We start from the raw sequence: 57671 nt of genomic DNA on the forward strand, positions 1-57671 counted from the left end.
TCGCTCGATGTCGGCCAGCGGCGCAAGGTCGAGGCGGCCATGTCGGAAAACCGGCTGCGCGCCGTCGTCGCCACCTCGACGCTCGATCTTGGTATCGACTGGGGCGATGTGGATATGGTCATCCATGTCGGCGCGCCGAAGGGCGCATCGCGCCTTGCCCAGCGCATCGGCCGCGCCAATCACCGCATGGACGAGCCGAGCCGCGCCATCCTGGTTCCCGCCAACCGTTTCGAGGTGATGGAATGCCAGGCAGCGCTCGATGCCAACTATATCGGCGCGCAGGACACGCCGGCCGTCGGCAAGGGGGCGCTGGATGTGCTCGCCCAGCATGTGCTCGGCATGGCCTGTGCCGCATCCTTCGATCCCTTGGCGCTCTATGCTGAAATCACCAGTGCCGCACCCTATTCGACCCTTTCCTGGGAGACCTTCGAACGCATCGTCGATTTTGTTGCCACGGGCGGGTATGCGCTGCGCGCCTATGAGCGCTATGCCAAGATCCGCAAGACGCCGGAAGGGCTTTGGCGCGTCTCCAATCCGATGGTTGCGCAGCAATACCGCCTCAATGTCGGCACCATCATCGAATCGCCGATGCTCAACGTGCGCATGGTCAAGCACAATGCCCGGGGCGGCATCGGCCGGGGTGGAATGGCGCTCGGCAAGGTCGAGGAATATTTCATCGAAATGCTGTCTCCGGGCGATACGTTTCTCTTTTCCGGCAAGGTGCTGCGATTTGAAGGCATCCGCGAAAACGAATGCCTGGTCAGCCAGGGCTTCAAGCTCGATCCGAAGGTCCCCTCCTATAATGGCGGTAAGTTTCCGCTCTCCACTTATCTCGCCCAGCAGGTCCGCAAGATGCTCGCCGATCCCAGCCGGCATGCGACCCTGCCGGATCAGGTGCGCGACTGGCTGTCGCTGCAGAAAGATCTTTCGATGCTGCCGAAGGAGGACGAGCTTCTGATCGAAACCTTTCCGCGCGGTGCGCGCCATTACATGGTGATCTACGCGTTCGAGGGCAGGCTTGCCCACCAGACGCTTGGCATGCTCTTGACCCGGCGGCTCGACCGCGCCGGACTGAAACCGCTCGGCTTCGTCGCCACGGATTATTCGCTCGCCATCTGGGGACTGGAGGATCTAAGCGACGCCTTCACCTCCGGAAGGCCGCGGCTTGCCGACCTGTTCGACGAGGATATGCTGGGTGACGATCTGGAGGCCTGGCTGAACGAGAGCTTCCTGTTGAAACGCACGTTCCGCAACTGTGCCGTCATCGCCGGGCTGATCGACCAGCGCCATCCCGGCAAGGAAAAGAGCGGACGGCAGGTGACGGTTTCAGCCGATCTCATCTATGACGTCCTGCGCAGTCACGAGCCCGATCACATCCTTTTGGAAGCCACGCGCAACGATGCATCGACCGGGCTTTTGGAGATCGAGCGGCTTGGCGATATGCTGTCGCGAATCAAGGGCCATATCACCCACCGCCCGCTGGAGCGGATTTCGCCGCTGGCCGTTCCGGTCATGCTCGAAATCGGCAGGGAATCGGTCAATGGCGACGCGCAGGACTTTCTGCTTGCCGAAGCCGCCGACGAACTGTTTGCGGATGTGGTGGCCACGGCATCGCCATAAAGCTTGATCAAAGACTTGAAAAACAACGCCGCCGGAAACTTCATGTACCGTATCGCCCACGCCATCTCTGCCCTTCCGGACAATCCGGCGCTGTCGTCCCGCATCGTCGTTAACGGCGTGATCGGCATCTGCGATCCGCTCGGCGGGCTGTATCTGCCCGACCTTGATATTCTCGTCGTTTCCGATCTGCATCTGGAAAAGGGCTCGGCCTTTGCGCGGCGCGGCATGATGTTGCCGCCCTACGATACGCTGGCGACGCTGCGCATCCTCGATGCGGTCATTGCCCGGCACAATCCGAAAACCGTCATCAGCCTCGGCGACAATTTTCACGACCGCAACGGCTCCGCCCTGATGCCGGAGCTGTTTCGCACCATGATCGAAACCATGGCGCGCGGGCGCGAATGGATCTGGATCAACGGCAACCACGATCCCGACGGCACCACCGCCCTGCCCGGCGCATCCATGGACGAGCTCATCCATTCCGGCCTGATCTTCCGCCATGAACCGGCTTTGAGCGCAAAGCCCGGCGAAATCGCCGGCCATCTCCACCCGTCAGCCACGGTACGGCGGCGCGAAAAATATATGCGCCGCGCCTGCTTTGCCACCGACGGCCGCCGCCTGATCATGCCCGCTTTCGGCGTCACCACCGGCGGCCTTGATCTGCGCCACCAGGCCATGCGCGGCCTGTTCGACCACCAGAGCCTTGTCGCCCATATGCTGGGACGGGATCGGATCTATTCGGTGCGGTTTGCGAATTTGCTGGGGTGATAGAGGACGCAGATAACTGAAGCTATAAATAAGAAAATCCGACCCTGACCTTTAATTTACCACTCTCTATATTTTCTATTCTCAACGAAGATGCATACCCCAAACCTATTAAATTATTCGCAAAAAGCCCATATCCAAATATCAATGGTGAACCAATATTTATTGTCGTCGTAGATTTATTAATTGCGAACCCTTGACAGGCCATCCATTCTACAAATTTCGGAAAATCTTGACCGAGTGCCTGAAATTTTTCGTTTAATTTCTGAGAAAGGCGTCGCTCACCCTTATTCAACCACCACCAATAAAATGGGTTTCCTGCGGAACGGTTTTCACAAGCGACATTTTGCTTGGCGCGCTCTGCACAGAAAAGCTCGCCTCTCTTGTAATCTGTTGGTTGACACCCGTTGAGCCTTACGATTTTAAAATGCTCAAAAATCATTGATCGAGCATAAGGCTCAAAAAAGAGCGAACAGAATAAAAAATATACAGCCAGTGCCGTGAATGTAACTTTTTTAATTGTTGTCAGACCGCAATAATATTCTGTAAATTTGCCGAGTGCTTTATCCAGTTCTGGCACTCCCATTTTTGAAAACCTGCATAAATTCGAAACCACAGTGCCCTTTTGCTCAACTGGGTCAGTTGCAATGATGATGGATTTATTGACGATAAAACAATCTAAAGTTTAGTTTCCTATTAAAATCAGCCGGAAATCGACGCCCATGGGAAAGGGGATCCCAGAAAGTGGCATTACCCATTTTCTTCAGTCGAGACGGCTTGCCGCCCATCGGCAGCATTGAAATACAACCGGCACAAAAGCCCCAGCCGCTAGAACAGTGCGCGGCGCTTTAAAACGCGTTGAACGTCAGCGTCGTCAGCGAGCGGTTGATGCCGGGCACGGTGGCGATGTTGTCGTTGATAAATTTGCCGATGTCCTGCGCTTCATCGACATAGACCTTGATCAGAAGATCGTAATCGCCGCTGGTCGAATACATCTCCGAGACGATCTCCTTCTTGTAGATCACGTCGGCAACTTCGTAGGTCTTGCCGGGGGCGCATTGCAGCTGGACGAAAATCGGCTTCATGGCTCAGTCTCCTGATGTTTCGATCGCAAATAGCCTGTTTTTGCCAGGAGGCAAAGCCGGATCGATCAATCCCTGCGGAAGACGATACTGGCGAGCCAGCCGGTGACGACGGCCAGAAGCACGGCGACGAGGCCGTAGAGGAAGGGCTGCTGATGTGCTGCCGTGGTGATGGCCTGTTCGAGGCCGGTCTTGACGACGCGCAGTTCCAGCGCCTTGGCGGCGACGAAAAGGCCATCGCGGAACAGATAGGCGCGCACGATATGCGATCCGTTCGGCACGTCGGCCGGCAGGCGCAACGAGGCCTTGAACAGGCTGGAACTGATGAACTGCACACCGCCGGGATCGCGCTGGTAGATCCCTGTGGTTTCCCGCAGCCGCCGGAAGGCGTCGCGGAATTCGGTGAGGTTGCTGCCATCGCCGATAAAGCCGATCGGCGTCAGTGGCATATGATCGACGCCGATGCCCATATTGTTCATGTCGCCTGGCGGTGCGATCGTGTCGATATCGCGCGTGCTCGACAGGGAATAGGATTCCGGCACCTTTTCGAAGGTCATCGAATTGGTGTTGATCCAGATGCCGAAGACGCGCTCCTTCTTGCGCACCGTGGTGTTTTCCTTCGGGCCCTCCAGCGCCACGACAATATTGTATTTTCCCTGCGCCAGCAGTCCGGGATCGGCACCGTCAATGGCGCCGAAAATGGTGAGATCCGCACCGCGGAAATCCGAGGTGATGGCGATCTCGTCAGTGGAAATGCCGATATCGAGCTTTTCGGTGAAATCGACCGGTTCTGCCTTTGCCGCAAGCGGGGCGGCAAACAGGAGAGCGGCAAGGAGGAAACGTGAGAATATCCGCATCAGAAGCCGAGCCCCGCGGAAACGATCGAATAGACTTCCTTGGGTGGGATCACCAGCTCGATGGCAAGGCGGATGCCGACGGCCAGGACCAAAAGCGCCAGAAGTGCCCGCAGCTGCTCGCCGCGCAGCCTCTGCCCTACCCGCACGCCATATTGCGCGCCGATGACGCCGGCGATCATCAGCACGAAGGCCAGAACGATATCGACGGTATAGTTGGCCGAGGCCTGGACGATGACGGTGTAGGCCGACACGAAGATGATCTGGAACAGCGAGGTACCGACGACGACATTGGTCGGGATGCGCAGGAGATAGATCATCGCCGGCACCATGATGAAGCCGCCGCCGACACCCATTACCGATGTCAGGATGCCGATGCAGAAGCCGAGTGCTGCGATCGGGATGACGCTCAAATAAATCTTGGATTTCTTGAACCGCATCTTCAGAGGCAGGCGATGGACCCAATTGTGATGGCCCGGCCGCTTCAGCGTCACGGTTTCGTTCTTGGCCGCACGCCGCAGCGCATTGATGCTTTCCCACAGCATCAGCGAGCCGACGGTGCCGAGCAGCAGCACATAGGCAAGCGAAATCACCAGATCGAGCTGGCCGATGCGCCGCAGCAGCGAAAAGATCCAGATGCCGACTGTCGCCCCGGCCAGACCGCCGCAGAGCAGCACGGTCCCGAGCTTGATATCGATCGTACCGCGCCGGAAATGGGTGATGGCGCCGGAGATCGAGGAGGCGACGACCTGGTTTGCGCCGGTGGCGACGGCAACGACAGGCGGGATATTGTAGAAGATCAGAAGCGGCGTGATCAGGAAGCCGCCGCCGACACCGAACATGCCGGACAGGAAGCCGACGGCCGCGCCCATTCCCAGAATGATGAAAATGTTCACCGACAACTCTGCAATTGGCAGATACACCGTCACGGCCAGACCTCAAAATATGCCAATAGCCCGCAAGGCGGGCGGAAAACATCAAAGTGGCAAGTGATTCACCACGGGAGATAAGGAATGAAACAGTCTTGAAAACCAATTGTGAAAATTGCGAATTCAACGTCGTTTCGTCATGCGCCCCGGGGTCCGGCCTGTCAACCTTTTGCAGGCTTTAACCCTTTAGCGCCTCTGTGTCCGGCCGGTCTGCGGCATTATTGCGGCCGCGCACGCCGTTCCCCTGCATGAGCCGCCAAATCCTGTGCCCGGATGGACACAGGCGGCCTTAGCCGTTCCGCTTCAGAAGTTCCTTGACCAGCGCGTCGGTGATCTGGCCCGTCGGTTCCTGGTTGATCGATTTCTGGAAGGCCTTGATGGCGGCGACGGTCTTCTGGCCCATCTCGCCATCCGGCTTGCCGGCGTCGAAGCCGTTATTGTTGAGGATCGCCTGAATGTTGCGCAGCGCCTTCTTCATATCCACCGATGCGGTCTTGGTGCCCTTGCCAACCCAGGTATCCGGCACATCGACCGAATTGGCCTTGGGGTCGAGCGGCGTCAGCTTCCAGGCATCGAATTTCGCCTTGGCGCTTTTCAGCTGTTCGGGGCTCAGGGCCTTGCCGACTTCATCGCGCTTCTGGCCGGCATCGGTATCGCCGTCGCGGGCAGCCACAGAAAACCACTTGTAGGATTCTTCGAGATCCTGGTTCACCCCGTTGCCGCGGGCATAGAGGATGGCGAGATTGAACTGGCTGTCGCGGATGCCGCGATCGGCAGCCATGGCGAACCACTTGCCGGCGCCGGCAAAATCGGGTGCAGCGCCGCCGCCGCTTGCCAGCATGACGGCAAGGTTATGCATGGCGCTGGCATTGCCCTTGTCGGCCGCCTGCTGATAGAGCGCGCGCGCCTTCGCCAGGTCGCGGCCAACACCGGTGCCCTTTTCATACAGGCTTGCCAGCCGGTATTCGGCAGGCGTGACGCCGGCATCGGCTGCGCGCTGATACCATTTTGCCGCCTGGGCGAGATCAGCCTTGATGCCGCGGCCTTCCGTATAGACAGCACCGATTTCAAACATGGCGAGCGGATCGCCCTTGCGGGCAGCCTCGGCCAGCGCCTCCGGCTTGATGTCGGCGGGAACGGTGAGTGCCGCTTCGGCTGCAGCAGGCGCAGTTGCTGCCGCACCGGTGGCGCCATTTGCCGTTTCTGGTGCTGATCCTTCAATGACCGGCGAGAGCATGCGGGCGTTGACCGCGCCGGTTGACGGCTGCACTGCGTCCGGCAACTTGGCCTCCGGCTGCGTGGCTTCGGAAACCGGCGTTTCAGGCGGCATCACTTGCGTATCAACACCATCCGCCGGGACGGAGGTCTCGTTCTCAGGCTGTGGCTGCAACGAGGTGAGCGGCTCGATATCGTTGTCGGCGGCCTGCATGGCGGGCGCCGCATTGGCCGTAACCGGTGTTTCGCCGGAAGCCGGCATTTCATTCATCGCTTCATTGCCCGGCTCGCTGGTGACCGGCTGTTCGATCGCAGCCACCGGCGCCACGGCGGGCGCCTGATCACCACGGATCAGCGTGTTGACCAGCGGATAGGACATGATCGCCAAAAGCACGGCACCAACAGCCATCAGGATCGGACGGCGATTGCGGGAAAAGACACCCATCGGCGAGGCGCTGGCGCCGCCCTTGCCACGGTTCATCGAATCGACTTCTTCGGCCGCCTGCTGGGCGGCACGGCGGGCAGCGGCGATGAAATCCGCCTTGTCCGCTTCGCTCGGCGGCGCGTTGCGGCCGGTCTGGCCGGCGCGCACCCGCTCCAGGATCTTCTTCACGTCGGGAACGCCGGAGCCGGGCTCCAGCAGCTGATTGGCCACATCCGGCTCGATGGCATCGGCCGCATCGATCGACGGCGAGGGATCGATAACCTGGCGTTCGACGGCGCGCACGGGCTCTGCCCGCTTGCCGGTGAACCGCTTGGCGATCCCGGCCAGGAGGCTGGGCTTGCCGGCAGCAGCCGGCGCGCTCTTGATATCGCTCTGGTGCACGGCCGCCTGTTCGGCAACGGCTTCCGCGACCTCTTCACGCGAGGGGTTTGCGGGCTCGGCCTCGTCGGCGATCCCATGCATGTCACGCTTCAGATCTTCGTAGCGGCGCCCAAAGTCAGCTTCGGCGAAGGGATCGTCCTGCGTCTCGAAAACCGGCTGCGTGGCGCGCGGCATGGGTGTCTGGCTGTCAAGGCCGCGCGAACCGAAGGCGCGCGGCGCATCCTGTTCCTGGCCACGCTCTTCCAGCCGCTCCAGCTTTTCAGCGATATGAACCAGCGTTTCGTGCAGCGCTTCGAACGTGCGCGCCGTGCGCTCCTCGCTCGAGCGGCTCATGTCTTCCAGGACCTTCAGATCGTCGGCAAGCGCCGAGATCGCCGCCATGTCCGAACCGCCGGACGCCGACTGGCCGATGCCGTTCTTCGAATAGGCTTCCATCACCGCCTCGGCCGCCTGGCGGGCTGCCTCGATGATATATTCGTCGCTGGTCGCCAGATAATCTTCAAGCGCGCTCATCCGGCCTTCGAATTCGGCAGGCACTGGCGCCGCCTCGCGCGGCTGGCTGACAAGGCTCGAAAGATTTGCGATCTGGTCCTGCAGGCTGCGCAGGATCTCGCTGTCGTCAAAGGGCGCGGCATGTGTTTCTTCGAGACGAATGGCGATATCCGACAGCTGGCCTTCCAGCCGGTCGAAACGGGCATCGCCGACATAGGATGTCTGTGGCGCATCGAGCTGGTCGATGCGGCGGGCGAGATCGTCCAGACGCCCGGCAAGCGCATCGTTGAGCGAGCCCTGGTCGATGGCATCGATCTTGCGGGAAATGTCGGACAGATATCCGGTAAGGTCCGGCTGCGCGGATGCCTTCTGCGAGCGCTCCAGCATCTGCGACAGCTGTTCCAGGCGCTCCTCGAGGCGAACCGCCGCTTCCTCGTTGGCCAGTTCCTCGACCCGTGCAGCCAAAGCTTCGATGCGCGAACCGACGCCATTGTCGGCCGGCCGTTGCAGGCCGTCGATCTGGCGGGAGAGGTCGGCAAGGCGGCCTTCGACGCGGGTGACACCGGCGCTGTCTGGAACGGCAGCACGGCCGCTTGCCACGATGGCGCGGCTGATCTCGTCGAGGCGTGCGTCCAGATCGGCAAATTGCGATACCATCTGGCGATCGTCGGGCTGCATGTGGCGGCCGATCATCTCGATCGCCTGCGCCACCGAAACCAGCTTGTCTTCCAAAGCATGAATGGCCGGGCCGCTGTTCATCGAGCCGATCTGCGACTTGATTTCGTCAAGCCGGTAAGCCAGCGCCACCAGTTCGTCGTCGCGGTTGGAATCAAACGCATTCATCCGGTCTTCGACACCGGTCCAGCGCGCTTCCATGCGATGCACGCTGTCTTCGCGGGCAAGGCCGTCGATCATGACGCGCAATTCGTCGAACTCAACCTTCAACGCATCGGCCTGCGACGGCGATGCCTGGCGGCCGAGCTGGTTGATGCTGTCGGACAGGCGCTGCAGATCGCCGCGAATGTCCTCAGCCATCGTCTGGTCCTGGGATGCATCCACGGTAATGCCCCGGATTTCGGTCCGCAATGCCGTCATTTCGCGCGACAGGCCGTCGGCGATATCCTTTTTCAATTCTTGTCGCAGGCCAACCAGCGCCTGGGCAATCTCGGCCATGGCCGGATCGGGACGCTGCGGTTCGCTGCGGTACTGTTGCGAACGCAACGGCTCGCTGCGGACGGGTTCTGGACGCTGGGCCGCCTGCTGACGGATGGTCTCCGTGCGCAAGGCATCGGCGCGCAGGCTGTCTGGGCGCGGATTTTCCTGGCGGACGGGCTCACGGCGATAGACCTCGCTGCGCAGCTGCTCGCTGAGCGGCGGGGCAACCGGCAGCTCGCGGCGGGGCTGTACCGGGTTCTGGAATGTGGGGCTCTGAAATGCTGGGGGCTGAAATGGGGGAACGCCGCGCTCGTCATAGGCACGCGGCTCCGCACGGGAGGAGGTGCGTTCCCGGACGGCATCGCGGTCCCGCGTTGCCGATAATGTGCGCTGGCGCTGCATGATTTCCGTGACCGGATCGGCAACGGTGAGAGGACCATCCGCCGGGATCCGTCCCCGCTGATCGCGTCCAGCCGTTCCCATCAATCCTTCGATGCGCGCTTCCAGGCCCTCGATCGTGCGGTTCAGCGCGTCGAGAGACGACCTGTCGCCATAGGACTGGGCGCCAGGACGTGGAGTGTTTGATCGCGATCCGTTCATCGTTCTTCGCCTCTTTCATCGGCCTTGATCGGAATCCGGGCTTCTGAAAGGCAAATCCCCGCCTTCCGGGAGTTCCGGTACCGATCCGGACAGAGCTGCAACGACGCGAAGACAAAACTATTGCAACTGTGACCATCTCAACACGCACTTTCACGAAACGTGGTAAATAACCCGTTAACCTGACTGAAAATTTTTTAACGATTTGCGTGCATGCTGACGTCGAGAGGCGTCCAAGAGACAGTTTCGGCACACCCGGTCCGATAGGGCCAGTCGCCGATCAAATTTTGCCGTTCCGCAAACTTTGACGTTTACGCGCACGTCAAAGTTTTGTAGCATGCCGGAAATCACATGGAGCGCTCCTGGAGAAGCGCTGCATGACACGGTTACAGGTGAGGAACACTAGACATGCCCAGCTACAAGGCCCCGGTCGAAGACACGCTTTTCATTCTCAACGACGTTCTCGGCATCGAGCGCTTCAACAATCTGCCCGGTTTTGCCGATGCGACACCCGACATGATCGAGGCGATCGTCGGTGAAGCCGCCAAGCTTGCCGAGGAAGTGCTGTTCCCGGTCAATCTTTCCGGCGACCAGGAAGGCTGCAAGCGCAACGACGATGCGACGGTCGCGACGCCGAAGGGCTTCAAGCAGGCTTTCGACCAGTACCGCGAGGGCGGCTGGCTGGGCTTGTCCGTACCGGAAGAATTCGGCGGCCAGGGCCTGCCCTATACGCTCCACACGGCCATCGGTGAATATATGTCATCCGCCAATATGGCGCTGACCATGTATCCCGGCCTCACCCAGGGTGCCATCGCCGCCATCCTCGTGCACGGCACCGACGCGCAGAAGGCAACCTATCTGCCGAAAATGGTCGCCGGCGACTGGACCGGCACGATGAACCTGACGGAGCCCCATTGCGGTACCGATCTCGGCCTGCTCCGCTCCAAGGCCGTGCCGCAGGGCGACGGCTCCTACAGGATTTCCGGACAGAAAATCTTCATCTCCGCTGGCGAACACGACATGGCCGGCAATATCATTCACCTGGTTCTCGCCCGTATCGAGGGTGCGCCGGAAGGTGTGAAGGGCATTTCGCTGTTCATCGTGCCGAAATTCCATGTGGAGGCCGATGGTGCGCTTGGCGCGCGCAACACCGTTTCCTGCGGTGCGATCGAGCACAAGATGGGCATTCACGGCAACTCGACCTGCGTCATGAATTATGACGACGCCGTTGGCTATCTCATCGGCGCGGAGAACAGGGGCCTCAACGCCATGTTCGTGATGATGAACGAGGCGCGCCTGGGCGTCGGCCTGCAGGGTCTTTCCGTTTCGGAAATCGCCTATCAGAACGCTGCCAACTACGCCCGCGACCGTCTGCAGGGCCGCTCGATTTCAGGCGTCAAGGCTTCGGACAAAAAAGCCGACCCGATCATCGTCCATCCCGACGTGCGCCGCACCCTGATGACCATCAAGGCCTTCAACGAGGCCGGCCGCGCCTTCACGCTCTGGACCGCGCTGAAATCCGATATCGCGCATCGCGGCGACAATGATGCCGACCGCCAGACCGCCGACGATATTCTCGGCCTGATGACCCCGATCCTGAAAGGTGTGCTCACCGACAAGGGCTTCGACCACGCCGTCATGGCGCAGCAGGTCTTCGGCGGCCATGGCTATATCGAAGAACACGGCATGAGCCAGTATGTCCGCGATGCCCGCATCGCGATGATCTACGAAGGCGCGAACGGCATCCAGGCGCTCGACCTCGTCGGCCGCAAGCTGGCGCTGAACGGCGGCCGCGCCATCACCGCTTTGTTCAAGGAGATCGGCGATTTCTGCGAGGAAAACCGCTCCGACGAAAAGCTCACCGCTTATACCAAGGGCTTGAAGAAGGGCTTGAACGACCTGCAGGCGGCCACCATGTGGTTCATGGGCAACGCCATGGCCAAGCCCGACAATGCCGGCGCCGGCTCCACCGACTACATGCACCTCTTCGGCCTCGTCGTGCTCGGCTATATGTGGGCCAAGATCGCCAAGACGGCCGAGGAGAAACTGGCCGAAGGTGCCGGCGAGCGCGAAACCTACCTGAAGAACAAGCTCATCACCGCCACATTTTTCATGGAGCGCATCATGCCGGAAACGGCGCTGCGCAAAGCCCGCATCGAAACCGGCGCCGACACGATGATGGCACTGGACGCGGCGGCGTTTTGAGTAAAAATCTCTTCTCCCCAGCGGGGAGAAGTGCCGAGCATAGCGAGGCGATGAAGGGGGTCTTACGGCAACATGCCGCGGTCTTGGCTCCCCCTCATCCGGCCCTGCGGGCCACCTTCTCCCCGCTGGGGAGAAGAGGAAGCCCGACCGATTTGACACAGACGACGCGCGGTCTGATGATCGCTGCATAGGGAGAAAAAATCATGACCGACGTCTTCATTTACGACCACGTGCGCACGCCGCGCGGCCGGGGCAAGAAGGATGGGGCGCTGCACGAAGTGCCGACGCCGCGTCTGGCCGCCAAGGTGCTGCAGGCGCTGCGCGACCGCAATGGGCTGGATACATCCACCGTCGATGACATCATCATGGGCTGCGTCGATCCGGTGTTCGAGGCCGGCGCCGTGATCCCGAAGGCGGCCGCCTTTGAGGCCGGCTATTCCAACAGGGCGCCCGGCATGCAGATCTCGCGCTTTTGCGCCTCTGGCCTCGATGCCGTGAATTTCGCCGCCGGCAAGATTGCGGCCGGTGCCGATGACATCGTTATTGCCGGTGGCGTGGAATCGATGTCGCGAGTCGGCATGGGCATGTCCGGTGGTGCCTGGTACATGGACCCGTCGGTCAACTTCCCCGGCTATTTCATGCCGCAGGGCGTCTCCGCCGATCTCATCGCCACCAAATATGGCTTTTCCCGCGACGATGTTGATGCCTATGCGGTCGAGAGCCAGAAGCGCGCCGGCCATTCCTGGGACAGCGGTTATTTCGACAAGTCGGTGATCCCGGTGAAGGACCAGAACGGCATCACCATCCTTGCCAAGGACGAGCATATGCGTCCGACAACGACGATGCAGAATCTCGCTTCCCTCAACCCCTCCTTCCAGATGCCCGGCGAGATGGGCGGCTTTGATGCCGTCGGCATCCAGGCGCATCCGGAAATCGAGCGCATCAACTACGTGCACCATGCCGGCAATTCCTCTGGTATCGTCGATGGCTCGGCCGCAATTCTGGTCGGCTCCAAGGCCGGCGGTGACTCCATGGGTCTCAAGCCGCGCGCCCGCATCAAGCATTTTGCCAATATCGGTTCCGATCCGGCGCTGATGCTGACCGGCCCGGTCGATGTCACCGAAAAGCTCTTGAAGCGCGCCGGCATGACCATTGCCGATATCGACCTGTTCGAACTCAACGAGGCCTTTGCCGCCGTCGTGCTCCGCTACATGCAGGCCTTCGACATCAGCCATGACAAGATCAACGTCAATGGCGGCGCGATTGCCATGGGCCATCCGCTCGGCGCCACCGGCGCGATGATCCTCGGCACCGTGCTCGACGAACTGGAACGCCGTGGCCTGCAGACCGCGCTGGTGACGCTGTGCATCGGCGCTGGCATGGGCACGGCGACGATTATCGAGCGGGTGTGAGGTGTTTCCCTCCCCCTTGTGGGGAGGGTGGCCCGAAGGGCCGGGAGGAGTTTTCGCCGCACGGCAGGACGCCCCTCCCCAACCCCTCCCCACAAGGGGGAGGGGCTTAACCCGGCCGGATCGCCCTTAATTTCAGGCGGCGGCATGGAGCGAAGCCAAGATTTCAAGGGAGAGGAATTCCCATATGACAACCTACACCAATTTCACTATCGAAACCGACGCCGACGGCATTGCGCTGGTGACCTGGAACATGCCGGACAAGTCGATGAACGTCTTCACCGTCGAGGTGATGAAGGAACTCGACGCCATCGTCGATCAGACCGTGGCCGACGAAGCCGTCAAGGGCGTCGTCTTCACCTCCGGCAAATCGACCTTTTCCGGCGGCGCCGATCTGTCGATGATCAAAGGCATGTTCACCTTCCAGGCCGAACAGAAGAAGATCGACCCGGACAATGCGGCGCAAAAACTGTTCGAGCTGACCGGCCAGATGACCGGCCTGTTCCGCAAGCTCGAAACCTCCGGCAAACCCTGGGTCTCGGCCATCAACGGCACCTGCATGGGCGGCGCTTTCGAATTGTCGCTCGCCTGCCACGGCCGCGTCGCTGCCAATTCGAAATCGGTGAAGCTCGCGCTTCCCGAGGTCAAGGTCGGCATCTTCCCAGGTGCGGGCGGTACGCAGCGTGTGCCGCGGCTGACCAACGCGCAGGACGCCCTGCAGATGATGACCACCGGCTCTTCGCTAACACCACAGCGCGCCAAGGCCATGGGCCTGATCCACGAGATTGCCGAGCCGGCCGAATTGATCAATGCCGCAAAAGCCATGATCAAGAACGGGCTGAAGCCCGTCCAGCCTTGGGACGAAAAGGGCTACAAGGTTCCCGGCGGCGGCATCTGGACGCCGGCTGCAGCCCAGCTCTGGCCGGCCGCATCCGCGATCCTGCGCCGCGAAACCTCCGGCAATTATCCGGGCGGCCTTGCCATTCTCAAATGCGTTTATGAGGGCCTGCAGGTTCCCTTCGATACCGGCTTGAAGATCGAGCAGCGTTATTTCACCGAAATCCTGCAGACCACCGAGGCGTTCTCGATGATCCGCTCTCTGTTCGTCTCGATGCAGGAACTCGGCAAAGGCGCCCGCCGCCCGGCCGGTATTGCGAAGTCCGACCTGAAGCAGATCGGCGTCGTCGGCGCGGGCTTCATGGGTGCCTCGATCGCCTATGTCGCTGCAGCTGCCGGCATCGAGGTCACCCTGATCGACCGCGACATCGAAGCCGCGACCAAGGGCAAGGCTCATTCGGAAGGCCTGGTGAAGGATTCCATCGGTAAGGGACGGCTGACGCAGGACGAGGCGGCCGCGCTGCTGGCCCGCATCACGCCCTCGGCGGATTACACCGACCTCAGACATGTCAAGCTCGTTGTCGAAGCCGTGTTCGAAGACCGCCAGGTGAAGAAGGACGTCATCGAAAAGGTCGAGGCCGTGTTGTCCGAGGACGCGATCTTCGCGTCCAACACCTCGACCCTGCCCATTACCGGCCTTGCTGAGAATTCCAGGCGCCCTGCCCAGTTCATCGGCATCCACTTCTTCTCGCCGGTTGAAAAGATGATGCTGACGGAAGTCATCCTCGGCAAGGAAACCGGCGACAAGGCGCTGGCCATTGCGCTCGATTTCGTCGCCGCGATCAAGAAGACGCCGATCGTCGTCAACGACACGCGCGGCTTCTATGTCAACCGCTGCGTCTTCCGCTATATCCACGAGGCCTATGACATGCTGATCGAAGGCGTGCCGGCGGCGATGATCGAAAATGCCGCCAAGATGGCCGGCATGCCGGTCGGTCCGCTGTCGCTCAACGACGAAGTGGCGATCGACCTCTCCCAGAAGATCCTCAAAGCCTCGATCGCCGATCTCGGCGAAGGCTCCGTCGATCCGCGCCACATGACGCTGATCAACAAGCTCGTCGATGATCTCGACCGCCGCGGCCGCAAGAACGGCAAGGGATTTTACGACTACCCTGCAAAACCCGCCAAGAAGTCGCTCTGGCCGGGCCTCAAGGACCTGTTCGAGCAGAAGCCGGCCGAAAACTTTGATGTCGAGACCCTCAAGCAGCGCTTCCTCGTCACCATCGCGCTGGAAGCCGCCCGCACCATCGAGGAAGGCATCGTCACCGATCCACGCGAAGCCGATGTCGGCTCCATCCTCGGCTTCGGCTTCGCCCCCTATACCGGCGGCACGCTGAGCTATATCGACGGAATGGGGGTGAAGACCTTCGTAACGCTGTGCGAAAAGCTGGCCGCTCGTTACGGCGAACATTTCCAGCCGACGCCGCTGTTGAAGGACATGGCGGCGAAAGGCGAGACGTTTTATGGGCGGTTTGATCCGTATGGGGCGGCTGATAAGGCTGCGTGACGCATTGCAACGGTATGAGCGATCAAACAGGCCTTCGGGCCTGTTTTTGTTTCGGGACGTTTCTTGTCGAAAAAGTGCGGTTTGTGTGGACAGCCAAATCATCTGGTTTGTCGGCTGAACACTACACTCGGTGCCTTCGGCACACGGTATACGCACCCACTCTCCTCCGTCATTCCTGTGCTTGTCACAGGAATCCAGCAGCGCCGCGTCTGCGGCGCGCAAGGCTCTCTTGGTCCGCACGATATAGGTCCCTAACCGCGCAGACGCGCGGTGGATGGATCCCTGTGACAAGCACAGGGATGAAGGAATTCCGGAAACGCGCCACGCCAGACGGCAAACTTCAGAGAGAAGAAAACGGCAAGACGGACCCTTGCCAGCCCGCCGCCCATGCCGCACTTTTCCAGTTATGAAAGGCTATGTTTACATCCTCGCCTCGAAACGTAACGGCACGCTCTATACCGGGGTGACGAGCGATCTGCCGGGCCGGTTGTTCGAACATCAGAACGAACTCACCAAGGGCTTTACCAGCCGCTACGGCGTCAAGACGCTGGTATGGTTCGAGGAGTATGACCTCGTGACGACGGCCATCACCCGCGAAAAGACCATCAAGAAATGGCCACGCCAATGGAAACTCAACCTGATTGAGGCGATGAACCCGGACTGGGAGGATATCGCGCATTATTTGCATGGCTTGTGAGAGGACGGTAGCGCCTTCTTGAATGCGGCTCTCTCCATTGCGTCTTGCGTTCTACGCGGTTCTCACGCTCGGCTTTTCCGGTGGGGACACGTCCCCCTCCGTCATTCCTGTGCTTGTCACAGGAATCCAGTGCGCCGCGTCTGCGGCGCGCAAGGCTCTCTTCTCTTGCGGCGTTCTTTCGCCGCGCAGACGCGCGGCGGCTGGATCCCTGTGACAGGCACAGGGATGACGGAGTTTGGAGTGCCGTGCATGCGAAACAATTGGCTGCGGAGCAGCGGTCTGCAGCCGTCCCATACCGTAGCGGTCCCCCGGCATCTGTCTGCTAATGGCTGAGCAAAACGCCACCTGGGGCGAATTCCACCGGTTGACGCAGCGCCAGCAGGAGCAGGCGTGCCAGAAAATACCACAGGTCAGCGCCAGTTCACTTGGCTACATTGAGACCTGCAACCTCTCTCCCTGCCGCAGCGCTTAGGCCTGCCTCACGCTTTTTCTCTGAGGCGCAGTCAACGTCGGGGTGCATCAGTGTTTCCCGCCCTGCATCCGCAAAGGACCGCGCCGTCGGGCGACCACCATGATGGCAGGTCAGCCTAGAAGGCATACCGGATAAGACTGAGAACCTATGCAAACCGCCGGCAAAGCCGGCGGTCGAGGGGCGCAGTTTTGGTGCGGCGTTTAGGCCGCCATGCCCTGGATGGCCGAGACCTGCCAGTCGCCGCCGCGCTTGCGCAGGAACGTCCAGAGCTCGACGGTCTCCGTCAGATTGTCCGGGTCGCCCTCAACGACGCGGCCGGTGGCGCGGTCGCGGGTGACGTCGATGCTTTCGTAGCGCATGGCCACGGTCGCATAGTCGTCGCCTGCCTCGTTCCAGGCTTCGGCGACGTCGCCCTGCACCAGATGCACATCGCGGACCTCGTTCTTCAGGCCCTTGGTGGCATTGTCGCTCAGCTCTTCGGCCAGCCACGACATGGCTTCCGGCGTCGTCAGCTTGCGCAGCGTGCCGTAATCTTCTGCGGCATAGGCGGACTGAACCTGTTTCAGCATGGTTTCGAACTGGCCGAGATCCTCTTCGCCGACACCGATCTCGTCGGTCGTGTCATCGGCCATGCGGGGCTGCTCCGGCCGGGCGGCACCATTGCCGTTTGCGGCTGCGCCCTGAGACGCTCCTGCAAGCCCGCCCAGCGCGCCGCCGCCAATGGACGGGATCTTGAAGGACGGCATGCCGGAGCCGGAACTCTGGCCAAAACCCTGCATCGGCGAATTGCCGCGCGGCGCATAGCCGGCCGGCGCCGCCGTCTGGCGGTTGCGGAAGAAGCGCAAGGCGAGCATCACGGCGCCGCCGATCAGCGCGATCTGCAGGAGCATGCCGAGCATGCCGGCCATGCCGCCGAAACCCGTGCCCATCATCATGCCGATCAGGCCGCCAAGTGCGAGACCGCCGAGCATGGAGCCGGCAAAACCGCCGAAGAGACCGCCCGGACGCTGCGCGCCGGGACGCGCCGCCTGGCCCATATTCTGCTGGGCAGCACCGGGTGTCGTCGCCTGGTTCTGCGGGGTCATCGTCCGGTTGATCGGCGTCGCATCGGCCGGCGCCGTGCGGGTGACCGGCGGTGCGGAGAATGTGCGGGTGCCGCGGCTGCCGAAGCTTGCGCCGCCACGGCGGGCCTCCGCCAGGTCGGCCACCGTCAGCATCATCATGGAAGCAACCGCAACGGTTGCCAAAACGCGTCCAACTCTCAACATGAAACCCAATCCTATCGTTCACTCCCGGCCCGCAAACGCGCGCCTCTTGGCAGACATATGGGGACATCGCGCGGCGAATTGAAGGCTTTTGCGCCGCAGTTCACGGTAAAGCGGGCTTGCTTATGGCTTTTGACCCCAGGGGAATTGACGAAAAGTCCGGCGAAGCGGAAGGATTGGCGCGGCCGCCCTGCGCATTGTGGAAGCCGCCTATATCATCGAAGGAACGTGAGATGAGCCATGCATTGCCCGAAATTCATCTCGTACGGCATGGACAGACGGAATGGAGCCTTTCCGGAAAACATACGGGGCGCAGCGACATTCCGCTGACCCAGGCGGGCGAGGATGCGGCCCGTGGCCTGGCGGACCGGATGCAGGACCTGACCTTCCCGATTGTCTGGTCTAGCCCGTCGCAAAGGGCGTTCAACACCTGCGTGCTTGCGGGCTTTGGCGACAGATGCGTGAAAAAAGACGACCTTGCCGAATGGGATTATGGCGCCTACGAGGGCCTGACGACGAAACAGATCCTGATTGAGCGTCCCGGCTGGCAATTGTTCCGGGACGGCTGCCCTGGGGGCGAGACAGCAGTGGATGCCGGAGCGCGGGCCGACAGGATCACCCGGGAAATCCGCGAGATTGACAGTGCGGTGCTGATCTTCTCCAGCGCACATTTCCTGCGGGTGCTCGCCGCCCGCTGGTTGGGGCTGCCGCCCGGGGACGGCAGGCTGTTCGTTCTGGATACCGCAAGCATGAGCGTGCTCGGTTACGAGCATGACCGCACCGAGCCGGTCATCCGGCGATGGAACCAGACCTGAACAAGCGTCAGCCGATGAACGTATCGTAGAGCAGCTTGAGATTGAGAACGACGATGATCGAGGCGACGATCCAGGCGAGCGCGGCGACATATTTCGGAATGACGAAAGTTCCCATCTTCTTTTTATCGGAGACGAAGCGCACCAGCGGGATGACGGCAAAGGGCAGTTGCATCGACAGGATGACCTGGCTGAGCACAAGAAGTTCGGCTGTGCCCTTTTCGCCATAGATCCAGGTGACGACGACGACCGGGACGATGGCGATGCCACGGGTGATGAGGCGCCGGGCCCATTGCGGAATGCGCAGCCGCAAAAAGCCTTCCATGACGATCTGCCCGGCCAGGGTCGCCGTCACCGTCGAATTGAGGCCGGAGGCAAGCAGCGCCACCGCAAACAGCGTCGAAGCAATGCCAAGGCCGAGCAGCGGCGACAGGAGTTCATAGGCCTGGCCGATCTCGGCGACATCGGTGCGGCCATTGGCGTGGAAGACGGAAGCCGCGATGATCAGGATAGCGGCGTTGATGAACAGAGCCAGCATCAGCGCGATCGTGCTGTCGGTGGTCGCCCATTTGATCGCATCGCGCTTGCCCTCGTCGGTGCGCTTGTAATTGCGGGTCTGGACGATGGAGGAATGCAGATAAAGATTATGCGGCATGACGGTGGCGCCGATAATGCCGATGGCGATGTAGAGCATGGCAGGGTTGGTGACGACTTCGGTCGAGGGCAGGAAGCCCTGAAGTACAGCAGCAATCGGCGGTGCGGCGGCGGCGATCTGGATGACGAAGCAGCCGGCAATGACGATCAGAAGCGCGATCACGAAGGCTTCGAGATAGCGGAAGCCCTTGTTCATCAGCAGCAACAATAGGAAGGCATCGGCCGCCGTGATCAGTGCGCCTGCGATCAGCGGGATGCCGAACAACAGTTGCAGGGCGATCGCCGTGCCGATGACTTCTGCCAGATCGCAGGCGATGATCGCCGCTTCGCAGGCAAGCCAGAGCATGAAATTGACGGGCCGCGAATAGGTGTCCCGGCAGGCCTGGGCAAGGTCCCGGCCGGTGGCGATGCCGAGACGGGCCGCCAGCGCCTGCAAAAGGATCGCCATCAGGTTGGACAGCAGAATGACGGTGAGCAGCGTATAGCCGAACTGCGAGCCGCCGGCGATATCGGTCGCCCAGTTGCCGGGATCCATATAGCCGACCGAGACCATGTAGCCCGGCCCCATGAAGGCCAGAAGCCTGCGGAACCAGACACCGCCCGAGGGGACGGCAATGCTGGCATTGACTTCAGGAAGGCTCGGGCGCGCATCCTCTTCCGGCTTGGCAAACGTCCAGCTCTTTTGAGGTGGAAGGGCGGCTTCGGGATTGGACATAGACGGGCTCCGGACGCGGAAGGGCTGATTTTCCCAAAACCTATGCCAAGGCAAAACATTATGCAATAGGCTATATTTTATCGATCAGGCTGTTTTTAAGGGATAAAACGCATCCAGGACGGGAATGTGGAAGACGGGATAAATCGTTATGAAAAATCCAAGCCCGTGGTATGAAACCTCAAAAGCATGATGAAGATCTTTGAGAGGATATCGCCCCGTTGCCGCGCCGCCCTGTTCCCCGCACGGATCCGCTCCCAGATGCGGACATACATTCCGAGGGCTTCCGGCAGACCCGTGAGGCACGGCGCGGCGCGCTGATCGAGGATTATGTCGAGCTGATTGCCGATCTGATCGAGGACGGCAACGAGGCGCGCCAGGTGGATATCGCCGCCCGCCTCGGCGTGGCGCAGCCGACGGTGGCCAAGATGCTGGCACGGCTTGCCGCCGAGGGACTGGTCTCGCGAAAGCCCTATCGCGGGGTTTTCCTGACCGAGGCCGGCCAGAAGATGGCGCTGGAAAGCCGGGCCCGCCACCAGACGGTCGAGGCCTTCCTGCGCTGCCTCGGCGTCAGCCCGGAAACGGCGCGCATCGATGCCGAGGGTATCGAGCATCATGTCAGCGTCGAGACGCTGGAAGCCTTTCGCCGGTTTATCGACAGGCAAAATTAGCCGGCCCGCAGCCTGCGTCCGAAGCGTTCGCCCAGAATGATGATGAGGCCGGCCGAAAAGATCAGCGCGGCACCGGCAAACACCTGGGTCGCGGGAATATCGCCCCAGATCAGGAAGCCGAGCCCAAAGGCCCAGATCAGCGACGAGTATTCGAACGGCGCCAGCACCGAGACCGGCGCCCGGCGCATGCCCTCAAACAGCGCATATTGGGCGATGCCGGCAATCAGCCCGGTTCCGACCATCAGTGCCACATCCAAAAGGCTGGGCGCAACCCAGGTGACGGCAACGGCAATGCCGGTGAAAAGGATGAAGAAACCGCTCGACAGCGTCATCTGTACCATCGTCACCTCCTGCATCGCGGTCTTGCGCAAGAGTACAGTGGAAAACGCCCAGAACACGGCCGCCTGCAGCGCCAGCCAGACCGGCAGGGAGAGCTTCATGCTGTTGCCGAACGGGTCGGTTGCCACCAGCACGCCAATGAAGCCGACGATGACGGCGATCCAGCGCAGCGGCGGCACATCCTCCTTCAGGATCGGCACAGCGAGAATGGTGATCAGGATCGGCGCGGCATAATAGATCGTCGTCAGCTCAGCCAGCCCAAGATCGCGGGCGGCGGTATAGTAGGACAGCCAGGCGGCAAGCAGCAAAAGGTTGCGCAGGATCATCGGCTTCAGAACCGGGGAATGCACCGCGCGGACAAGGAGAGGACGGCGGCCGATGGCAGTGCAGATCGCAAAGATCGTCACGCTGCGCACGAAGAGAATCTGCCAGACCGGCAGTGCCACCACCAGCCATTTGACCGAGGCATCCTGCAGCGTGAACAGGAAATAGGAAAAGATCGTCAGCAGAATGCCCGACAGTATGGAGGTATTCACGCATGGCTCCCGCAGGTGCTGCGCAAATCGCGCGCGCTCTGTGATATCGCGGCGCCCGCGTGCAAGGAAGAGGCAGGACAGCGCGGCATGTGGCGAAAAATGGGGGCGGGGCTGAAAATAAAGCGGACGGACGGCGCAAGCCGCATGCGACTAACCAAACCCTGCGCTTCACGGCCGCTTTGTCAAAGCCCGATCACCGACAGCATAACGAAGGTGGCAAACAGCACGAAATGGGTCATGCCCTCGATGGCATTGGTTTCGCCATCGTTGAGATTGATTGCCGCAACCACCAGCGTGATCGTTACCATCACCGTCTGCACCGGCGTCATCGCCATGATGAAGGGCTGCCCGGTATAGAGCGCGATTGCTTCCATCACCGGCACCGTCAGGATGACGGTGGAGAGCGAGGCGCCGAGTGCGATATTGACGACGGCCTGCATGCGGTTGGCAAGTGCTGCGCGCATCGCCGTCATGATTTCCGGCGAGGCCGAAATGGCAGCAACCACGACCGCCGCAAGCACCGGCGGCGCGCCGGACCCTTTCAACCCAGCCGTCATCAGGCCCGACATGATTTCGGCCAGGATCCCGATGATCACGACGCCGGCAATCAGGATGGCGATGGATACGGCCACGGGCTCCTCTTCCGGTGTCCGCTTTTCCGCACCCTCGCGCTTGGGGTAGCTGTAGCTGAAGAAATAGCTGTGTACGCCCACCTGCATCTTCAGAAAGACCGCGTAGAGCGTCACCATCGCGACGATGGTGAAGGCGGAATAGAGGTGCCATTTGGCTTGCGGAACGAATTCCGGCACGATCATCGAAATGCCCATCGCCGTCAGGATCATGACGCTATAGGTGCGGCTGGAATCGTCGTTATAGGATTGCTCGCCATGTTTCAGGCCGCCCAGAAGGGCTGCGAGCCCCAGGATGCCGTTGATATCGAGCATGACGGCGGAATAGATGGTGTCGCGCACCAGGGTCGGCGAGATCTCTTCGCCGCTCATCATGATCGCCAGAATGATCACCTCGACGAGCACTGCTGACAGGGTCAGGATCATCGTGCCATAGGGGTCGCCGACCTTGGCGGCGAGAACCTCGGCATGATGCGCGACCCGCAACGAGGCCAGCACGATGGCAAAGACCAGCACGGCAGCGCCGGCAAGGGACGCCACCTGTCCCGCTTCCAGCACCGCATGTTCAAACAGGAAGCCAACGGCTGCAAAAGCAAGCGCTGCCGCGAGGAGGATTTCGGACTTCAAGATGGAGAGCAAATGCGGCGCCTCGCAACCAGCGGGATAAGGTCCAGCGAAGTATAGGCGGCGCGGTGCGTATTTCAATCATGCCGGTGCGCGGGAGATCGAAACGACAGGATTATTTTCCTTGCTCACTTTACTCGCTGCCACATTTTGGCTAATCTCGACCGGCAGAGACCCACGTCAACACGAAGCCAGGATATCAAGGAAAGCGTCACGCTTCACCGCTTGCAGGATGCGCAACGATGTTTTCACATGACCGGATCTGGAGCGCCATCGATGCGCTCGCCGAGCGGCATCAATTGTCCCCTTCGGGTCTCGCCCGGCGGGCCGGGCTCGATCCGACCTCTTTCAACAAGTCCAAGCGCCATTCCGCCGATGGGCGCGAGCGCTGGCCATCGACGGAATCGATCGCCAAGGTGCTGGATGCGACCGGCTCGACGATCAACCAGTTCATGGAATTCCTGCGGCCGGGGCCAACGGCCGGGACACTGCCTGAAGGCGCCTTTCCGCCGCAGACCGGCTCCATTCCGCTGCTCGGCTTTGCCCAGGCGGGGGCCGGCGGCTTTTTCGATGATGGCGGCTTTCCCGCAGGCCAGGGATGGGATGTCGTCGAGTTTCCGGCCGCCCCCGGCACCAAGGCCGGCGTCTATGCGCTGGAAATCCAGGGCGACAGCATGTTGCCGCTCTATCGCGACGGCGATGTGCTGATCGTCGAGCCCGGCGCGCAGATCCGCCGCGGCGACCGCGTGGTGGTCAAGACCACGGAGGGTGAAGTCATGGCCAAGGTTCTCGTGCGCCAGACGCCGCGCAATATCGAGTTGCTGTCGCTCAATCCGGATCATCCCAACCGGACGTTTGAACTCAGCGACGTCGAATGGATCGCCCGCATCATATGGGCCAGCCAATAGGACATTTTTCCTTGATGAATCGGCACCTGCTCACCCTTTGCGGCGGCCTGGCCGGAATTCTCCTGACCATCGTGCTGCTGATAACAGGCGCATCGGCCATTCAGAGACGGCAGAGCGCCGAGACGCCGGACTTTGCCTTGGAAACACCGGATATGGCAGATGTGCCCGGCCTTGGCGACGGGTCGGACAGCGCTGACACCGAAACCGGCGGGAGTGCCGATCCAGCATTGACTGAAACTCCGGATGCCGGCCTTCCTGCAAAGCTGGAGAGGCCGGACAAAGCCGTTCGCGATATCGCGCCCGAGCAATTCGGATATCCCGAAGAGGTCACGGCGCAGCCGCTGGAGCGGATCGAGGCACGCAAGCCGCTGTCGCAGCCCGTGGCCCGGCCGGAGCCGGTTCCCGCTGTTCTTCGCCATCCGGTGGCGCTATCGGCGGGCCTTATCCAGTTTGGCGACCGGCTGCTGCAACTCGACGGGATCGAGCCGCAAAAGGCGGACCGCGTCTGCGGCGAACAAGGCAAGACATGGCCCTGCGGCATGGTGGCCAAAACCGCATTCCGCAATTTCCTGCGGGCTCGCGCGCTTGTTTGCACCGTGCCGAAGAACGGCTGGCAGGGGACGCTGACCGCCGCCTGCAGCGTCAATGCCACCGATCCGACTGCCTGGCTTGCCGAAAACGGCTGGGCGGACGCCCCGGAAAAATCGCCGCTGTCCAGTAAGGTTGCCGCTGCCCGCCAGTCCCGTCTCGGCTTTTTCGGCGACGATCCGCGTGATTTGAGCCCGGCACCGACCGTCCCGGATGAAACGCTGCCGTCTACGGATGCAGGTGTTGATATGACCGGGCGTTGATATGATAGGTCAAGACTTGTAGACCGCATCGGCGATCCATATCTCCCGGAACTGCAACAGCCACACGGATCATCCATGCCCGACACCATGAGCCATCACGAAGCCCTTATCTATGTCATGGTGATGATGTCGGCCGTCGATACCGCCATGACCGATAACGAACTGGAACGCATCGGCCGGCTGACCAGCTTCCTGCCGGTGTTCGAAGGGTTCGACCATGACCATCTGATGCATGCCGCGCGCGAGTGCACGGCCCTTCTCGACGGTCCGGAAGGATTGGACATCGCGCTTGAAGTGGTACGCGAAGCGCTTCCTGCGCGTCTCAATGATACGGCCTATGCGCTGGCCGTCGAGATTGCCGCTGCCGACCACGCGATTGCCCAGGAGGAAATCCGGCTGCTGCAATTGCTGCGTGACCGGCTGGGGCTGGACAAGCTGACCTGCGCTGCCATCGAGCGCGGTGCCATGGCACGGTTTCGCAGGTGAAAGAGGGCGGTTTTCCGCTTCACGCCAAAGTGCATTCACCTCAGCCGCCATCCCGATAGAATGAGGGTTCACAAGACGAACAGGCAATCGATGATGGTGCAGGCATGACGCTGTTCGGCATTGGCGAACCGGCCCTGAGGCTTGCCTTCTTTGCCGCAATCTTCCTGACGCTTGCCATGCTCGAACTGCTCCATCCCAGGCTGGAGCGGCCGGAATTGATGCGCGCCTTGAAAGCCCGGCGCTGGTTTACCAATCTTTCCGTCCTCCTCCTGTCATCGCTGATCCTGCGGCTGATCTTTCCGGCGGCGGCCACCGGTGTCGCGCTGTTTGCCGCTGCGCATGGATATGGGCTTTTGCCGATGCTCGGGATGCCACCGCTGATCGGCGGTATCCTGGCCTTCGTCATTCTCGATTTCGCCATCTGGCTGGAGCATGTGCTCTTCCATAAGGTGCCACTGTTCTGGCGCATCCACCGGGTGCACCATGCCGATACCGGTCTCGACCTGACGACAGCGCTGCGCTTCCACCCGCTGGAAATCATGATCTCGGTCCTGTGGAAATCCGCCGTGATCCTTGCGATCGGCGCACCGCCGGAAAGCGTTCTGGTCTTTGAGATCGTGCTGAATGGCGCAGCCATGTTCAATCACGCCAACCTGAAACTTCCCGGCCGTATCGACGGGCTGTTGCGCCGCCTCATCGTCACGCCGGACATGCACGCCATCCATCATTCCACCGAACCCGATGAGACCGACAGCAATTACGGCTTCAACCTGTCGATCTGGGACCAGCTTTTTTCAACCTATCGCGGCCGCTCGCAACATCCGCCGGACGCCATGGGGATCGGGCTTGCGCAATATCGCAACCCTTTGCCATACCGATTGTTCTGGTCGTTGTTTCTGCCATTTCAAAAGTTGAAATGATACAAGCTCAATAGATCCCGGCTGGGAAATAACGCAGATAAATCTCGTTCAGCCGGCCCTTGCGCGACAATTCCAGCAGCGCATGATCGATCGCCTGCGTCAGCGCGGAATCGCCCTTGCGGTTCATGACCGCTAGCCCCTCGCCCAGAAACCGTTGCGAGAAGTAAGCGCCGTCGATCAGCGCGCAGCATCCGGCCGCATCGCTGCCGGCCGTCCAGAACGACAACTGCATGCCGTCTGAAAACACCGCCGCAACGCTTCCCTGCTTCAGGGCCGCCAGCATCGCGTCGCGGCTGGGAAAAGACCGGCTTTCAAGTTTGGGAAAAAATGCCTTGAACATAGCCTCATGTGTGGTTCCCGACACGGTGCCGACCGGCTTTCCCGCAAGCGACGCCACCGAAAGCGCACCTGCCATCACCTGCCGATTGGCAGCGAAACGGGCGGGAAGCTTCATGAAGGTTCTCGAAAAGGCAAAGCGCTGCCGCAATTCCGAGCTGGTGCCGATCCCGGCAATGACTGCCTCCCCCTGGCCGCCTTCCAGAGCGGGCTGCAACTCCGCAAACGTCACGGCCTGGATCTGGCACTTCGCGTCGATTTCCAGCTCGTGGCAGATCTCGCGGACCAGATCCACATGGAAGCCGGCAAGCTTGCCGGACTGATCGATAAAATTGAACGGCGGGAAATCCACTGTGGTCAAAAACCGCAGCCGGGCGAGGCCGCTCAGGTCCGGTTTTGCAATCCGTTCGCGCGCGTCAAACAACAGGGGCAGATCGTTCACCCCTTCCGCAGCACGCAGTGACACTGGAAAAGATGCAACCAAACACACGCAAAACGCGAATATACCATAGAATTTTAGAGATGCACGGAAAGCGCGTATCATTATGATCATTCCCGGAGAGCGGTGAGAAAGAACCGCGCGACGCGCAGCGATAGGGTGTTTATGCGGCTGGGAGAATATCCGGACAATTCCGGAATGGCTACCGCGAATGAGCCGCCCGGCGGGCGATCTCGAAACGATACTGCGATTGCGCGCCTGGCGCCGGCGTTGAAGCACGAAGGCCGCCTGCTGCTCCAGATGGGGATCGGCAAGCCGGCGATTGCCTCGGCAATGCGACTAGCGCAAGCGCATGGCACGAGCGTCGAAGACGAGTTGCTCGCATCCGGCGAGATCGAGGAAACCATCTATTTCGAGGCGCTGGCGGAGATGCTGGGGCTTGATTTCATGCCCATGATCGATGCGGACCGGGTCCAGGACGTGGACGGCCTCGACACTCAGATCTTACGGCCGGAAATTCTACGGATACATCACGCCAGCCGTCCGCCGGTCACCGTGATCGTTCCGTCGATCGGCCGGTTCTCCGAACTTGCCACGCTGTTGCAGCGCATGCCGATGCTGCGGCAATGCCTGGCCATCTCGACACCATCTGCGGTCCGCGCTGCCGCCTGGCAGGCGGGCAGCCAGAGGCGGGTATCGGTGGTGACGCGCGCGCTGTTTGAAACCGCGCCCCTCTACAGCGCCCGCATCACCTTTTGGGGCAAGCAGGGTTTTTATGCCGGGGTCACGCTGTGCAGCTTGATCGGGGTGGCACTGGCCGTGCCTACCATCAGCATCCTGGTGCTGCATATCGTGCTGACCCTGTTTTATCTGGCCAATTTTCTGGTGCGCCTCTACGCGCTGAGGGCCGCCGGGCGCCAGGAGCGCCTGGCGCTGCAACGGGCGCGGGCGTTGCCGCCCGCCGCTGCCGGGCCTGTACCGGTCTATTCGGTGCTCGTGGCGCTCTACAGGGAAGAAAGTGTCGTGGCGCAGCTGGTCCACGCGTTGAACCAGATCGACTGGCCGCGCTCGCGGCTCGATATCAAGCTGATCTGCGAGGCGGATGATGCGGCAACCATCGCGGCGATCCAGGCTTTGCGGCTGGGGCGCGAATACGAGGTCGTTCTGGTGCCGGTCCACCTGCCCCGCACCAAGCCGAAGGCGCTTGCCTATGCGCTGCCCGGCGTTCGCGGCACCTATGTGACGGTCTATGATGCCGAAGACCGGCCGCATCCCGGCCAGTTGCGGGAAGCGTACGACACGTTCATCGCAGCCCCTGCGCATATCATCTGCCTGCAGGCGCCGCTGATTATCACCAATGCGCGGCAATCCTGGTGGAGCGCGCTGTTTGCGCTGGAATATGCCGGCCTGTTTCGCGGGCTGCTGCCGATGCTGTCTCTGACGGGTCTGCCCCTGCCGCTGGGCGGCACATCCAATCATTTCCGCACGGCGGAACTGAGGATGATCGGTGGCTGGGATCCCTACAATATGACCGAGGATGCTGATCTCGGCATGCGGCTGTACCGGCTCGGCTATCGATCGCGCGTCATCGCCAAACCGACGCTGGAGGAAGCGCCGGTCCTGCCCTCCATCTGGCTGGGGCAGCGCACCCGCTGGTTCAAGGGGTGGCTGCAGACATGGCTGGTGCTGATGCGCAAGCCGGGCCAGCTGGCCAAAGAAATGGGCTGGCCGGCTTTCTTCGTCTTCCAGATCCTGGTCGGCGGAATGCTGCTGTCCGCGCTCAGCCATCCCGTCGTCATCGGCTTCATCGCCTATCTGACCTGGCTGATGCTGCACAACAGCACGTCTCCGCATGACTGGCTGGCCTTCTGGCTGTTCAGCGGCGATATCATCAATGTCTTCGGCAGCTATGCGGTCTTCATTTCGCTTGGGCGCAACCGGATGACAATATGGGAAAAACGGGCGGTCGGCTGGCGTTGGGTTTTCGTGCCAATCTACTGGCTCTTCATGTCGCTCGCCGCCTGGAAGGCACTTTTGGAGCTGCGGACACATCCGTTTTCCTGGAACAAGACGCCGCATGTTCCTGTGAAAGACCACGGGACCTGATGCGGCAAGTGGAGTGAACCCTCGGGCTGGACCACGGGACACGAACAAGCCATTGAGCCGAGATGATCTCGCCTGTTGGGTTGTCCTGCGAAGTGGTTTAAGGAGGCAGTCAAGTTCACGGCACTTACGACAGTATGGGCGGTGATGTGCTTGATGTGAAAGCTTCTGCATGAGACGAAAAATGTTATTCCTCGATAGCCATGACGAGGAACTGATTAACGTCCTTTCAGGACAGTTGATCGACCATAGCCAATACGTTGAAATCGGGGCGGGTAACGGCTCTACCGCTCTTTATTTCAAAACACTGTTTCCGGCCGCTTCCGTTCTCGCCGTTGAGGCGCTTCAGTCCACCCATCTGAAGCTTGAAAAGAACTGTGAAGGCCGTGGAATACGAACGCAAAGAGCTACTGTCTCCAGCGTTGTATCAGCGCCTATATTCGACGGTTCCTTGGATTTGGGCCGAACTACCACGCTGGATCAACTGACGGACCGTATGGAGCATGTCGATCTGCTAAAGATTTCGACGGTCAATCTGGCTACGAAGATCATAAGTGGCTCAGCAAGAACGATCTCGAAGACTTCGATCCTGACAATGCCGGTTTCGGGAAATTTTCGCTTAGAACAGGAAGAGGCCCATCACTCCAAAGCTGACCTGATGCAGGAACAGATCGACCTGCTTGGTTTCCCATTCGTTTATTGCTTCATGGATCGTGGTGATCTTGTTCAGGCTGAACACGTTCCGGATGTTGCAAGCATTCTGGAGGGATCCGATGGAGATCACACACTCGTTTTTGCACGGGGCCCAATCCCGGCGATCACGCCTCAAGGATATCTATTTAAAGTTTTCGCTCAGCGACAGTAGCCATCGTTATTGGTCCTGTCACGGCGTTACGATTGCCCGAAGAATCGTTTGGCACTCAGATAGTAAAAGGCATAATCGGCAATGAGCCAAATTCACCTGACCTATAACAATAGGGCGCGCACCGATGGCGCTGGCGCCCAACTGTACCGCATCTATGGCATCTATAGCCTAACAAGAAGGTTTGGCTTCGGCTGTCTGCACTCGCCGATCTGGCGGCTAGACAACTAAGGGCTTGAGGCTCAAGGACACAGACTTTACTGACGCCTTGGCCGACGACTTCAATAGTCTGTGCGTCATCCCGTCAGTCCAAGCGTGGCCGAGTGGTGCTTTAGTCGTCGATTTGACCGATCAGGTACCGGGATTTCACGACCGGCTTCTTGCGGAATATTCCTCGCATGCCGCGCGGATGGTAGTGAGGATCACGCACCCCCACCTGGTGTTCGACGTCGACACCACGATCTGGTACCACTCCGAGGCGGTGTCTCCACTTATATCAGATGCAAAATGGGACGGCAGGCGGCCCGTTCGGGTAGCGGTCCACGTGCGCGTGGCGACATCCATATTCTGGAGCGAAACCGCTTGCTACCGAACTCCTATTAACTTGGCGTCATCAACACCATCATCGACGCTCTGAAGAAAGATGGCATCAGGCATACGATATCAATTCATTCGGAGACCGCGAAAAGCTTCACAGTAGGTAAAAGCGACCTTGGCACTTACAATCTGAGTGCGGATTTTGCATTTGAGGCTGACGATGACGACTTTGGCGACGTCAAGAGCATCAAGGATCTCCGGTATCGCTTCATTGAGAGGGCGATAGATTCCTTTCAGAGCATCGCCACCGCTGACGTTATCGTTACCAGTGTGTCATGCTTTAGCTATCTCGGCGCGATACTTAATCCGGACGCCATCACTGTCTACCATCCGTTCTTCCACAGCCCGCTGCCCGATTGGCTTGTGCATCGCCGGACCGCAGGTTTAATACGGAGGGCTTTGCTGAAAGATTTTAGAAACCACGCGGGCGGTGGAAGCGCCTAATGGAAGCGCTTCAATTCAAAAACCCATAAGGAACGATCGGTTTAATCTATATTGGAAGATGGGTGTCAACGATGTCATCGGTCGCGTGCTCGGCCGAGCCATCCCCGTCTTTCAGTTTCCCGACACCAAGCATGTTTTCAGCCTCTTCCAGGCTATCGACTGAGGTAACGGTACCATCGTGCAGAACAGCCAAGTCCTGACAGTAATTTTTCAGGACCGCGGGAGACGAGGTTGCTATTAAAAAACCGCTTTTTTGCATCTTCTCTTCAGCCAGTATCTTGCATTTTTCTCTAAAAGCTCCTCGCCCGCCGATAATAACTTCATCGATGAGATAGAACTCATAGGGCATGGCGTAAACCGTGGTGAAAATAACCCTTGTCCTTTCATCACGGTTTAGCGTGTTGAAATTTCGGTCCATGACCTTCTTATCGAGGTCGGCAAACTCCATGATGAACTTGATAATTGGCAACGGATCAAATCCCGCCACCCTGCATAAAAATGCAATGTTCTCTCTTGCCGTAAGCATCCCGTGGAAGACGCCGCCGCCGCCAACGGGGAAAGAGATGTTTGAAGAACGCTTGACCCTGCCTTTGTCTGGCATCAACTTTCCGGTCGCCAGCGCGATCAATGTCGATTTTCCAGTGCCAGGGGCAGCTAGGACTCCCGTGACTCTATCGCCTTCAAACACTGCCTCCACGTCCTCGAGCACTATCGTCTTCCTGGACTTTTGACGGAGGGTTTTATGAACGCCCGAAAATACAATCGACATGCACTCTTCCTATTTGAGTCACCGGCACCCGTATAGGCGGACTTTAACCGGCGGTCAAAAGCGTACGCTAGACCTCGATCTTGTTGAGAAATGCTCTATGCCAATGCACATTACGGCGGATAACCTTCTTAGGTGGCCCTACCACCAGAGTGCGAGGCTCAACCGTTCCGCTTATGGTGCTTCCAGCGCCGATGATTGCGCCTTCCCCAATGCGGGTACCCTTCAGCAATGTGACGCCACGTCCAACCCACACGTGGTTTTCAATCACAATGGACCGCGCATAGTTGATACGATTGCCATCTTCATCGAAAATTGAATGAACATCGCTCACAGAGGCAAACACCGCACTCGACAGCATGCAGTCTACGCCGATCGTGATATCCGCAGTTTCGTGGAACCACAATTGAGCGTGCTCGATGGTTGAACCCATCCCGATTGACAGATTGCAACCGTCCGCAATGAACAGCGCGTATCCATCCGCGATATGGGCTCCATAAGCGAGGGAAATTGTGTTGTTAGAACCTCTGATCTCGATGTTCATCCCGAGAACGGTCTCAGGCGGGGCGATCACCGTGTTATTGTTACCAAAAAGATGAATTCCACCCGACCCCAAAAACTGCCCTTCAAATCGGATGTCATTGCCAGTCCCGTGATCAATAAGCATGCGCAGACAACTTCCAATGTGGCGCACGGCATTCGTAGCGGCACCAGATACAGTTTAGGGTTCGGTTAGGCAATGATCGTCACGGCTTGAAGCTGGATGCCGCCCTGATCATGTCTGAGGTGACTGCAACGCTGTCAGCACATTGCTCCATGAAGGCGCGGAGGCGATATTCCCCCCAACGTTTCTGCATCTCAGCGAGTTCAATTCTTTCTTTCGGAGAAAGCCGGGCGATACCTTGCAGTTGCCCTTCGCTGGCGGCGGCGCGCGGGTTAACCGGCGCCGGGCCCAATGAAATTTCAAGCTTTCCTAAGTCCATTCTTCCACTCCAACGACTTTAACGATCTTGGTTTGCCCTCCTTTATGAACTTCGGTCAAGCCCGCTAAATGCCGTCCGCTCGACCTTATCCCCACAGAGGCCATCGCCTCTTTACACCGGTTCTATTGCCGAAATGCTTCTCTCACGAGTAGACATGCTTTCCAAGCCCAAGCCTAGTCGACCGTCCCTATCAACCTCCTCATTTGTGCAGATATACCTGCAACGCCTCACATGACGATTGCCGGCAATATCGGCGTATAGAATTACCAGGATCATCTCCAGACTGAGCGAAGGGACTGACTCATCTGGTAATAATGCGGAAGACGAACACCTGCGAACAACTCGCCGCCCGGGTCGGAGATTCCAAACCCATGAGGATCATCCTTGATGAAAGGCAAATCGTCAGACCGTCGGTGCCAGCTTCTCGCCATCACGCCAGAAGCAAGTGTTTGGCCAGTATTCTTGATTATGATTTGGATCAAATTTTTATAATTAGTCAGAAGTTGCACCTTCTGAATCGATAGAAAGGCTCGCCGCTCAAGTCGGCTCGCATTTTGCGCGTCGCGCACTCTCCGCACCGCAGCCCACGCGGCTACAATGGCTGCTCCGGCAGTCACGAATGCGGACATCGCAGTGAAGGAATCAAGCCATTCATTCGACAAATTACTGGTGGGCCAAGTGAAGGGCTCATCAGTCGGGGTGATGGGGCCTTCAACGATTGCCGACTGCTCTTGTTGGGGTGCAGATGGCGTTTGCTCCTGCGCGGCCACACCCCCTGAACACAAGATAAGAAGTATCAGGACAGCTGCAGCTGATAAAAACAACCTATGCATCCTTCATGCCCCCAAACCCGCCGTGATCGCGCTACCCCACACCCAGATATCACAACCAATATGTAACTCCTACAACCAGTTCACAGCCCGGACATGATCCCCGCCACCGAAATCGCCCAATTCCGAAAATTGATCAAGCCCCACTTCGTTATAGTGGTCCATCCGATCGCGTTCGGGTAATCAGACCGCTTGTCGCGTTGGTCGTCTCGGTCGAATAGAAGCCGGAATCCCTGCTGACGGCACGATGGGCCGGGAGGATGAAGACGTTCGGGTCTCCCGAGCCCCGAATGTATTCAATCTGATCGCGCAGGTGTGCGGTGTTCCACCTGACATCGGCGTTTGAAGCACGCCCTATGGAATGCCAAGCAAAGACTATTTTCGTATCCGGTGATCTGAGACCCGAAACTTCCTCCAAATTTTTTGGTGGAGTCCGTTACTCTGAGGAGACGGACAGCATGAAGCATTTCACGGTTCACGGACGAGCAGATCATCGGCATGTTGAAAGAGCAGGAGAACGGGCTGAGGACGGCCGATGTATGCCGCAAGCACGGGATATCCGAAGCGACCTTCTACAAATACAAGGCGAAGTTTGGCGGGATGGAGATTTCCGATGCCCGCAGGCTGAAACTTTGGAAGACGAGAAAGCCAAGCTGAACAAGCTGCTGGCCGAGACCATGCTAAACAATGCCATTTTGAAGGATGTCGTCTCAAAAAATGGTGACGCCCGATGTGAAGCGGGACGCTATGGCTCATGTCTGCGTGCAGCATGGGGTGAGCCAGCGTCGGGCGTGCGAAGTTTTGTCCATCGACCGGTCAGGCGTGCGATACCGCAGCGTCCGGCCTGATGACGCGGATATCCGTGAGGCTATGAAGGCGGTGGCGCCCGAACGCCGCCGTTTCGGCTATCGCCGCACCCACGTTATGCTGGATCGGCAGGGTATTGTCATGTACATGACGAAGCTGCGGCGGCTCTATCGCGAAGAGAAGCTGATCGTCCGCAAGCGCGGCGGTCGCAAGCGAGCCTTAGGAACGAGACGACCTTTGGCTTTACTCTCGCGCACCAACGAGCGCTGGAGCCTCGATTTCGTCAGCGAGGCCTTTACGGACGGACGCCGCTTTCGGGTCCTTTCCGTTGTCGACGACTTCACCCGCGAATGCCTGGCGCTGGTCGCCGGCACGTCGCTTTCAGGTCGGCGGCTTGCACGAGAACACGATGTGGTCATCGTGCGCCGATGGAAGCCGTGAACGATTGTTTCCAACAATGGTACGGAGAGGACGAGCATGGCGACGCTAGAATGGGGCCAAATACTCACGTCAACTGGCATTACATCGCGCCGGACAAGCCGATGCAAAACGGCTTCGTGGAAAGCTTCAATGGCAGCTTCCTCGACGAATGCCTCAACGAAGCCCTGTTCTCGTCGCTGACACAGGCGAGAACTGGCATTAAAGCATGGAAGGCGGAATACAACCGGAATCGACTACATTCTTCACTAGGCAACATCACGCCCAGTTAATTTGCTTCGCAAATCGCGCTGGAAAACAGGCCGCATAAGGCCAAATTGAAAACCAACAGCCAGCGAATGACCGTGAGCGCAATCGCGTTGAGCATCGATCCGGTCGGTCTTTTCCAAAAAGCCCATCGCCTCGGCGAAATACCGGACGCTGCGCGCATTGGCCAGGCCGCACCCCACCCCCCAGCTCCGACAGAAGCAGGAAGGCCGGCCGTTCGTAGCCGCCCGATGCCTCCATCGCCACCAGCTCGACACCCTGCGCCCGGCACAGATCGGCCAAAGCGCCAATCCCTGCCGCATCGTTGCCGAAGCGCTGAAAGAGACCCACGGGACGCACATAGGCATCCAGCCAATCCTTCGAAACATCCACTCCACAAATCATTCTGTTCACGGTAACCTGCCTTGTGCGTGCGGTTGGAACCAAGCGACTATTCGGTCGTACGTGACAATAGCGGCGATCCCTGGCTCATCCACGGTTGTAACCGGAGGGGGAAAACGGGCGACGCCGCCACGCCTTCGGCTGGATGGCCATCCGGCCGAAGGCACAGTCACTTCATTTCACAGAATTCGTTCCATGTGGATACAAGGCCGAAGAAGCAAATTGATACCAGCAGGTTTGCACTTCCATGATTTGCGCAGAACAGCAGCAACAAAATTCTATCTTGCCGGGCTGTCTGTAAGAGTCATTGCAGAGATTATTGGCTGCGAAAGGGACGCCGTAGACGAGATTATTCGTCGATATGTGAGCCGGACTGCAGCCACGGAGGCGGTGATTAACCAGATCGGCAAGGCCAAAGCCAGAACAGAAAGTGTAAAACTACCTATACGTCTGTTTGAGGGGCTATCGAAGACAGCCGCAAAGCCCTGAAAAACAAGGTGGAGCGGGTAGCGGGAATCGAACCCGCACGATCAGCTTGGGAAGCTGACAAGCTACCACTACATCATACCCGCCTTGCTAGCGCAGGTTTCCACCAAGCACGGCTGCCTGTCAAGGCGGCAGCCGGTTTTCTGCAAGGCAATCGCTTCAGCGCAGCCTTATGCGAGTAGCGGAGAATAACGGGACTGTGATTCATGAGAGGCTTGGAAACATAGAAGCCAATCATACCGTCCTCTTCAATTCCTTCACGGACAATCCTCGATCATTTTCCACCCTTTCGGAGCCTCGACAGGGTTGGCGGGTGATATATCCGCTGCCGGAAGTGCTGTTGCTTGTGCTGTGTGCGACGCTTTGCGGCATGGAAGACTTCGTCGAGATCCGGCTTTGGGGCGAGGAGCGGATGGATTTTCTGCAACGTTTCTAAGCCTTCGAGCGTGGCCTGCCATCCACACGACACCTTGAACGAGGTCATCAACACGCTAGATCCGGACTTGTTCAAATCCTGCTTCACATTGTGGGTCGAGGCGTTGCGCGATCGTGAGCCCGATGTCATCGCCATTGACGGCAAAACGTCACGCCGCAGCCATGCGCACGGGCATGGCCGCGACCCGTTGCATATGCTGCATATGGTGTCGGCTTGGGCGACGCGGCGACGGCGGGTGCTCGGCCAGGAAGCGACGGATGTCAAATCCAACGAGATCACCGCCATTCCGCTTTTGCTTGAGCGCCATAAACTGACCGGTGCCATTGTCACCATTGACGCCATGGGCACGCAGACCGCCATTGCCGAGATGATCGTACGGCGCCGCGGCGACTATATTCTCGCGCTCAAGGCCAACCGTCCCGCCACCCATGACGATGTCGCCCGGCTCTTCGATGCGCCACCAGCCACCATGATCGAACCCGTCTTCGAAACGTGCGACAACAACCATGGACGCCTTGAGCAGCGGCGGCATCTGACCTGCCACGATGGATCATGGATGATGTCCGGCCGCCGCTATCCCGGCGAACCACGGTTTCCCCATCTGACGATGATCGCCATGGTCGAGAGCCGGACTGAGCGCAACGGCAGGATCGAGCACTAGCGGCGCTACTATCTCTCCTCCGCCAAGCTCAATGCCAGGATGTTCGCTGCGGCTGTCCGGCCCATTGGGTATCGAAAATCGTCTCCACTGGGTACTCAACGCCGTTTTCCACGACGATCCCGCGCCTGTGAACAGGATTCGGTCCACAAAACATGGCAGTCGTCAAACACATGGCCATCAACCTCGTCAGAAATGCAAACGACGGCCATAGCCTCAAGCCAGGCGCAAAAAAGCAAATCTCAATCCCGAACATCTGCAGAGCACCATCACCCAGACACCAAAATTGACCTGAAGCGATTCCCCTGCGGTTTTCCGGGCGGAATTTACTCTGCGCGGAAATGCTTGGAGAGTTTCAGGCCCTGTGCCTGGTAGTTGGAACCGAGGCCCAGACCATAGAGCCCTTCGGGGCGCTCCATCATGTGCTCGTATACAAGGCGGCCGACGATCTGGCCGTGTTCGAGGATGAACGGCACTTCGTGACTGCGCACTTCCAGCACGGCACGGCTGCCTTTGCCGCCGGCCGAGGCATGGCCGAAACCGGGATCGAAGAAACCGGCATAGTGGACGCGGAATTCGCCGACCAGCGGATCGAACGGCGTCATTTCAGCCGCATAGAGCGGCGGCACATGCACGGCTTCGCGCGAGACGAGGATATAGAATTCGTCAGGATCGAGGATCAGTTCGTCGCGGCCGCGGCTGTAGAGCGGCTCCCAGAAATCGAAGATGCCGTGTTCGGCTTTTTTGTCGACATCGACGACGGCAGTATGGTGCTTGCCGCGATAGCCGATCAGTCCATCGGCACCGGTGCCCTTCAGATCGATCGACAGCGCGATACCGGCGCCGGAGACGTTGGGCGTTTCGCTGGCAACGAGGACATCGCTTTCGTGCAGCGCCAGCACCTCGTTTTCGGTCAGCAAGGCATGGCCGATGCGAAAGCGGATCTGCGACAGGCGCGAGCCGCGCCTAACGATGACAGGGAAAGTGCGCGGGCTGATTTCGAGATAGAGCGGACCGGAATAGCCGGCCGGGATCTTGTCGAATTCCTGGGCGCGATCGGTGATGACGCGGGTGAAGATATCGAGGCGGCCGGTCGAGCTCTTCGGATTGGCCGAGGCCGACATATCCGGCAGAAGATCGAGGCTTTCCATCAGGGGAACGATGTAAACACAGCCGGTTTCGAGCACAGCCCCTTCGGAAAGGTCGATCACATGCAGTTTCAGCCGGTCGAGCTTATCGGCCACCAGATGGCCGGGGCCCGGCATGAAGCTGGCGCGCACGCGGAATGCCGTGGAGCCCAGACGCAGATCGAGACTGGCCGGCTGGATCTGGTCCTCATCGAGCCGCGCCTCGCTTTTCAACCGCCCTGCTTCAAACAGCGCAGCAATGGCGCGATCGGCGAGAATGCCTGTGGCCCTGGTCATTTCCATCGTCCTCTTTGCCCAACCGGCGTCATACCCTAAATTGTCCCTGTGACATATCTTGTTGTTCACGGGAATTGACGCAAGCGCGGCTAATCAGTAAATACGGACTTATCCCGTGGTGATTTGGCCGGTCGGCTTGCAGCCACGTAAAACAAATAGCTAAAAAGGCCGGGTTTGAAACCGGCTTGCTTTACGCGGCCGGTTTTTTTGTTTTGAAAGAGACAATCGATGAGCAACAATTGGCGCCCCGCGACACAGCTCGTTCACGGCGGCACGACCCGTTCAAACCATGGTGAAACCTCCGAAGCCATCTTCATGACGCAGGGCTTCGTCTATGACAGCTCGGAAGCGGCGGAAGCGCGCTTCAAGGGAGAGACGGACGGCTTCATCTACGCCCGCTATGGCAGCCCCACCAACGACATGTTCGAACAGCGCATGTGCATGCTGGAAGGTGCCGAGGACGCGCGCGCCACCGCATCCGGCATGGCTGCAGTGTCCGCCGCGATCCTGTGCCAGCTGAAAGCCGGCGATCATATCGTGGCGGCCCGCGCCCTGTTCGGCTCCTGCCGCTGGGTGGTGGAAACGCTGGCGCCGAAATACGGCATCGAATTCACGCTGATCGATGGACGCTTCCTGGAAAACTGGGAAAAGGCGGTCCAGCCGAACACCAAGGTGTTCTTCCTGGAAAGCCCGACCAACCCGACGCTGGAAGTGGTCGATATCGAGGGCGTCGCCAAGATCGCCAACCAGATCGGCGCCAAGGTCATCGTCGATAACGTCTTTGCAACGCCGCTTTTGCAAAAGCCTCTGGAGCTGGGCGCCCATATCGTCGTCTATTCCGCCACCAAGCATATTGACGGCCAGGGCCGTTGCCTTGGCGGCGTGATCCTGTCCGACAAGGAATGGATCAACGAGCATCTGCACGACTATTTCCGCCATACCGGCCCGGCGCTCTCCCCGTTCAACGCCTGGACGCTCTTGAAGGGCATCGAAACCCTGCCCTTGCGCGTGCGCCAGCAGAGCGAGAATGCCGCGCGTGTCGCCGATTTCCTGGCCGAGCAGAGCCAGGTCGCCAAGGTGATCTATCCCGGCCGCAAGGACCATCCGCAGGCCGATATCATCGCCCGGCAGATGAAGGGTGGCTCGACGCTGGTCTGCTTCGAGCTGAAGGGCGGCAAGGAGGCGGCGTTTGCGCTGCAGAACGCGCTCGATATGGTGCTGATCTCCAACAATCTCGGCGACAGCAAGAGCCTGATTACCCATCCGGCAACGACCACCCACAAGAACCTGTCAGACGAGGCGCGCGCCGAGCTTGGCATTTCGCCGGGCACCGTGCGCTTTTCGGCAGGCATCGAGGATAGCGAAGACCTGATCGAGGATTTCGCCCGTGCTCTGAAGTCGGTTCAGGCCTGATTTTTCAACGCGTTCAGAACGCCCGTGTCTTCTGGATGCGGGCGTTTTTCTATGCCGGCGGCTGCGCCGTAAAAAGGGTCCGCGCCAGCATGATGCGCGACACCGTCGTGTAAAAGCACACGAGCGCGAAGCAGATTGCGATCTCGCAAAACCAGTGCGGAAACAGGCAAAACGCCAGGAACACGGCGATCGTCTCCGTCGCTTCGGCGAGACCGGTGGTGAAATAGAGCGATTTTGCGCCGCGAATGTCCGTCGAGAGCCTGCGCTTTTCCGCCATGGTCGAAAAGGCAAGGAAACTGGCTCCATTGATATAGAACGACAAAAGCAGAAGGCCGCCCGCCACGCCGTTTTCATAGGGATCAGCAAAAATGAAGGCGAACGGGATGAGGCCATAAAAGGCAAAATCGAGCACGATATCGAGAAAGCCGCCGAAATCGGTTTTCCGCGTCGCCCGTGCAACGGCACCGTCCAGGCCGTCACAGATCCGGCTAAGGCCGATCAGCACGAAAGCAGCGGCGTAGGCGTCGAGCACGATGGCGGCCGCTGCCGCCACACCAATGAGGAAACCGGTGACGGTGACAGTGTTTGCGCTGAACCCATAACCGGCCAGAGCCCTGCCTGCACGATCCAGCCAGGGATCAATCCACCGCCTCACATGACCGTCCAGCATGCTGTGCCCTATCCTGACAGTTTACGCTGATACCAACGATCGCGTTATTCTTGATGAAACCATCTTGCTGTAGAATATTGCCTATGGACTTGAAAAGGGTTTGCATATGTACCGCGCGCTGACACGCGACATCGAGGTGACCGTCGAACCTTATTATCTGGAGGAGCAATCCGATCCGGATGACAGCCGTTATGTCTGGGGCTACCGCATCCTGATCTCGAACCTGTCCGAAGAGACCGTCAGGCTGATGACGCGCTACTGGCACATTACCGATGAAAACGGCCAGGTGGACGAGGTCAATGGCCCGGGGGTCATCGGCGAGCAACCGGTTTTAAACCCGGGAGACACCTATGAGTACTCGTCCGGCTGCCCGCTCGACACGCCATCCGGCGTGATGTTCGGCCATTATCTGATGGAAACCACGCGTGGCGAGAGCTTCAACGTGGATATTCCGGCCTTTTCGCTGGATTCGCCCGGCCAGAACCGGACGCTGAATTAGAGCATTCCCGTTTTTTTAAAAACGGAAATGCTCTCTTCCTGTTTTGACGCACATCCGGACGGAAAACCGCTTCGCAGTTTTCCTGGATTTCCTTTTCGCCGCAGGTCTTTACTGCGGCTTCACTTCCGTCGCTTCGAACCGGTAGGTCGTCGAGCAGAACTCGCAGGTGACCGAGACAAGACCGTCCTCGGCCGCATGATCGATGTCGTCCTGGCTGAGGCTTGCCAGAACGTCGCGCAGCTTCTCGCGTGAACAGCTGCATTTGTCATAGACAGCCTGCGGCGGATAGACCTTGACGCCACGCTCGTGGAACAGCCGGTACAAAAGCCGCTCGGTACCAACGGTCGGATCGGTCAGCTCGTCGGCATCGATGGTCTGGACCATGACACTGGCTTCATCCCAGAGATCATCGACTTCGAAACTATCGTCCGCGCCGTCGCCGCCAGGAAGATCGGGCTGGCGCATGCGCTCCAGCGTTTCCGGCAGAAACTGTGCAACCATGCCGCCGGCCCGCCAGCGGTGGCGCGGCTTGCCATTTTCATCGCGATCGAGCAGCTCGGCAACGCCGAGGCGCACCTTGGTCGGGATCTGTTCCGACTGGCGGAAATAGACGCCGGCAATTTCCTCCAGCGAGGCGCCGTCAAGCGGCACGATACCCTGGTAGCGCTGCATATGCGCGCCCTGATCGATCGTGAAGGCCAGAACGCCATCGCCCAGCAGATGCTGCGGCTGGGTCAGGCCGTTTTCCTCGGCAATCTTCAAGGCCTCTTCATTGTAGCGGGCATAGGCGCGCACCCGGTCCGGCGTCGCGAAATCGGCGACGACCAGATCGACCGGGCCATTGCTCTTGGTCTGAATGATCAGCTTGCCTTCGAATTTCAGCGACGTGCCGAGAAGAACCGTCAGCACAACCGTTTCGGCCACCAGGCGGGCGACCGGGAGCGGATAGTTATGACGCTCGAGGATAGCATCCAGCATCGGGCCGAGCTGGACGGCGCGGCCACGCACGTCGAGGCCCTCAACCTGAAACGGCACGACATGATCGTCGCCTGCATAATCGAAATGGCCAAGGCCCAAATCTGCTTCCGTCATCACTCTGCTCCTAGCCCTCGGATATCCGCCCGCCATGCAGGCCGGGACTGTGTCCGATGCTTCTATTGATCCTGCGCGGGCCGGATTTGTCCAGATCGTTCCTGAAAAAACGGCTGATCGCGTTTCCGCCTCCCTGAAGAACGGCGGCGCGGATGGATGGATTTCTCAATAAGAATGACCGGCAAAGGCGGACGCGCCACCTGCCGGTCATCAGCGTGTTGCTTAGATCGTGTGCCGCAGCCCGGTTTTCAATATGCCGGGAAAGCCCCTAGAGAGCCTCTTCGTTAGGCGGAAGCACTCTAAAGAGCGCCAAGGCACCAGGCGAGTACGGACTTTTGCGCGTGCAGGCGGTTCTCGGCCTCGTCGAACACCACCGACTGCTGGCCATCGATAACGTCGTCCGTGACCTCTTCGCCGCGATGGGCGGGCAGGCAATGCATGAACAGCGCATCCTTGTCGGCCTTGGCCATCAGCGCGGCGTTCACCTGGAACGGCTGGAAGACGTTGTGGCCGCGGGCGCGGTGTTCCTGGTTCATCGACACCCAGGTATCGGTGACAACGCAATGGGCGCCGTCCACGGCCTGATCGGCATCATGATAGAGCTTGATCTCGCCGCCATTGTTGCGGGCCCAGTTGAGGATCTTGTCATCCGGCTCGGAGCCGAGTGGTACCGCCATATTCATGCGGTAACCGAAGCGGGCCGAACCTTCGATGAAGGAATGCAGCACATTGTTGCCGTCGCCGGTCCAGGCAATGGTCTTGCCCTTCACGGGGCCCGCATGTTCCTCGAAGGTCATGATATCGGCCATGATCTGGCAGGGATGCGTTGCGTCCGTCAGGCCATTAATCACCGGCACGGTGGCATGTTCGGCCAGCTCCAGCAGGCGATTGTGATCGGTGGTGCGGATCATGATCGCATCGACATAGCGCGACAGGACCTTGGCGGTATCGCCGATGGTTTCGGCGCGGCCGAGCTGCATTTCGGTGCCGGAAAGGAACAGTGTCTCCCCACCGAGCTGGCGCATCCCGACATCGAAGGAGACGCGCGTGCGGGTCGAGGGCTTTTCGAAGATCATCGCCAGCATCTTGCCGGCCAGCGGCTTTTCAGCTGTGCCTGCCTTGGTGTCGGCCTTGCGGACGCGGGCGTCCTCGATGATCGACCTCAAGTCGGTTGTCGTCATGGCAGAAAGATCGAGAAAATGTCTGGTACCGGCCATTCTATTCAAAGTCCTGTGTTTTTTCAGCGTGTCAGTAAAGCGTCGTTCAGGCCGATGCCTGTCGTCGCTCCGCTGTCAGCTGTTCGGCCGCGCGTTCAAGCCGCGCCAGGCCTTCACGGGCTTCATCGGCCGTCGTCACCAAGGGCGGCAGCAGGCGGATGACATTTTCGCCCGCAGGCACTGCCAGCAGTCTTTCCGCACGGATGGCCTTTAGGAGATCAGCAGACGGAACCTTGGCCTTGATGCCGAGCATCAGGCCTTCGCCGCGGATTTCCTCGATGACATCGGGGAAACGATCGGCGAGCGAGGCAAGCCCCTGGCGGAAGACCAGCGAGACATCGCGGACATGCTGCAGGAAATCATCCGCAAGAATGACGTCGAGAACGGCATTGCCGACGGCCATGGCCAGCGGATTGCCGCCATAGGTCGAGCCGTGGGTTCCGGCGACCATGCCGGAGGCGGCCTCTTCAGTCGCAAGGCAGGCGCCGAGCGGAAACCCGCCGCCAATGCCCTTGGCAACCGCCATGATATCCGGCGTGATGCCCGACCATTCATGGGCAAACAGCTTGCCGGTGCGGCCAACGCCGGACTGGACTTCGTCGAAAATGAGCAGCAAGCCATATTCGTCGCAGAGCGAACGCAGCTCCTGCAGGAATTCCTTCGGAACCGTGCGGATACCGCCTTCGCCCTGGATCGGCTCGATCAGGATCGCGGCCGTCTCTTCGCTGATGGCAGCCTTGAGCGCCGGCATATCGTCGAACGGCACCTGATAGAAGCCGGGTGCCTTCGGGCCGAAGCCTTCCAGATATTTCGCCTGACCACCGGCGGCGATGGTCGCCAGCGTGCGGCCGTGAAAGGCGCCCTCAAAGGTGATGATGTGGAATTTTTCCGGCTGACCCTTGGAGAAATGATAGCGCCGTGCCGTCTTGATGGCGCATTCCAGCGCTTCGGCACCGGAATTGGTGAAGAACACCTTGTCGGCGAACGTGGCTTCCGTCAGGCGGCGGCTGAGGCTTTCCTGGCCGGGCACTTCATAAAGGTTCGACAGGTGCCAGACCTTGTCAGCCTGCGCCTTCAGGGCCGAGACAAGATGCGGATGCGCATGACCGAGCGAATTGACCGCGACACCGGCGGCAAAATCCAGATAACGGGTGCCATCCTCGGCAATCAGCCAGACGCCTTCGCCGCGCTCGAACCGCAAGGGTGCGCGTGCATACGTGTCATAAAGCGGCGTGGCATCGGCCATGGCGCATGTCTCCTCAAACCATCACGGCAATTGTATAATCGGCGTCGTCAACAGGGCTGTGACCAGCCGGTAAAAAATCAAAATGCCGCCTTGCGGCGGCCAGCGCACTATCTTCATTTCGCAGTGCAATGTCAACAAAAGCCCATGATTTCCGGCAATTCCCGTTGATACAGACGATGTGATTTTTTTAGCCGGATACACTTGCAAAAATGCCACGCATCGCAAGCAAGTTGGGGAAAACTCAGAAATCGATTCGGCGGGATTCCCCGGACTCTTGTCAGGGAGTCCCCCGGGCTCTACGTTAAGAAACAATTACTAGAACGCATGCGGCGGACCTAGTCACCAAAAGTGTTATCGCGTTTCAGCCTTGGATTACATCCAGGGCCCGGTGGAGGATTCGACCATCACCAACGCTGGGAATGGAGACAAGACCATGAATTGGACTGACGAGCGGGTCGAAAAACTCAAGAAATTGTGGTCCGAGGGTTTGAGCGCGAGCCAGATCGCTGCACAACTCGGCGGCGTCAGCCGCAATGCCGTCATTGGCAAGGTTCACCGTCTCTGCCTGCCGGGCCGCGCCAAGGCCGGCGGCAGCACGGCAACCGCACGGGCCAAACGCCCTGCCCCGACCGCTGCACCACGCGCACCGAGCTTTACCGCAGCACGCATGACAGCCACCCGCACCGTGACCCGTACCACCGGCGCGACCGTCATGAAGGAGGAGGTCGAGATCGACGCGATCGAGGATCAGGAAACAGCGCCTGCCGGCAACAATGTCGTTGTTCCGATGTCGCGCCGCCTGGTGCTGACGCAGCTGACCGACCGCACCTGCAAATGGCCGATCGGTGACCCGATGAAGGAAGAGTTCCACTTCTGCGGCAACGATTCCCCGGACACATCGCCCTACTGCACATTCCACGCCAAGCTGGCCTACCAGCCCTCCGGCGAGCGCCGCCGGGCTCGCTAAGGGGGCGGAACCTGCCTTGCGCTTCGTCAATCCCATCCCGTTCGTGCGGGATATCAGTATCTCGAAAGCCTTCTATGGCGAGAAGCTGGGACTGGCGATCAAGCAGGATTTCGGCGATTTCGTCCTGTTTGAAACGGGATTTGCCATCCATGAGGGCAAATCCCTGGAAACGACGGTTTGGGGACAGCCGTCAGTCGGTTCCGGGGCCTATGGCCGTCAAAATGTCCTGCTCTATTTCGAACATGATCCTTTGGATGCGCTGTTTGCGCGCATTGCCGGTCATGTAATCCTCATCCATCCCATCGAGACCCAGCCCTGGGGACAGAGGGTATTCCGCTTTTACGATCCGGATGGTCACGCCATTGAAATTGGCGAACCGCTCGATCAGCTTTCCAGCGAATAGCCAGCACCGCGCACCGTGCGGATCACGTCCTGCATGTTGGAAAAGTTCAGCGCCTTGCGCAGGCGGCCGACATGGACGTCAACCGTGCGCTCATCGACATAGATGTCATGACCCCAGACACCGTCCAGAAGTTGCGAGCGCGAAAAGACGCGGCCTGGCGAGGCCATGAAGAATTCCAGCAGGCGAAACTCCGTCGGGCCCAGACGGACCTCGCGGGTCTTGCGGTGGACGCGGTGGGTTTCGCGGTCGAGTTCGATATCGCCGCATTTCAGCAGCGTTGACAGCACTTCGGGTTTTGCCCGGCGCAGCATCGCCTTGACCCGTGCCATCAGTTCCGGCGTCGAGAACGGCTTGACCACATAATCATCAGCGCCGGTGGCCAGACCGCGCACGCGCTCGCTCTCTTCGCCGCGTGCCGTCAGCATGATGATCGGCAGGCGTTCGGTTTCCGGGCGCTGGCGCAGCCGGCGGCACAGTTCGATGCCGGAAACGCCCGGCAGCATCCAGTCGAGGATCAAAAGATCGGGAAGGCGTTCCTGCAGGCGCATTTCCGCCTCGTCGCCACGATTGATCGTATCGACTTCGAACCCTTCGGCCTCGAGATTGTATCGGAGGAGGACGCTGAGCGCCTCTTCGTCTTCAACAACGGCAATTCTTGGCAACATTCAGTTCTGCTCCTTGGCGCCCGGCCGGCTGGCCGAAGGCTTGCCGAGCGGCTCCAGCGGCCGCTCGCGCATTTATCCGTAAGATTTCACTTACTTTACTGCGGGCATCAATTGCCGATTGCGCCAACCGTATTGGCCGTATCGTCCTTCGGACGCTCGCCAACAGGCTGTGCGCCAGTCGCCATGTAGTAGATGGTTTCCGCGATATTGGTGGCGTGATCGCCGATACGCTCGATGTTCTTGGCGCAGAACAGGAGATGCGTGCAGGGCGTGATGTTGCGCGGGTCTTCCATCATGTAGGTCAGGAGTTCGCGGAACAGCGAGGTGTAGATTGCATCGATCTCGTTGTCGCGTTCGCGGATGCTGTTGGCCTTTTCCGGTGAGCGCGAGGCGTAGACGTCGAGCACTTCCTTGAGCTGAACGAGCGCAAGCTCGGCCAGATGCTCAAGGCCGCGCGCCAGTTGCCGGGGTAGGCTGGCATGGGCAACGGCGATGACGCGCTTAGCGTTGTTCTTGCCGAGATCGCCGACGCGCTCCAGATCGGCCGCGATGCGGATCGATCCCATGATTTCGCGCAGGTCAGCCGCCATCGGCTGGCGCTTGGCGATGGTGACGATCGCCTTCTCGCCAATCTGGCGCTCGGCCTCGTCGAGAATGGCATCGTCGGAGATGACCTTCTGGGCGAGCGCCAGGTCGGAATTGACCAGGGCGCGCACGGATTCGGCCACCATCTGTTCGGCCAGGCCGCCCATCTCGGAGATGCGCCGGGTCAGGTACTTCAGATCTTCGTCATAGACGGAAGCAATGTGCGTAGACATGATTGTTTTTCCTTGCGATCACAATTCGGGTTGGAAGACCACCACCCTGCCCTCATGACAGGGTGGCGAAAGCGTCCTCAGCCGAAGCGGCCCATGATGTAGTCCTGGGTCCGCTGGTCGTCCGGATTGGTGAACATCTTGTCGGTGTCGTTTTCCTCGACGAGATTGCCGAGATGGAACATGGCGGTGCGCTGCGAGACGCGGGCGGCCTGCTGCATCGAGTGCGTGACGATGACGATCGTATAGTTCGTGCGCAGTTCGTGGATCAGTTCCTCGACCTTGGCAGTCGCGATCGGATCCAGCGCCGAACAGGGTTCGTCCATCAGGATGACTTCCGGGCTGACGGCAACGGCGCGGGCAATGCACAGGCGCTGCTGCTGACCACCGGACAGGCCGGTGCCGGATTCGTGCAGGCGGTCCTTCACCTCGTTCCAGAGACCAGCCTTTTGAAGGCTCGACTCGACGATCTGGTCGAGTTCGGCCTTGGTGCGGGCGAGACCGTGGATCTTCGGACCGTAGGTGACGTTCTCGTAGATCGACTTCGGGAACGGGTTCGGCTTCTGGAACACCATGCCGACGCGGGCGCGCAGTTCGACGACGTCGATGCTCGGGTCGTAGATATCACCGTCGTCGAGGGTGATCTTGCCGGTGACGCGGCAGCTGTCGATCGTGTCGTTCATGCGGTTGAGTGTGCGCAGGAACGTCGATTTGCCGCAGCCGGACGGGCCGATCAGCGCGGTGACGGTGTTTTCACGGACGTTGAGGTTCACATCGAAAAGCGCACGCTTTTCGCCGTAATATACCGAAACGTCCTTTCCGATCATCTTGAAGGGAACAGTGTTCATTTTCTGGTCCAGCGCCTTTTCAACTGCTGCTTCTGACATCATGTTCATGTTTCTACCTCACTACCAGCGCCGCTCAAAGCGACGCCGCAACAGGATTGCGCCCAGGTTCATGACGACGAGGAAGATCAAGAGGATCATGATCGCACCCGAAGTCCGTTCGACAAATGCACGTTCGGCTTCGTTGGCCCACATATAGATCTGGACCGGCAGAGCAGTGGACGGGTCCATCGGCGAGCCCGGATAATCGACCACGAAGGCCACCATGCCGATCAAAAGAAGCGGCGCGGTTTCGCCGAGCGCATGCGCCAGGCCAATGATGGTGCCCGTGAGCACGCCTGGCATGGCGAGCGGCAGGACATGGTGGAAGATGGTCTGCATCTTCGACGCGCCAAGACCCAAAGCTGCCGAGCGGATCGATGGCGGCACCGCCTTCAAGGCTGCGCGGGTGGCGATGATGATCGTTGGAAGCGTCATCAATGTCAGCACCAGACCACCGACGACAGCGGCCGAACGGGGCATGCCGGCGAAGTTGATGAAGATCGACAGGCCGAGCAGACCATAGACGATGGAGGGAACCGCCGCGAGGTTGTTGATATTGACCTCGATCAGATCGGTCAGCCGGTTCTTCGGCGCAAACTCTTCCAGATAGATCGATGCCGCAACGCCGATCGGAAGGGCAAGCGCCAGGACGATCAGCATCATGTACAGCGAACCGAGTGCGGCGACGCCGATGCCGGCGGCTTCAGGACGGCTGGAGGCACCATAGGTGAACAGGCCGGTGTTGAACTGCTTGGCCATTGCGCCGGTTTCGGTCAGCTGCTTCATCCATTCCAGCTGCTGATCCTTTACCTTGCGGTTGGCTTCGGCAACGGTCAGGTCGATCTGGCCCTTGTTGGCGCTGTCGATATTGCCTTCCGCGAGCAGAGAGACAGTGGCGGTCGTGCCGATGATGGCCGGATTGGCAACCACCATATCGCGAAGCTGCGTGCGGGCACTGGCCGAAACCATGTCCGTCGCCTGCCGGACGAGCGGCCTGTTGGCCGGATCGATGCCGAGTGCCTTGATCAGCGCGTCACGCACCAGAAAAGGATAGTTTGCGGTCATCAGCTTGGACGGATTGGCGCCACGCTCATTCTTCGGATCGATGATCTGTTCCGAAAACTCGATCGGCAGGGTGATCGCGGTCTGCTGGAAGGCCGTGTAGCCCTTTGAGACGACGGTCCACAACAGAACGAAGAGGAAGAACAGGCCGATCAGGATTGCCGTCAGGCCATAAGCCTTGAAGCGGCGTTCGGCAGCGTAGCGCTTCTTGATGCCGATATCGCGTTTTGTCTGCGCCGGGCGCACGAAGGTGGACTGTACGGAGGATGTCATGTCGGTCATTCGTACTGTTCCCGATACTTGCGCACGATATAGAGTGCATAGATGTTGAGGCAGAGCGTGATGGCAAACAGCGTGATGCCGAGAGCAAACGCCACCAATGTCTGAGGCGAGTTGAACTCGAGGTCGCCCGTCAGCTGGTTGACGATCTTGACGGTGACCGTGGTCATCGCCTCGAACGGGTTGAGCTGCATGCGGGCGGCAACACCGGCAGCCAGCACCACGATCATGGTCTCACCGACAGCACGCGAAGCCGTCAGAAGCAGAGCACCGACGATGCCGGGAAGTGCTGCGGGCAGGATGACGCGCTTGATGGTTTCGGAGCGGGTGGCGCCAAGACCGAGCGAGCCGTCGCGCAGCGAACGCGGCACCTGCGTGATGATATCGTCCGACAGGGAGGAGACGAACGGGATCAGCATGATGCCCATGACGAGACCGGCGGTGAGAACGCTCTGCGCCTGGATGAAGTTGACGTAGTTTCCCGTCACCAGCCCATTCAGCTGCGCCGAGATATCGCGCAGGAAAGGCCCGACCGTCACCAGCGCGAAGAAGCCGTAGACGATGGTCGGAATGCCGGCGAGAATTTCGAGCAGCGGCTTGGCAATGCCGCGCACCACAGGCCTTGCATATTCGGCCATATAGATGGCGGCGAACAGGCCGACCGGTACGGCAAAGAGCATGGCGACAAAGGCGATATAGAGCGTACCCGCGAGAAGCGGCAGAAGACCGAACTGGCCTTCCGTGCCGCCGCTGCCTGCCGCCGAAAAGCGCGGATCCCAGACAGTGCCGAAGAAGAATGCGCTGGGGGATACCGACTGGAAGAAGCGGATGGCCTCCGACAACATCGAGCCGACAATGCCGACCGTCGTCAGGATCGCGATGGAAGAGGCCAAAAGCAGCGTACCGAGCATGACGCGCTCGACACGGTTTCTGGCTCTGAAGGGCGCGCTGATACCGCGAATGGCGAAAACAGCGCCGGCAAGGGCGATGATTAGCACGACCGCGCTCATCACCCATCGGCTGCCGTCTCTCAAGCTGTTATAATGCTGGGCCGCCGCAACCATATAAGGCTCGCCGGCATTGGCCATTGGAACGCCCTTGGCAGCCAGCGCGTCGCGCAGGCTGGAAGAGCCGTTGGTGACGGCTTCAAGCTCAGCACTGTTCAAAAGCTTCAGGCCATTGGCAACCTGCATGACCTGGCCGAGCATCAGCTCGGTGGTCGCACCGCCCTGGCTTTGAACAGTTTCCGGCAAAGCGGACCGGACGGAATTTTCAACGAAAAACGGGCTGGCGAGAAGCCACACGGCAAGAACGAAAACAGCCGGCAGAACCGCCCAGATGGCGACATAGGCGCCGTGATAACCAGGAAGAGAATGCAGGGCGGAAAGCTTGCCTTTGGAGCTGGCCATCGCCCGCCCACGGCCGGCAAAAAATGCCCCAAGGCCAACGATCAAAATGACCAAAAGAATAAGAGAAGTGCTCATCGATATGTCCCCCCGGCCCATCAATCATTGAAAGCCGGCAAATCCGCATACTTCGGGAGGTCCGGCACGGCGTTTCGCCGTGCCGGATTCTTGACTTATATTAGAGCATGTTGCCGTCGGTGAAGGCCTTGCGGTCAGCTTCGCGCTCGGCATCGGGAGCCGGAACGAGACCGTAGGCAGCCAGCGGGCTTTCCGGGCCGACCATCTGGTCGTCGAGGAAGAATTCAACATATTCCTTCAGGCCCGGGATAACGCCGAGATGAGCCTTCTTGACGTAGAAGAACAGCGGGCGGGAAACCGGATATTCACCCGAAGCGATCGTTGCGCCCGACGGAACGATGCCGCTGACGGTGGCAACCTTCAGCTTGTCAGCGTTGTTTTCATAGAAGGACAGGCCGAAAACGCCGATGCCGTTCTTGTTGGACGCGATACGGGCGAGGGTTTCGGTGTAGTCACCATCGATATCGATCGCCAGGCCGTCCTTGCGAACAGCGATGCACTTCTTGGCAGCTTCCTTTTCGTCGGCAACGATGCCCTTGATGGCAACGTCAGCGCCGGTGTCCTTGCAGCCGTGGGCCAGCATCTTCTCGTCGAAGACTTCGCGCGTGCCGTGCTTTTCGCCGGGGATGTAAGCGGCGATTTCAACGTCCGGCAGGTCCTTGTTGACTTCCGACCACTTCTTGTAAGGGTTGGCAACAAGCTTGCCGTCGATAACGAGTTCAGCGGCGAGAGCCAGGTAGATATCCTTCGGCTCAAGCTTCAGGTCAGCATTGCTGCTGTCGGTTGCGAAGACGATGCCGTCATAGCCGATCTTTACTTCCTGGACTTCGGTAACGCCGGCTGCCTTGCAGGTTTCCAGCTCGCTGTCCTTGATCTTGCGCGATGCGTTGGCAATATCGATCGTGTCCGGGCCAACGCCCTTGCAGAATTCCTTCAGGCCGGCACCGGTGCCACCCGATTCAACAACCGGGGTCTTGAAGTCAGGGAAGGTTTCGCCGAACGTTTCGGCAACAATCTTTGCGTAAGGCAGAACTGTCGAGGAACCAGCGACCTGGATCTGGTCGCGAGCAATGGCAACGCCTGCAAAAGCGGCGGATGCAACCAGAGCTGCAACAGTAAGTTTCAAGGACTTCATCAAAATACTCCCATAATGGGCTTGTGTGGGTGCGCGTTTCACCAGCGCTCGCTTCGCCGTGTCGATCGGCCGCCCTAGTTAGCGCCCGATGCCCACACCTTTTATGTCAAGTTGACGAAACATTTGTGACAAATCAAGTTATTGAAATACCTATATATTTCTAATAAATGACTTTTCGCACCGCGGGTTTATGTCAAAACCTGACGGTAAACACCGTGCCCTTGCCGACTTCAGACTGAACCAGCAGCCGGGCGCGATGGCGGGTGAGGATATGCTTGACGATGGCAAGCCCAAGGCCGGTGCCTTTTTTCGACCGGCTGGCCTCCACGTTAACCCGATAGAATCGTTCGGTAATGCGTGGAACGTGCTCGGCCGGGATGCCCGGCCCGTGATCGCGAACGGATACTTCCGCAGGCATATCGCCGCCGCCTGACAGCGTGACCTCGACCTTTTTGCCCTCCTGTCCATATTTGCAGGCGTTTTCGATCAGGTTCTCGAAAACTTCCGTCAGCTCGTCGCGATCTCCCTGCACGATCACCGGATCATCCGGCACGATCAGCGAAATCTCAACGCCGACATCTTCCGCAAGCGGCGCCAGCGCATCACGCACATGGCCAAGCAATGGCGCGAGGTTGATCGCCTCATCCGGCGCGATATGCGATTTGAGCTCCAGCCGCGACAGGGACAGGAGATCATCGACCAGCCGGCTCATGCGCGTGGCCTGCTCGTGCATGATGCCCAGAAATTTCTCGTGCGCCTTCTGGTCATTGCGGGCCGGCCCCTGCAGGGTCTCGATGAAGCCACGCAGGGAGGCGAGCGGCGTTCTCAGCTCATGGCTGGCATTGGCAACAAAATCAGAGCGCATCCGGTCGATGCGGCGCGCCTGCGAAATATCGCGGTAAGACAGGATATAGAGCCGCTCATCGGCTTTCTCGCCGACCTGCGCCGGTGCGACCCGCACGATATAGACGGCTTCGGACGGAAAACGTTCGGAATGCTCGATCTGGTTGACCTTGCCGGTGACGATGGTTTCGCGAACCATGTCGAGGATGCCCGGCGAGCGGACCCGTGCCGAAAGGTCGGTATTGGGCGGAATGGTGCCGAAAGCTTTTTCTGCCGCCTGATTCTGCAAAAGCACGGTTTCATCCGGCGCAATCACCAGGATCGGGGTATCGAGAGCGTTGAAGACCGTCGCGAGCATGTCGAGATCGGTTTCTTCCACCACGGAGGGTGCAACGGCTGCGACCGGCGGCTTGGGATCGGCGGAGCGATTGAAGAGCACGATCATCCAGACGAGCCAGAACAGCAGCACGGCTGCCGTATGGATGCCCGACAGGACAAGGACAACGGCTGCAGCGACCGACAGGCCGATGATCCATATCTCCGACCTGGCCGTCTGCTTCAGTCGCTCCCAGACATTTGCTGTATCTTCCAAAATCATCTCACGTGCACGGTGCAATTGACCGGTGATAGCGGAGGTTCATGACATGATTTTCACGGCATGCTTGAATTCGCAATGCAATTGTGGCCTCCTCCCGTGAAATCGGCGGCCGGCCGTACAATACAAAGCAAGGATACGGGATGACGGATATTCAGGAAAACAAGCCGGTCGAACTGATCGTCAACGGCAAGGAGCGCATTTTCGACATTGACGATCCGAAGTTGCCCGGCTGGATCGACAACAATGCGCTGGCGTCCGGCGACTTCCCCTATGAGAAGAAATTCGACGGCGACGAATATGACGATCTTCTCGAGAAGTTGCAGATCGAGCTGGTCAAGGTCCAGTTCTGGCTGCAGGCAACCGGCAAACGCGTGCTGGCTTTGTTTGAGGGCCGCGATGCGGCCGGCAAGGGTGGTTCGATCTATGCCATCCGGTCCTATATCAATCCCCGTTCCGCCCGTGTCGTCGCTCTGCCGAAACCCACCGAGACCGAGCAGGGTCAGTGGTACTACCAGCGTTACATCTCGCATTTCCCCTCGGCCGGCGAATTCGTGATGTTCGATCGCTCCTGGTACAATCGCGGCGGCGTCGAGCCGGTCATGGGCTTCTGCACGCCGGAACAGCATGAAAAATTCCTGAAACACACGCCACGGCTGGAGAAGCTGATCACCGGCGACAATATATTCTTCTTCAAATTTTGGCTCGATATCGGCCGCGAGATGCAACTGAAGCGCTTCCACGACCGCCGTCACGATCCGTTGAAGGTGTGGAAGCTCTCGCCGATGGATATCGCCGCCTTGACGAAATGGGATGATTATACCGAGGCGCGCGACAGCATGCTGAAGGCAACGCATACCGACACCGCACCCTGGACCGTGGTTCGCGCCAACGACAAGAAACGGGCGCATCTGAACCTGATCCGACACCTGCTCAATTCGCTGGACTATGACGGCAAGGACAAGAGCGCGATCGGCAAGATCGACGACAAGATCCTCGGCTTTGGCCACGGCTTCGTCAAATAGCCGTGGCATTCGCGGTTGTTCATCGCGAAACCGCTGACGCTGTCTGTTACTGGCCGGGAAGCACCCGGACAGCATAGACACTGAGACTGTTGCCGGCGCCGGTCACATCACTGTTGATGAGGATGCGGCCCGGCGAACTCGGTGCCAGGCTGCGATCGAACGTTACCTGGAACAGCATATCACTCTTTTCATCGTTCACCGTGAACCGGTGACGGCCGCAATCGCCGAGCGATGAGAAATCGCATTCGACGGAAAACTGCGTCTGCTTGCCACCATCGGCCTGGACGCTGAGCGCCACGGTGGACGTCTTGCCGGACATCTGTTCGAGGATCGACGCCGGGATTTCGACCGACACGTTGCCATCGGCATCCGCTATGGCCGATGTGATGCGAAGGCGTTGGCCGCGCTCGTCGCCGACAGGATCGGCCGCAGCGCGGCTGCCCGCGGTGACATTGCTGGTATCGGCAGGCGTGAAGACATCGATCCAGTCACCGGAGAACCCCGCCTGCGGCCCAAGCGTCTTCAAGCCCGCCTCACCGTCGAAATCTTCCGACTGCACCGTCGAGGGCGGGTTGGCGACGCTGGTATCGCGCTCCGCCGCCGTCTTCAAAAGTCCGCTGGTTTCAACCCACCAGGCGCCCATCACAACGGCTGCGACCAGCGTCGTGATGACCATGACGAAGGAGAGAAAGCTGCCACGCTTGCGCCGGCGGGGTTTGACCGCCTGTGTCTCGGCTTTGGCGGCCTTGCCTGCCCTGCCGCGCTTGCCCACGACCGGTTCAAGCGGTGCCGTGTCGGCGGCACGCTGTCCCTCACGGCGTTCCGGCCGCAAGCCCGCAAGCCCGCCGTCGAGCACAGGGCTTTCAGCACGGTCCTCATTGCGCTGCGTGGGCAAGTGGATATCGTGATCAAGCTCGGCGGAGGGTGCAGGCACCTCGCTTGCCGCAACACTCACCGGCGGCGGCTCGGATGCGGATGCGGCGGCCTTTAAGCTGGCCCGCTCTTCCAGTTCGATGGCGTGGATCACCCCTTCGAGCCGGTGGCGTTGCTGGGCGATCACATCGGGATCGTGCACATCCTGCTTTTTAAGCCCGGCCTCGAGCGCGTTGCGCGCCGATTGATAGATGCGCGCACGGGTTTCGGAATTCGCCCTTTCGGAACGCTCCAGCGCCTGTCTGATCGCAGTTTCCAGTCCGCTCACTCTTCGTCCTTTTTGGTGCAGGCCGCATCGGCCTTGCAGTCAATCCGTCCTTACGGCGGCATACCGCTTTCCCGGCACGCTTTTAGACGTGTTAACAATTGGGTAACGGTTGACGCTGCGATCTGCAAGCCTTGCGCGGCAAACGGGCCGTCAGCACCGGGGAAAACCCGGTACTTTCAACCCAACCACCACACCGCCGGCAACAAATCGGCCTTGCAAAACCCAGCTCCGCTGCTAAAGTTCTTACGTTTACGGAAACGTCAAAAAACACAAAACGGGAGTGAATCTTGTCCCTGCCAGCCATTCTCACCGGCACAACGCGCCTGCCCGCCGTCGCAGCGCCGCTGTTCATCATATCGCATCCGGCGCTGACTCTTGCCCAATGCAAGGCCGGTGTGGTCGGCTCGTTTCCCGCCTTAAACGCGCGGCCGGAAGCACAGCTGGACGAATGGCTGGCCGAGATCACCGAAGACCTGGCGGCCTACAATTCCCGCAACCCCGATAAACCGGCAGCCCCTTTCGCGGTCAATCAGATCGTGCACAAATCCAACAGGCGCCTCGAACACGACCTGATGCTCTGCGTCAAATACAAGGTCCCGATCGTCATTTCCTCGCTCGGCGCCGTGCCCGAGGTCAATGCCGCAATCCATTCCTATGGCGGCATTGTCTTGCATGACGTGATCAACAACCGCCACGCCAATTCAGCCATCCGCAAGGGCGCCGACGGTCTGATCGCGGTTGCCACCGGCGCCGGCGGCCATGCGGGCACGCTGTCGCCCTTCGCCCTCATTCAGGAAATCCGCACCTGGTTTGACGGACCACTTCTGCTTTCGGGCGCAATCGCCACCGGCGGTGCGGTTCTGGCTGCGCAGGCCATGGGCGCCGACATGGCCTATATCGGCTCGCCCTTCATCGCCACCACTGAAGCACGCGCCAGCGATGCCTACAAGCAGATGATCGTCGACAGCGCGGCCGCCGATATCGTCTATTCCAATTCGTTCACCGGCATCCACGGCAACTATTTGAAGCCCTCGATCGTTGCCGCCGGCCTTGATCCCGACCATTTGCCGCAAGCCGACCCGTCCAAGATGGATTTCGAGACGGCAACATCGGGCGCCAAGGCCTGGAAGGATATCTGGGGCTGCGGCCAGGGCATCGGCGCCGTCACGGAGATCGCCCCGACCGCAAGCCTCGTCGACCGCTTGGCGCTCGAATATGCGCAAGCGAGACAGAGGCTGGCGCTCTAAAAAGCGCCACGCCACTTGCCCCAAGCTTTTTTGCCCTTCCCAACACTGATGGCTTGAAATCGCATCCGTTTGCGGGTATCAGCCCCTCACACATCGTTTCGCAGCCTTGCGCAACGCATGCTGGCCGCTTTAGCTCAGGTGGTAGAGCACATCATTCGTAATGATGGGGTCAGAGGTTCGAGTCCTCTAAGCGGCACCATTTTTCCTTCAATTTGTCAGGCTTTCGGTCGTATCACGCGGCGTCTCGCCTCCGATCTCCCTATGGCCGCAGATTAGGCACAAGCTTTCTCCAAGGCCGATATATGGCTGATATCGGAGCCGAACAACATTCCCTCACCGCCATATAGGCCATGTGCCACCGAGCGCCAATGTGGGTCTTGGCTTACAGAAACCACGTAGCATCCGATGCCGAATATCTCCCTTGCGCCCGGGCGATCGGCAAACCCATCCTGCCGCCCTATAAACCATCCATTAAGCGTAATCGGAATCACACGCTTCTTCCGCCACCTACAAGTATTGATAGATACAATCTTAGGTGTT

Annotated in this window: 48 protein-coding genes, 2 tRNA genes, 4 pseudogenes and 1 riboswitch (1 of these 55 cut by a window edge); of the genes and pseudogenes, 25 read left to right on the forward strand and 29 right to left on the reverse strand. The window is 59.7% G+C overall.

Annotated elements, in window-relative coordinates:
• Positions 1-1620 carry the 3' portion of a ligase-associated DNA damage response DEXH box helicase gene (locus ASD32_RS01670; protein ID WP_060636151.1) on the forward strand. 915 nt of this gene lie to the left of the window's left edge, so 1620 of the gene's 2535 nt are visible here — the last part of the coding sequence; the start codon falls outside the window, past its left edge; the stop codon is at positions 1618-1620.
• Between the two features lie 42 nt (positions 1621-1662).
• Positions 1663-2388, forward strand: a complete 726-nt coding sequence (gene pdeM, locus ASD32_RS01675) for a ligase-associated DNA damage response endonuclease PdeM (RefSeq protein WP_060636152.1) — start codon at positions 1663-1665, stop codon at positions 2386-2388.
• 22 nt (positions 2389-2410) lie between these two features.
• Here the strand turns inward: pdeM and ASD32_RS29335 are convergent, their stop codons facing one another.
• The 5 genes from ASD32_RS29335 to ASD32_RS01695 all read right to left on the reverse strand — a co-directional run bounded on the left by ASD32_RS29335 (position 2411) and on the right by ASD32_RS01695 (position 9538).
• A complete protein-coding gene (locus ASD32_RS29335) occupies positions 2411-2971 on the reverse strand; it encodes a hypothetical protein (protein ID WP_156383001.1) in 561 nt (186 codons plus the stop codon).
• Positions 2972-3233: 262 nt separating this feature from the next.
• Positions 3234-3470 (reverse strand): Lrp/AsnC ligand binding domain-containing protein, encoded by a 237-nt coding sequence (locus tag ASD32_RS01680; RefSeq protein WP_060636153.1) that lies wholly within the window; start codon positions 3468-3470, stop codon positions 3234-3236.
• Positions 3471-3535: 65 nt separating this feature from the next.
• Positions 3536-4324 (reverse strand): TIGR02186 family protein, encoded by a 789-nt coding sequence (locus ASD32_RS01685; RefSeq protein ID WP_060636154.1) that lies wholly within the window; start codon positions 4322-4324, stop codon positions 3536-3538.
• Positions 4324-5250, reverse strand: coding sequence for a sulfite exporter TauE/SafE family protein (locus ASD32_RS01690; protein WP_060636155.1), 927 nt, complete (start codon positions 5248-5250; stop codon positions 4324-4326). Before ASD32_RS01690 ends, ASD32_RS01685 begins: the two co-directional genes overlap by 1 nt.
• A 289-nt stretch (positions 5251-5539) precedes the next feature.
• Complete coding sequence (locus ASD32_RS01695; protein WP_060636156.1) at positions 5540-9538, reverse strand: peptidoglycan-binding protein; 3999 nt, start codon at positions 9536-9538, stop codon at positions 5540-5542.
• 405 nt (positions 9539-9943) lie between these two features.
• Here ASD32_RS01695 and ASD32_RS01700 point away from each other — a divergent pair, with 405 nt between their 5' ends.
• From ASD32_RS01700 to ASD32_RS01715, 4 genes are all read left to right on the forward strand, one after another.
• Positions 9944-11740, forward strand: coding sequence for an acyl-CoA dehydrogenase C-terminal domain-containing protein (locus tag ASD32_RS01700; RefSeq protein ID WP_060636157.1), 1797 nt, complete (start codon positions 9944-9946; stop codon positions 11738-11740).
• 203 nt (positions 11741-11943) lie between these two features.
• The gene (locus ASD32_RS01705) at positions 11944-13152 is read left to right on the forward strand and encodes an acetyl-CoA C-acetyltransferase (protein WP_060636158.1); all 1209 of its coding nucleotides are present in this window, start codon (positions 11944-11946) and stop codon (positions 13150-13152) included.
• A gap of 184 nt (positions 13153-13336) precedes the next feature.
• Positions 13337-15553: an FAD-dependent oxidoreductase gene (locus ASD32_RS01710; protein WP_060636159.1), complete on the forward strand. Its 2217-nt coding sequence runs from the start codon at positions 13337-13339 to the stop codon at positions 15551-15553.
• Between the two features lie 406 nt (positions 15554-15959).
• On the forward strand, positions 15960-16250 hold the full coding sequence (locus ASD32_RS01715; protein ID WP_060636160.1) for a GIY-YIG nuclease family protein: 291 nt from the start codon (positions 15960-15962) through the stop codon (positions 16248-16250).
• 672 nt (positions 16251-16922) lie between these two features.
• On the opposite strand, the gene ASD32_RS01720 is transcribed toward ASD32_RS01715, so the two are convergent.
• The gene (locus ASD32_RS01720) at positions 16923-17990 is read right to left on the reverse strand and encodes a Tim44 domain-containing protein (protein WP_060636261.1); all 1068 of its coding nucleotides are present in this window, start codon (positions 17988-17990) and stop codon (positions 16923-16925) included.
• 230 nt (positions 17991-18220) lie between these two features.
• Here ASD32_RS01720 and ASD32_RS01725 point away from each other — a divergent pair, with 230 nt between their 5' ends.
• Positions 18221-18802, forward strand: coding sequence for a histidine phosphatase family protein (locus ASD32_RS01725; protein WP_060636161.1), 582 nt, complete (start codon positions 18221-18223; stop codon positions 18800-18802).
• A gap of 7 nt (positions 18803-18809) precedes the next feature.
• Here the strand turns inward: ASD32_RS01725 and ASD32_RS01730 are convergent, their stop codons facing one another.
• The gene (locus ASD32_RS01730; protein WP_060636162.1) at positions 18810-20168 is read right to left on the reverse strand and encodes an Nramp family divalent metal transporter; all 1359 of its coding nucleotides are present in this window, start codon (positions 20166-20168) and stop codon (positions 18810-18812) included.
• Between the two features lie 218 nt (positions 20169-20386).
• On the opposite strand from ASD32_RS01730, the gene mntR reads away from it, so the two are divergent.
• Positions 20387-20836, forward strand: a complete 450-nt coding sequence (gene mntR / locus ASD32_RS01735) for a manganese-binding transcriptional regulator MntR (protein WP_060636163.1) — start codon at positions 20387-20389, stop codon at positions 20834-20836.
• Here mntR and ASD32_RS01740 read toward each other — a convergent pair.
• Together ASD32_RS01740 and ASD32_RS01745 are read right to left on the reverse strand one after the other, a co-directional pair.
• Positions 20833-21711 carry a DMT family transporter gene (locus ASD32_RS01740; RefSeq protein ID WP_060636164.1) on the reverse strand — a complete coding sequence of 293 codons (879 nt, stop codon included), beginning with the start codon at positions 21709-21711 and terminating at the stop codon, positions 20833-20835. The genes mntR and ASD32_RS01740 overlap by 4 nt on opposite strands.
• 182 nt (positions 21712-21893) lie before the next feature.
• On the reverse strand, positions 21894-22979 hold the full coding sequence (locus ASD32_RS01745; protein WP_060636165.1) for a calcium:proton antiporter: 1086 nt from the start codon (positions 22977-22979) through the stop codon (positions 21894-21896).
• 227 nt (positions 22980-23206) lie between these two features.
• Here ASD32_RS01745 and ASD32_RS01750 point away from each other — a divergent pair, with 227 nt between their 5' ends.
• The 4 genes from ASD32_RS01750 to ASD32_RS01765 all read left to right on the forward strand — a co-directional run bounded on the left by ASD32_RS01750 (position 23207) and on the right by ASD32_RS01765 (position 26129).
• Positions 23207-23872: a helix-turn-helix transcriptional regulator gene (locus ASD32_RS01750; RefSeq protein WP_060636166.1), complete on the forward strand. Its 666-nt coding sequence runs from the start codon at positions 23207-23209 to the stop codon at positions 23870-23872.
• 14 nt (positions 23873-23886) lie between these two features.
• Positions 23887-24723 (forward strand): thermonuclease family protein, encoded by an 837-nt coding sequence (locus tag ASD32_RS01755; protein WP_060636167.1) that lies wholly within the window; start codon positions 23887-23889, stop codon positions 24721-24723.
• 75 nt (positions 24724-24798) lie between these two features.
• Positions 24799-25209: a tellurite resistance TerB family protein gene (locus tag ASD32_RS01760; RefSeq protein ID WP_060636168.1), complete on the forward strand. Its 411-nt coding sequence runs from the start codon at positions 24799-24801 to the stop codon at positions 25207-25209.
• A gap of 104 nt (positions 25210-25313) precedes the next feature.
• A complete protein-coding gene (locus ASD32_RS01765) occupies positions 25314-26129 on the forward strand; it encodes a sterol desaturase family protein (protein WP_060636169.1) in 816 nt (271 codons plus the stop codon).
• A 7-nt stretch (positions 26130-26136) separates the two neighbouring features.
• On the opposite strand, the gene ASD32_RS01770 is transcribed toward ASD32_RS01765, so the two are convergent.
• On the reverse strand, positions 26137-27018 hold the full coding sequence (locus ASD32_RS01770) for a transporter substrate-binding domain-containing protein (protein WP_156383002.1): 882 nt from the start codon (positions 27016-27018) through the stop codon (positions 26137-26139).
• Between the two features lie 84 nt (positions 27019-27102).
• Here ASD32_RS01770 and ASD32_RS01775 point away from each other — a divergent pair, with 84 nt between their 5' ends.
• Both ASD32_RS01775 and ASD32_RS01780 read left to right on the forward strand, forming a co-directional pair.
• Positions 27103-29010, forward strand: coding sequence for a glycosyltransferase (locus tag ASD32_RS01775; protein WP_244490066.1), 1908 nt, complete (start codon positions 27103-27105; stop codon positions 29008-29010).
• Positions 29011-29191: 181 nt separating this feature from the next.
• Entirely contained in the window at positions 29192-29872 is a 681-nt protein-coding gene (locus ASD32_RS01780; RefSeq protein WP_060636172.1) for a DUF938 domain-containing protein, read from the forward strand.
• A 1084-nt stretch (positions 29873-30956) separates the two neighbouring features.
• Here ASD32_RS01780 and ASD32_RS01785 read toward each other — a convergent pair.
• From ASD32_RS01785 to ASD32_RS01800, 4 genes are all read right to left on the reverse strand, one after another.
• Positions 30957-31679 carry a hypothetical protein gene (locus ASD32_RS01785; protein WP_060636173.1) on the reverse strand — a complete coding sequence of 241 codons (723 nt, stop codon included), beginning with the start codon at positions 31677-31679 and terminating at the stop codon, positions 30957-30959.
• 67 nt (positions 31680-31746) lie between these two features.
• Positions 31747-32343 (reverse strand): hypothetical protein, encoded by a 597-nt coding sequence (locus ASD32_RS01790; RefSeq protein WP_060636174.1) that lies wholly within the window; start codon positions 32341-32343, stop codon positions 31747-31749.
• A gap of 79 nt (positions 32344-32422) precedes the next feature.
• A complete protein-coding gene (locus ASD32_RS01795; protein WP_060636175.1) occupies positions 32423-32659 on the reverse strand; it encodes a hypothetical protein in 237 nt (78 codons plus the stop codon).
• Between the two features lie 272 nt (positions 32660-32931).
• Complete coding sequence (locus tag ASD32_RS01800) at positions 32932-33483, reverse strand: hypothetical protein (protein ID WP_156383004.1); 552 nt, start codon at positions 33481-33483, stop codon at positions 32932-32934.
• 504 nt (positions 33484-33987) lie between these two features.
• Here ASD32_RS01800 and ASD32_RS01810 point away from each other — a divergent pair.
• Positions 33988-35003, forward strand: a pseudogene (locus ASD32_RS01810) (IS3 family transposase); the annotation flags it as partial.
• A 93-nt stretch (positions 35004-35096) separates the two neighbouring features.
• On the opposite strand, the pseudogene ASD32_RS30525 reads toward ASD32_RS01810, so the two are convergent.
• Positions 35097-35394: pseudogene (locus ASD32_RS30525) on the reverse strand (transposase); the annotation flags it as partial.
• 225 nt (positions 35395-35619) lie between these two features.
• Here ASD32_RS30525 and ASD32_RS29340 point away from each other — a divergent pair.
• Positions 35620-35808 (forward strand): annotated as a pseudogene (locus ASD32_RS29340) (site-specific integrase); the annotation flags it as partial.
• Between the two features lie 72 nt (positions 35809-35880).
• Here the strand turns inward: ASD32_RS29340 and ASD32_RS01815 are convergent.
• A tRNA-Gly gene (locus tag ASD32_RS01815) sits at positions 35881-35954 on the reverse strand.
• Positions 35955-36091: 137 nt separating this feature from the next.
• On the opposite strand from ASD32_RS01815, the pseudogene ASD32_RS28805 reads away from it, so the two are divergent.
• Positions 36092-37257 (forward strand): annotated as a pseudogene (locus ASD32_RS28805) (ISAs1 family transposase).
• A gap of 31 nt (positions 37258-37288) precedes the next feature.
• Here ASD32_RS28805 and ASD32_RS01830 read toward each other — a convergent pair.
• Entirely contained in the window at positions 37289-38386 is a 1098-nt protein-coding gene (locus tag ASD32_RS01830; protein ID WP_060636262.1) for a 2'-deoxycytidine 5'-triphosphate deaminase, read from the reverse strand.
• Positions 38387-38491: 105 nt separating this feature from the next.
• Positions 38492-38570, forward strand: a riboswitch (SAM riboswitch).
• A gap of 44 nt (positions 38571-38614) precedes the next feature.
• Between ASD32_RS01830 and ASD32_RS01835 the strand changes: the two genes are divergently transcribed.
• Positions 38615-39799: an O-succinylhomoserine sulfhydrylase gene (locus ASD32_RS01835; protein WP_060636179.1), complete on the forward strand. Its 1185-nt coding sequence runs from the start codon at positions 38615-38617 to the stop codon at positions 39797-39799.
• 49 nt (positions 39800-39848) lie between these two features.
• Here ASD32_RS01835 and ASD32_RS01840 read toward each other — a convergent pair whose 3' ends face one another.
• On the reverse strand, positions 39849-40469 hold the full coding sequence (locus ASD32_RS01840) for a CDP-alcohol phosphatidyltransferase family protein (RefSeq protein ID WP_060636180.1): 621 nt from the start codon (positions 40467-40469) through the stop codon (positions 39849-39851).
• 106 nt (positions 40470-40575) lie between these two features.
• Here ASD32_RS01840 and apaG point away from each other — a divergent pair, with 106 nt between their 5' ends.
• Positions 40576-40968 carry a Co2+/Mg2+ efflux protein ApaG gene (apaG, locus tag ASD32_RS01845; protein ID WP_060636181.1) on the forward strand — a complete coding sequence of 131 codons (393 nt, stop codon included), beginning with the start codon at positions 40576-40578 and terminating at the stop codon, positions 40966-40968.
• Positions 40969-41076: 108 nt separating this feature from the next.
• On the opposite strand, the gene ASD32_RS01850 is transcribed toward apaG, so the two are convergent.
• Entirely contained in the window at positions 41077-42060 is a 984-nt protein-coding gene (locus tag ASD32_RS01850; protein ID WP_060636182.1) for an Hsp33 family molecular chaperone, read from the reverse strand.
• Between the two features lie 34 nt (positions 42061-42094).
• On the opposite strand from ASD32_RS01850, the gene ASD32_RS30445 reads away from it, so the two are divergent.
• Positions 42095-42232, forward strand: coding sequence for a hypothetical protein (locus ASD32_RS30445; RefSeq protein ID WP_210171099.1), 138 nt, complete (start codon positions 42095-42097; stop codon positions 42230-42232).
• Positions 42233-42359: 127 nt separating this feature from the next.
• Here ASD32_RS30445 and argF read toward each other — a convergent pair whose 3' ends face one another.
• Both argF and ASD32_RS01860 read right to left on the reverse strand, forming a co-directional pair.
• A complete protein-coding gene (gene argF, locus ASD32_RS01855) occupies positions 42360-43277 on the reverse strand; it encodes an ornithine carbamoyltransferase (RefSeq protein ID WP_060636183.1) in 918 nt (305 codons plus the stop codon).
• A gap of 46 nt (positions 43278-43323) precedes the next feature.
• Positions 43324-44523, reverse strand: a complete 1200-nt coding sequence (locus ASD32_RS01860) for an aspartate aminotransferase family protein (protein WP_060636184.1) — start codon at positions 44521-44523, stop codon at positions 43324-43326.
• Positions 44524-44956: 433 nt separating this feature from the next.
• Here ASD32_RS01860 and ASD32_RS01865 point away from each other — a divergent pair, with 433 nt between their 5' ends.
• Entirely contained in the window at positions 44957-45490 is a 534-nt protein-coding gene (locus ASD32_RS01865) for a GcrA family cell cycle regulator (protein ID WP_060636263.1), read from the forward strand.
• 16 nt (positions 45491-45506) lie between these two features.
• Positions 45507-45893 carry a VOC family protein gene (locus tag ASD32_RS01870; RefSeq protein WP_060636185.1) on the forward strand — a complete coding sequence of 129 codons (387 nt, stop codon included), beginning with the start codon at positions 45507-45509 and terminating at the stop codon, positions 45891-45893.
• Here ASD32_RS01870 and phoB read toward each other — a convergent pair.
• From phoB to phoR, 7 genes are all read right to left on the reverse strand, one after another.
• Positions 45875-46558 carry a phosphate regulon transcriptional regulator PhoB gene (gene phoB / locus ASD32_RS01875; protein ID WP_060500634.1) on the reverse strand — a complete coding sequence of 228 codons (684 nt, stop codon included), beginning with the start codon at positions 46556-46558 and terminating at the stop codon, positions 45875-45877. The two genes, ASD32_RS01870 and phoB, sit on opposite strands and share 19 nt — an antisense overlap.
• Positions 46559-46665: 107 nt before the next feature.
• On the reverse strand, positions 46666-47379 hold the full coding sequence (gene phoU / locus ASD32_RS01880; RefSeq protein ID WP_060636186.1) for a phosphate signaling complex protein PhoU: 714 nt from the start codon (positions 47377-47379) through the stop codon (positions 46666-46668).
• Positions 47380-47453: 74 nt separating this feature from the next.
• Positions 47454-48269, reverse strand: coding sequence for a phosphate ABC transporter ATP-binding protein PstB (gene pstB, locus ASD32_RS01885; RefSeq protein ID WP_060636187.1), 816 nt, complete (start codon positions 48267-48269; stop codon positions 47454-47456).
• A 12-nt stretch (positions 48270-48281) separates the two neighbouring features.
• On the reverse strand, positions 48282-49604 hold the full coding sequence (pstA, locus tag ASD32_RS01890) for a phosphate ABC transporter permease PstA (protein ID WP_060636188.1): 1323 nt from the start codon (positions 49602-49604) through the stop codon (positions 48282-48284).
• Positions 49601-51085, reverse strand: a complete 1485-nt coding sequence (pstC, locus tag ASD32_RS01895; protein WP_060636189.1) for a phosphate ABC transporter permease subunit PstC — start codon at positions 51083-51085, stop codon at positions 49601-49603. Before pstC ends, pstA begins: the two co-directional genes overlap by 4 nt.
• Positions 51086-51185: 100 nt before the next feature.
• Complete coding sequence (locus ASD32_RS01900) at positions 51186-52220, reverse strand: substrate-binding domain-containing protein (RefSeq protein ID WP_060636190.1); 1035 nt, start codon at positions 52218-52220, stop codon at positions 51186-51188.
• Positions 52221-52413: 193 nt separating this feature from the next.
• On the reverse strand, positions 52414-53661 hold the full coding sequence (gene phoR, locus ASD32_RS01905) for a phosphate regulon sensor histidine kinase PhoR (RefSeq protein WP_060636264.1): 1248 nt from the start codon (positions 53659-53661) through the stop codon (positions 52414-52416).
• 140 nt (positions 53662-53801) lie between these two features.
• Here phoR and ppk2 point away from each other — a divergent pair, with 140 nt between their 5' ends.
• Positions 53802-54683: a polyphosphate kinase 2 gene (gene ppk2, locus ASD32_RS01910; protein WP_060636191.1), complete on the forward strand. Its 882-nt coding sequence runs from the start codon at positions 53802-53804 to the stop codon at positions 54681-54683.
• A gap of 46 nt (positions 54684-54729) precedes the next feature.
• On the opposite strand, the gene ASD32_RS01915 is transcribed toward ppk2, so the two are convergent.
• Positions 54730-55884, reverse strand: coding sequence for a hypothetical protein (locus ASD32_RS01915; protein WP_060636192.1), 1155 nt, complete (start codon positions 55882-55884; stop codon positions 54730-54732).
• Positions 55885-56171: 287 nt separating this feature from the next.
• Here ASD32_RS01915 and ASD32_RS01920 point away from each other — a divergent pair, with 287 nt between their 5' ends.
• Positions 56172-57131: a nitronate monooxygenase family protein gene (locus ASD32_RS01920; RefSeq protein ID WP_060636193.1), complete on the forward strand. Its 960-nt coding sequence runs from the start codon at positions 56172-56174 to the stop codon at positions 57129-57131.
• Positions 57132-57254: 123 nt separating this feature from the next.
• Positions 57255-57330 (forward strand) — tRNA-Thr (locus ASD32_RS01925).
• Positions 57331-57671 lie beyond the last annotated feature (341 nt).

The sequence above is a fragment of the Rhizobium sp. Root483D2 genome (assembly GCF_001426685.1).
In the GTDB taxonomy this organism is placed as follows: Bacteria; Pseudomonadota; Alphaproteobacteria; order Rhizobiales; family Rhizobiaceae; genus Pararhizobium; species Pararhizobium qamdonense.

Excerpts from the sequence above, each read along its gene's own strand:
- phoR (WP_060636264.1), bottom strand. The coding sequence starts at position 53,661 with ATGATTTTGGAAGATACAGCAAATGTCTGGGAGCGACTGAAGCAGACG.
- ASD32_RS01760 (WP_060636168.1), top strand. The coding sequence starts at position 24,799 with ATGCCCGACACCATGAGCCATCACGAAGCCCTTATCTATGTCATGGTG.
- ASD32_RS01685 (WP_060636154.1), bottom strand. The coding sequence starts at position 4,324 with ATGCGGATATTCTCACGTTTCCTCCTTGCCGCTCTCCTGTTTGCCGCC.
- ASD32_RS30445 (WP_210171099.1), top strand. The coding sequence starts at position 42,095 with ATGCAGGCCGGGACTGTGTCCGATGCTTCTATTGATCCTGCGCGGGCC.
- ASD32_RS01775 (WP_244490066.1), top strand. The coding sequence starts at position 27,103 with ATGGCTACCGCGAATGAGCCGCCCGGCGGGCGATCTCGAAACGATACT.
- ASD32_RS01680 (WP_060636153.1), bottom strand. The coding sequence starts at position 3,470 with ATGAAGCCGATTTTCGTCCAGCTGCAATGCGCCCCCGGCAAGACCTAC.
- pstA (WP_060636188.1), bottom strand. The coding sequence starts at position 49,604 with ATGACCGACATGACATCCTCCGTACAGTCCACCTTCGTGCGCCCGGCG.
- ASD32_RS01725 (WP_060636161.1), top strand. The coding sequence starts at position 18,221 with ATGAGCCATGCATTGCCCGAAATTCATCTCGTACGGCATGGACAGACG.
- ASD32_RS01700 (WP_060636157.1), top strand. The coding sequence starts at position 9,944 with ATGCCCAGCTACAAGGCCCCGGTCGAAGACACGCTTTTCATTCTCAAC.
- ASD32_RS01850 (WP_060636182.1), bottom strand. The coding sequence starts at position 42,060 with ATGACGGAAGCAGATTTGGGCCTTGGCCATTTCGATTATGCAGGCGAC.
- ASD32_RS01900 (WP_060636190.1), bottom strand. The coding sequence starts at position 52,220 with ATGAAGTCCTTGAAACTTACTGTTGCAGCTCTGGTTGCATCCGCCGCT.
- ASD32_RS01865 (WP_060636263.1), top strand. The coding sequence starts at position 44,957 with ATGAATTGGACTGACGAGCGGGTCGAAAAACTCAAGAAATTGTGGTCC.
- ASD32_RS01755 (WP_060636167.1), top strand. The coding sequence starts at position 23,887 with ATGAATCGGCACCTGCTCACCCTTTGCGGCGGCCTGGCCGGAATTCTC.
- pdeM (WP_060636152.1), top strand. The coding sequence starts at position 1,663 with ATGTACCGTATCGCCCACGCCATCTCTGCCCTTCCGGACAATCCGGCG.
- argF (WP_060636183.1), bottom strand. The coding sequence starts at position 43,277 with ATGGCCGGTACCAGACATTTTCTCGATCTTTCTGCCATGACGACAACC.
- ASD32_RS01715 (WP_060636160.1), top strand. The coding sequence starts at position 15,960 with ATGAAAGGCTATGTTTACATCCTCGCCTCGAAACGTAACGGCACGCTC.
- ppk2 (WP_060636191.1), top strand. The coding sequence starts at position 53,802 with ATGACGGATATTCAGGAAAACAAGCCGGTCGAACTGATCGTCAACGGC.
- ASD32_RS01750 (WP_060636166.1), top strand. The coding sequence starts at position 23,207 with ATGTTTTCACATGACCGGATCTGGAGCGCCATCGATGCGCTCGCCGAG.
- ASD32_RS01765 (WP_060636169.1), top strand. The coding sequence starts at position 25,314 with ATGACGCTGTTCGGCATTGGCGAACCGGCCCTGAGGCTTGCCTTCTTT.
- ASD32_RS01795 (WP_060636175.1), bottom strand. The coding sequence starts at position 32,659 with ATGGACTTAGGAAAGCTTGAAATTTCATTGGGCCCGGCGCCGGTTAAC.
- ASD32_RS01835 (WP_060636179.1), top strand. The coding sequence starts at position 38,615 with ATGAGCAACAATTGGCGCCCCGCGACACAGCTCGTTCACGGCGGCACG.
- ASD32_RS01830 (WP_060636262.1), bottom strand. The coding sequence starts at position 38,386 with ATGACCAGGGCCACAGGCATTCTCGCCGATCGCGCCATTGCTGCGCTG.
- ASD32_RS01780 (WP_060636172.1), top strand. The coding sequence starts at position 29,192 with ATGTTATTCCTCGATAGCCATGACGAGGAACTGATTAACGTCCTTTCA.
- ASD32_RS01710 (WP_060636159.1), top strand. The coding sequence starts at position 13,337 with ATGACAACCTACACCAATTTCACTATCGAAACCGACGCCGACGGCATT.
- ASD32_RS01720 (WP_060636261.1), bottom strand. The coding sequence starts at position 17,990 with ATGTTGAGAGTTGGACGCGTTTTGGCAACCGTTGCGGTTGCTTCCATG.
- ASD32_RS01840 (WP_060636180.1), bottom strand. The coding sequence starts at position 40,469 with ATGCTGGACGGTCATGTGAGGCGGTGGATTGATCCCTGGCTGGATCGT.
- ASD32_RS01695 (WP_060636156.1), bottom strand. The coding sequence starts at position 9,538 with ATGAACGGATCGCGATCAAACACTCCACGTCCTGGCGCCCAGTCCTAT.
- phoB (WP_060500634.1), bottom strand. The coding sequence starts at position 46,558 with ATGTTGCCAAGAATTGCCGTTGTTGAAGACGAAGAGGCGCTCAGCGTC.
- pstC (WP_060636189.1), bottom strand. The coding sequence starts at position 51,085 with ATGAGCACTTCTCTTATTCTTTTGGTCATTTTGATCGTTGGCCTTGGG.
- ASD32_RS01770 (WP_156383002.1), bottom strand. The coding sequence starts at position 27,018 with ATGATCATAATGATACGCGCTTTCCGTGCATCTCTAAAATTCTATGGT.
- ASD32_RS01730 (WP_060636162.1), bottom strand. The coding sequence starts at position 20,168 with ATGTCCAATCCCGAAGCCGCCCTTCCACCTCAAAAGAGCTGGACGTTT.
- ASD32_RS29335 (WP_156383001.1), bottom strand. The coding sequence starts at position 2,971 with ATGGGAGTGCCAGAACTGGATAAAGCACTCGGCAAATTTACAGAATAT.
- ASD32_RS01860 (WP_060636184.1), bottom strand. The coding sequence starts at position 44,523 with ATGGCCGATGCCACGCCGCTTTATGACACGTATGCACGCGCACCCTTG.
- ASD32_RS01705 (WP_060636158.1), top strand. The coding sequence starts at position 11,944 with ATGACCGACGTCTTCATTTACGACCACGTGCGCACGCCGCGCGGCCGG.
- ASD32_RS01785 (WP_060636173.1), bottom strand. The coding sequence starts at position 31,679 with ATGTCGATTGTATTTTCGGGCGTTCATAAAACCCTCCGTCAAAAGTCC.
- ASD32_RS01790 (WP_060636174.1), bottom strand. The coding sequence starts at position 32,343 with ATGCTTATTGATCACGGGACTGGCAATGACATCCGATTTGAAGGGCAG.
- apaG (WP_060636181.1), top strand. The coding sequence starts at position 40,576 with ATGTACCGCGCGCTGACACGCGACATCGAGGTGACCGTCGAACCTTAT.
- pstB (WP_060636187.1), bottom strand. The coding sequence starts at position 48,269 with ATGAACATGATGTCAGAAGCAGCAGTTGAAAAGGCGCTGGACCAGAAA.